This is a genomic window from Polynucleobacter sp. es-GGE-1 (assembly GCF_018882005.1).
In the GTDB taxonomy this organism is placed as follows: domain Bacteria; phylum Pseudomonadota; class Gammaproteobacteria; order Burkholderiales; family Burkholderiaceae; genus Polynucleobacter.
Genome location: NZ_JACVPE010000005.1, coordinates 57672 through 115342 on the forward strand (window position 1 = coordinate 57672; position 57671 = coordinate 115342).

Annotated in this window: 53 protein-coding genes (2 of these 53 cut by a window edge); 33 read left to right on the top strand and 20 right to left on the bottom strand. The window is 46.5% G+C overall.

The genetic code is table 11. The features are described 5' to 3' along the window. Both clpA and clpS read right to left on the bottom strand, forming a co-directional pair. A protein-coding gene (gene clpA / locus ICN35_RS04500; protein ID WP_215295734.1) for an ATP-dependent Clp protease ATP-binding subunit ClpA crosses the window boundary here: on the bottom strand, positions 1–232 show its beginning. The gene continues 2075 nt to the left of window position 1, outside the view; only the first 232 of its 2307 coding nucleotides appear in the window; it begins with the start codon at positions 230–232; its stop codon lies off the left edge, out of view. Then, positions 229–585, bottom strand: a complete 357-nt coding sequence (gene clpS, locus ICN35_RS04505) for an ATP-dependent Clp protease adapter ClpS (RefSeq protein ID WP_216124657.1) — start codon at positions 583–585, stop codon at positions 229–231. The genes clpA and clpS overlap by 4 nt, the downstream gene beginning before the upstream one ends. Before the next feature lie 274 nt (positions 586–859). On the opposite strand from clpS, the gene ICN35_RS04510 reads away from it, so the two are divergent. Further along, positions 860–1063, top strand: coding sequence for a cold-shock protein (locus tag ICN35_RS04510; protein WP_011903586.1), 204 nt, complete (start codon positions 860–862; stop codon positions 1061–1063). An 84-nt stretch (positions 1064–1147) separates the two neighbouring features. Continuing rightward, on the top strand, positions 1148–1600 hold the full coding sequence (locus tag ICN35_RS04515; RefSeq protein ID WP_215295736.1) for a DUF192 domain-containing protein: 453 nt from the start codon (positions 1148–1150) through the stop codon (positions 1598–1600). A 73-nt stretch (positions 1601–1673) separates the two neighbouring features. On the opposite strand, the gene ICN35_RS04520 is transcribed toward ICN35_RS04515, so the two are convergent. From ICN35_RS04520 to argF, 3 genes are all read right to left on the bottom strand, one after another. Next, positions 1674–1979, bottom strand: coding sequence for a pyrimidine/purine nucleoside phosphorylase (locus ICN35_RS04520; protein ID WP_215295737.1), 306 nt, complete (start codon positions 1977–1979; stop codon positions 1674–1676). Between the two features lie 43 nt (positions 1980–2022). Continuing rightward, positions 2023–3255 carry an argininosuccinate synthase gene (locus ICN35_RS04525; RefSeq protein ID WP_216124659.1) on the bottom strand — a complete coding sequence of 411 codons (1233 nt, stop codon included), beginning with the start codon at positions 3253–3255 and terminating at the stop codon, positions 2023–2025. A 68-nt stretch (positions 3256–3323) separates the two neighbouring features. Continuing rightward, entirely contained in the window at positions 3324–4271 is a 948-nt protein-coding gene (argF, locus tag ICN35_RS04530; RefSeq protein WP_216124758.1) for an ornithine carbamoyltransferase, read from the bottom strand. Between the two features lie 151 nt (positions 4272–4422). Here argF and ICN35_RS04535 point away from each other — a divergent pair, with 151 nt between their 5' ends. Continuing rightward, on the top strand, positions 4423–4737 hold the full coding sequence (locus ICN35_RS04535) for a DUF3579 domain-containing protein (RefSeq protein ID WP_215295739.1): 315 nt from the start codon (positions 4423–4425) through the stop codon (positions 4735–4737). Positions 4738–4812: 75 nt separating this feature from the next. Here the strand turns inward: ICN35_RS04535 and rpsT are convergent, their stop codons facing one another. After that, entirely contained in the window at positions 4813–5079 is a 267-nt protein-coding gene (gene rpsT / locus ICN35_RS04540; RefSeq protein ID WP_068949332.1) for a 30S ribosomal protein S20, read from the bottom strand. Between the two features lie 151 nt (positions 5080–5230). On the opposite strand from rpsT, the gene murJ reads away from it, so the two are divergent. Together murJ and ICN35_RS04550 are read left to right on the top strand one after the other, a co-directional pair. Continuing rightward, positions 5231–6784, top strand: a complete 1554-nt coding sequence (gene murJ / locus ICN35_RS04545) for a murein biosynthesis integral membrane protein MurJ (protein WP_216124661.1) — start codon at positions 5231–5233, stop codon at positions 6782–6784. 5 nt (positions 6785–6789) lie between these two features. Beyond that, the gene (locus ICN35_RS04550; protein WP_216124662.1) at positions 6790–7632 is read left to right on the top strand and encodes a SirB1 family protein; all 843 of its coding nucleotides are present in this window, start codon (positions 6790–6792) and stop codon (positions 7630–7632) included. Positions 7633–7661: 29 nt separating this feature from the next. Here ICN35_RS04550 and ICN35_RS04555 read toward each other — a convergent pair whose 3' ends face one another. Further along, on the bottom strand, positions 7662–8306 hold the full coding sequence (locus tag ICN35_RS04555) for a VTT domain-containing protein (RefSeq protein WP_216124760.1): 645 nt from the start codon (positions 8304–8306) through the stop codon (positions 7662–7664). Positions 8307–8364: 58 nt separating this feature from the next. On the opposite strand from ICN35_RS04555, the gene miaA reads away from it, so the two are divergent. Next, positions 8365–9369, top strand: coding sequence for a tRNA (adenosine(37)-N6)-dimethylallyltransferase MiaA (gene miaA / locus ICN35_RS04560; protein ID WP_215295742.1), 1005 nt, complete (start codon positions 8365–8367; stop codon positions 9367–9369). 15 nt (positions 9370–9384) lie between these two features. On the opposite strand, the gene purM is transcribed toward miaA, so the two are convergent. Continuing rightward, complete coding sequence (gene purM / locus ICN35_RS04565) at positions 9385–10437, bottom strand: phosphoribosylformylglycinamidine cyclo-ligase (protein WP_216124663.1); 1053 nt, start codon at positions 10435–10437, stop codon at positions 9385–9387. A 72-nt stretch (positions 10438–10509) separates the two neighbouring features. Here purM and ICN35_RS04570 point away from each other — a divergent pair, with 72 nt between their 5' ends. The 6 genes from ICN35_RS04570 to panB are packed head-to-tail and all read left to right on the top strand — an operon-like array spanning position 10510 to position 15787. Next, the gene (locus ICN35_RS04570; RefSeq protein WP_216124664.1) at positions 10510–11499 is read left to right on the top strand and encodes an AI-2E family transporter; all 990 of its coding nucleotides are present in this window, start codon (positions 10510–10512) and stop codon (positions 11497–11499) included. Positions 11500–11509: 10 nt separating this feature from the next. Beyond that, positions 11510–12274, top strand: a complete 765-nt coding sequence (gene hda, locus ICN35_RS04575) for a DnaA regulatory inactivator Hda (RefSeq protein WP_216124665.1) — start codon at positions 11510–11512, stop codon at positions 12272–12274. A gap of 19 nt (positions 12275–12293) precedes the next feature. Beyond that, on the top strand, positions 12294–12974 hold the full coding sequence (locus ICN35_RS04580; RefSeq protein WP_215318843.1) for an HAD family phosphatase: 681 nt from the start codon (positions 12294–12296) through the stop codon (positions 12972–12974). Continuing rightward, the gene (gene pcnB / locus ICN35_RS04585; RefSeq protein ID WP_216124666.1) at positions 12971–14374 is read left to right on the top strand and encodes a polynucleotide adenylyltransferase PcnB; all 1404 of its coding nucleotides are present in this window, start codon (positions 12971–12973) and stop codon (positions 14372–14374) included. Before ICN35_RS04580 ends, pcnB begins: the two co-directional genes overlap by 4 nt. A 52-nt stretch (positions 14375–14426) precedes the next feature. After that, positions 14427–14954 carry a 2-amino-4-hydroxy-6-hydroxymethyldihydropteridine diphosphokinase gene (folK, locus tag ICN35_RS04590; RefSeq protein WP_216124667.1) on the top strand — a complete coding sequence of 176 codons (528 nt, stop codon included), beginning with the start codon at positions 14427–14429 and terminating at the stop codon, positions 14952–14954. A 17-nt stretch (positions 14955–14971) separates the two neighbouring features. Continuing rightward, positions 14972–15787, top strand: a complete 816-nt coding sequence (gene panB, locus ICN35_RS04595) for a 3-methyl-2-oxobutanoate hydroxymethyltransferase (protein ID WP_216124669.1) — start codon at positions 14972–14974, stop codon at positions 15785–15787. Here panB and dnaJ read toward each other — a convergent pair whose 3' ends face one another. From dnaJ to hrcA, 5 genes are all read right to left on the bottom strand, one after another. Beyond that, a complete protein-coding gene (dnaJ, locus tag ICN35_RS04600; RefSeq protein ID WP_216124670.1) occupies positions 15788–16927 on the bottom strand; it encodes a molecular chaperone DnaJ in 1140 nt (379 codons plus the stop codon). It lies immediately after the preceding gene. A 111-nt stretch (positions 16928–17038) separates the two neighbouring features. Continuing rightward, a complete protein-coding gene (gene dnaK / locus ICN35_RS04605; RefSeq protein WP_215295751.1) occupies positions 17039–18970 on the bottom strand; it encodes a molecular chaperone DnaK in 1932 nt (643 codons plus the stop codon). 192 nt (positions 18971–19162) lie between these two features. Next, entirely contained in the window at positions 19163–19711 is a 549-nt protein-coding gene (gene grpE, locus ICN35_RS04610) for a nucleotide exchange factor GrpE (protein WP_216124671.1), read from the bottom strand. A gap of 66 nt (positions 19712–19777) precedes the next feature. Continuing rightward, on the bottom strand, positions 19778–20878 hold the full coding sequence (gene hemH / locus ICN35_RS04615; protein ID WP_370625660.1) for a ferrochelatase: 1101 nt from the start codon (positions 20876–20878) through the stop codon (positions 19778–19780). Between the two features lie 35 nt (positions 20879–20913). Next, positions 20914–21924: a heat-inducible transcriptional repressor HrcA gene (hrcA, locus tag ICN35_RS04620; RefSeq protein WP_216124673.1), complete on the bottom strand. Its 1011-nt coding sequence runs from the start codon at positions 21922–21924 to the stop codon at positions 20914–20916. Positions 21925–21961: 37 nt separating this feature from the next. Here hrcA and ICN35_RS04625 point away from each other — a divergent pair, with 37 nt between their 5' ends. Both ICN35_RS04625 and recN read left to right on the top strand, forming a co-directional pair. Beyond that, complete coding sequence (locus ICN35_RS04625; protein ID WP_216124675.1) at positions 21962–22867, top strand: NAD kinase; 906 nt, start codon at positions 21962–21964, stop codon at positions 22865–22867. Positions 22868–22893: 26 nt separating this feature from the next. Further along, positions 22894–24564: a DNA repair protein RecN gene (gene recN, locus ICN35_RS04630; protein WP_216124676.1), complete on the top strand. Its 1671-nt coding sequence runs from the start codon at positions 22894–22896 to the stop codon at positions 24562–24564. A 6-nt stretch (positions 24565–24570) separates the two neighbouring features. Here the strand turns inward: recN and glnE are convergent, their stop codons facing one another. Next, entirely contained in the window at positions 24571–27375 is a 2805-nt protein-coding gene (gene glnE / locus ICN35_RS04635; RefSeq protein WP_216124678.1) for a bifunctional [glutamate--ammonia ligase]-adenylyl-L-tyrosine phosphorylase/[glutamate--ammonia-ligase] adenylyltransferase, read from the bottom strand. A 78-nt stretch (positions 27376–27453) separates the two neighbouring features. Here glnE and ICN35_RS04640 point away from each other — a divergent pair, with 78 nt between their 5' ends. From ICN35_RS04640 to ICN35_RS04655, 4 genes are read left to right on the top strand one after another with little or no spacing between them, the layout of a single operon-like run. Further along, on the top strand, positions 27454–31584 hold the full coding sequence (locus ICN35_RS04640) for a YhdP family protein (RefSeq protein ID WP_216124680.1): 4131 nt from the start codon (positions 27454–27456) through the stop codon (positions 31582–31584). Between the two features lie 6 nt (positions 31585–31590). Then, on the top strand, positions 31591–32415 hold the full coding sequence (locus tag ICN35_RS04645) for a carbon-nitrogen hydrolase family protein (RefSeq protein ID WP_216124682.1): 825 nt from the start codon (positions 31591–31593) through the stop codon (positions 32413–32415). A gap of 20 nt (positions 32416–32435) precedes the next feature. Continuing rightward, positions 32436–33926 (top strand): metalloprotease TldD, encoded by a 1491-nt coding sequence (gene tldD, locus ICN35_RS04650; protein ID WP_251372043.1) that lies wholly within the window; start codon positions 32436–32438, stop codon positions 33924–33926. A 30-nt stretch (positions 33927–33956) separates the two neighbouring features. Then, complete coding sequence (locus ICN35_RS04655; RefSeq protein ID WP_215295760.1) at positions 33957–35081, top strand: 3-deoxy-7-phosphoheptulonate synthase; 1125 nt, start codon at positions 33957–33959, stop codon at positions 35079–35081. A gap of 39 nt (positions 35082–35120) precedes the next feature. Here the strand turns inward: ICN35_RS04655 and ICN35_RS04660 are convergent, their stop codons facing one another. Next, positions 35121–35690 (bottom strand): cob(I)yrinic acid a,c-diamide adenosyltransferase, encoded by a 570-nt coding sequence (locus ICN35_RS04660; RefSeq protein ID WP_216124684.1) that lies wholly within the window; start codon positions 35688–35690, stop codon positions 35121–35123. A 27-nt stretch (positions 35691–35717) separates the two neighbouring features. Here ICN35_RS04660 and ICN35_RS04665 point away from each other — a divergent pair, with 27 nt between their 5' ends. The 5 genes from ICN35_RS04665 to proC are packed head-to-tail and all read left to right on the top strand — an operon-like array spanning position 35718 to position 41242. Then, complete coding sequence (locus tag ICN35_RS04665) at positions 35718–37223, top strand: FAD-linked oxidase C-terminal domain-containing protein (RefSeq protein WP_255535709.1); 1506 nt, start codon at positions 35718–35720, stop codon at positions 37221–37223. Beyond that, positions 37223–38368, top strand: coding sequence for a glycolate oxidase subunit GlcE (gene glcE / locus ICN35_RS04670; RefSeq protein ID WP_216124686.1), 1146 nt, complete (start codon positions 37223–37225; stop codon positions 38366–38368). Before ICN35_RS04665 ends, glcE begins: the two co-directional genes overlap by 1 nt. Positions 38369–38376: 8 nt before the next feature. Then, positions 38377–39654 carry a glycolate oxidase subunit GlcF gene (gene glcF, locus ICN35_RS04675; RefSeq protein WP_216124688.1) on the top strand — a complete coding sequence of 426 codons (1278 nt, stop codon included), beginning with the start codon at positions 38377–38379 and terminating at the stop codon, positions 39652–39654. Beyond that, entirely contained in the window at positions 39651–40376 is a 726-nt protein-coding gene (locus ICN35_RS04680; RefSeq protein ID WP_216124691.1) for a YggS family pyridoxal phosphate-dependent enzyme, read from the top strand. Before glcF ends, ICN35_RS04680 begins: the two co-directional genes overlap by 4 nt. Further along, the gene (proC, locus tag ICN35_RS04685) at positions 40373–41242 is read left to right on the top strand and encodes a pyrroline-5-carboxylate reductase (RefSeq protein WP_216124693.1); all 870 of its coding nucleotides are present in this window, start codon (positions 40373–40375) and stop codon (positions 41240–41242) included. Before ICN35_RS04680 ends, proC begins: the two co-directional genes overlap by 4 nt. Before the next feature lies 1 nt (position 41243). On the opposite strand, the gene ubiA is transcribed toward proC, so the two are convergent. Both ubiA and recG read right to left on the bottom strand, forming a co-directional pair. Beyond that, complete coding sequence (gene ubiA, locus ICN35_RS04690) at positions 41244–42107, bottom strand: 4-hydroxybenzoate octaprenyltransferase (RefSeq protein WP_216124695.1); 864 nt, start codon at positions 42105–42107, stop codon at positions 41244–41246. 8 nt (positions 42108–42115) lie between these two features. After that, the gene (recG, locus tag ICN35_RS04695; protein WP_216124697.1) at positions 42116–44182 is read right to left on the bottom strand and encodes an ATP-dependent DNA helicase RecG; all 2067 of its coding nucleotides are present in this window, start codon (positions 44180–44182) and stop codon (positions 42116–42118) included. Positions 44183–44212: 30 nt separating this feature from the next. Between recG and queA the strand changes: the two genes are divergently transcribed. The 5 genes from queA (at position 44213) to secF (ending at position 49736) form a co-directional block, all read left to right on the top strand. After that, positions 44213–45259: a tRNA preQ1(34) S-adenosylmethionine ribosyltransferase-isomerase QueA gene (gene queA / locus ICN35_RS04700; RefSeq protein WP_216124700.1), complete on the top strand. Its 1047-nt coding sequence runs from the start codon at positions 44213–44215 to the stop codon at positions 45257–45259. After that, complete coding sequence (gene tgt / locus ICN35_RS04705) at positions 45256–46413, top strand: tRNA guanosine(34) transglycosylase Tgt (RefSeq protein ID WP_216124702.1); 1158 nt, start codon at positions 45256–45258, stop codon at positions 46411–46413. Before queA ends, tgt begins: the two co-directional genes overlap by 4 nt. A 133-nt stretch (positions 46414–46546) precedes the next feature. Next, positions 46547–46873 (top strand): preprotein translocase subunit YajC, encoded by a 327-nt coding sequence (gene yajC / locus ICN35_RS04710; protein ID WP_216124704.1) that lies wholly within the window; start codon positions 46547–46549, stop codon positions 46871–46873. A gap of 25 nt (positions 46874–46898) precedes the next feature. Then, complete coding sequence (gene secD / locus ICN35_RS04715) at positions 46899–48758, top strand: protein translocase subunit SecD (RefSeq protein ID WP_216124706.1); 1860 nt, start codon at positions 46899–46901, stop codon at positions 48756–48758. A gap of 3 nt (positions 48759–48761) precedes the next feature. Further along, a complete protein-coding gene (gene secF, locus ICN35_RS04720; protein ID WP_215295772.1) occupies positions 48762–49736 on the top strand; it encodes a protein translocase subunit SecF in 975 nt (324 codons plus the stop codon). 24 nt (positions 49737–49760) lie between these two features. Here secF and ICN35_RS04725 read toward each other — a convergent pair whose 3' ends face one another. Both ICN35_RS04725 and purB read right to left on the bottom strand, forming a co-directional pair. Further along, positions 49761–51098, bottom strand: a complete 1338-nt coding sequence (locus tag ICN35_RS04725; RefSeq protein ID WP_370625658.1) for a 3-deoxy-D-manno-octulosonic acid transferase — start codon at positions 51096–51098, stop codon at positions 49761–49763. A 2-nt stretch (positions 51099–51100) separates the two neighbouring features. Beyond that, a complete protein-coding gene (purB, locus tag ICN35_RS04730) occupies positions 51101–52480 on the bottom strand; it encodes an adenylosuccinate lyase (protein WP_216124708.1) in 1380 nt (459 codons plus the stop codon). A gap of 95 nt (positions 52481–52575) precedes the next feature. Here purB and ICN35_RS04735 point away from each other — a divergent pair, with 95 nt between their 5' ends. Next, entirely contained in the window at positions 52576–53190 is a 615-nt protein-coding gene (locus tag ICN35_RS04735) for a glutathione S-transferase (protein ID WP_216124709.1), read from the top strand. Between the two features lie 15 nt (positions 53191–53205). Here the strand turns inward: ICN35_RS04735 and mnmA are convergent, their stop codons facing one another. Next, positions 53206–54318, bottom strand: coding sequence for a tRNA 2-thiouridine(34) synthase MnmA (gene mnmA, locus ICN35_RS04740; RefSeq protein WP_216124710.1), 1113 nt, complete (start codon positions 54316–54318; stop codon positions 53206–53208). 180 nt (positions 54319–54498) lie between these two features. Between mnmA and ICN35_RS04745 the strand changes: the two genes are divergently transcribed. From ICN35_RS04745 to ICN35_RS04760, 4 genes are all read left to right on the top strand, one after another. Beyond that, the gene (locus tag ICN35_RS04745; RefSeq protein WP_216124711.1) at positions 54499–55629 is read left to right on the top strand and encodes a Re/Si-specific NAD(P)(+) transhydrogenase subunit alpha; all 1131 of its coding nucleotides are present in this window, start codon (positions 54499–54501) and stop codon (positions 55627–55629) included. 26 nt (positions 55630–55655) lie between these two features. Beyond that, a complete protein-coding gene (locus ICN35_RS04750; protein ID WP_216124712.1) occupies positions 55656–55997 on the top strand; it encodes a proton-translocating transhydrogenase family protein in 342 nt (113 codons plus the stop codon). Positions 55998–56026: 29 nt separating this feature from the next. Continuing rightward, complete coding sequence (locus tag ICN35_RS04755) at positions 56027–57394, top strand: NAD(P)(+) transhydrogenase (Re/Si-specific) subunit beta (RefSeq protein ID WP_216124714.1); 1368 nt, start codon at positions 56027–56029, stop codon at positions 57392–57394. A gap of 112 nt (positions 57395–57506) precedes the next feature. Next, a protein-coding gene (locus tag ICN35_RS04760; RefSeq protein WP_216124716.1) for a tripartite tricarboxylate transporter substrate binding protein crosses the window boundary here: on the top strand, positions 57507–57671 show its beginning. Its footprint extends 813 nt past the window's final position; only the first 165 of its 978 coding nucleotides appear in the window; it begins with the start codon at positions 57507–57509; its stop codon lies off the right edge, out of view.

A 57671-nucleotide genomic window follows, 5' to 3' on the forward strand; every position in this document is an offset into this window, starting at 1 on the left:
GTGTATCCACTTCATCATTGCCAGGCACCACAGGAGTGTTGTCATTGATAAAGTTTTTGAGTTGAGCACGTAGCTCTGCAATATTAACGGCGCAAGCCTTTAACACCTCAACGGCGGTAGCGTTATCGAGCAAGGCGGCGAGCAAATGTTCTACGGTAATGAACTCATGTCTTGATGCCCGCGCGTCAACAAACGCCATATGCAAGCTTACTTCTAGTTCTTGGGCAATCATACTTCCTCCATAGTGCACTGTAGTGGGTGACCCGCTTCACGGGATAATTCAATAACTTGATGCACCTTCGTGGCAGCAACGTCACGGGTAAATATTCCGCAAACACCTTTGCCAACCAAATGAACCTGCAACATGATGCGCGTTGCTGTTTCGTGGTCCTTATTAAAATACTCCTGAATAACCATCACCACAAATTCCATTGGCGTGTAATCATCATTCAGTAATAAAACTTTATACATCGAAGGTGCCTTAACTTGCTCGACCTGTTTTTCGAGAAGAAGGGTGTCCTCAACATAAGGATTGGCAGGGACGCCAGTAGTGGGATTTTTAGGTGTGCGGCTCATGTGAAACATTCTAAACAGATATCTAAACTTGATTTAACCAGGGTCTTGTTGCGAAAACCCCTCAAAAACCCTTGTTTAACCCATATTGGGGCAATTTTCGATAAAAAAAGGGGTAATTACTGAGAGTGAAGTACATATAACTCCTTGACACCCCTACAAAAAGGGCAAACAATCGGGGGGTAGGCTTCTAAAGAGGTTCTATTTAGGCGTGTTGTGGATTGAGACTGATTAAAAAGTATTTACCCTCATCACGGTTGTTTTAAGTTTATGTAATGGAGTTCGCATGGCGACCGGAATTGTTAAGTGGTTCAATGATGCAAAAGGTTTTGGCTTTATCAAACCTGATGATGGTGAAGAAGAGTTGTTCGCGCATTTCAGCGCAATTACTATGCCTGGGTTTAAAACCCTTAAGGAAAACCAAAAGGTAACGTTTGACATTACCCAAGGCCCTAAAGGCAAGCAAGCTACCAATATCCAAGCGGCTTAATAGTCCTTAGATCATTATGGAAAACCCAGGATTCGTTCCTGGGTTTTTTTTCGCCTACAAATTGACTCGCCTAAAATTCTCAACATGGATACAAATAACAAACTAGTTCACACGCTTTTCTCTATTGCGTTTCTCATTTGCCCCGCCCTCGCATTAGCGCAGGTCAATGTTGGGCTACCGAGTATTGAACTCAAAACGGGAATCTATCGTATCCAAGCAGAGCTAGCTGATACGCCCAAGGCGAGAGAAGTGGGCCTCATGAATCGCACTAGCATGCCCACGAATTCAGGAATGCTGTTTATCTTTGAACAAAAAGCAGGTCATTGCTTTTGGATGAATAACACTAAGATTCCACTCTCGATTGCATTCATTGCTGACGATGGCAAGATTGTGAATATTGAAGAGATGCAAGCAGAGACCACCAACAATCATTGTCCCAAAGTAGCGATTCGTTACGCCCTGGAGATGAATAAGCAATGGTTCTCAGAAAGAGTGATTGCGCCTGGCAGCGTGATTAGTGGCTTACCTAAGAAATAATTAATCAACGCAGTGTGGCAAGGAAATAAAAAACGCAGACCTAGGTCTGCGTTTTCTTTAGGTGTAAATGCGTTTACTCAAAATGGCAAACGTAGTGCACTGGCTGCTCAGCACGAATGATGAAATAACCACCCTTTTCTACTTCCCAGCTTTGGCCAGCCTTAAATTCTTGCTCTGGAGCGCCGTTGATGCTGACAAAAGCATTGCCATCAACTACTTCCATGATCTCTTTGGTGCTCAGGTCAAAACGCAAAGTACTGGGTAGCACCACCCCAACTGACTTACGCACACCATTTGGCAAAGTCACTGTGTGGGAAACGCATTTACCGTCAAAATATACATTGGCTTTTTTGCCGACTGAAACTTGATCAAATTGCATCTGGGTTCTTTCTATTTTGTTTAGTTCTTAATATTTTTTCTAATTACTTCTTGGCGCGCTTACGCTTTGCTATTTCGGCAATACGCATACGCAATGCGTTGAGCTTGATGAAGCCACCAGCATCCGCTTGGTTGTATGCACCACCATCATCATCAAAGGTTGCAATATTTTGATCAAACAAGGTATTGGCTGAATCACGAGAAATCACCGATACAGAACCTTTGTAGAGCTTTAAGCACACAACGCCATTGACCATCTGTTGTGTATGATCAATTAAGGTTTGCAAAGCAAGACGCTCAGGAGACCACCATAAGCCGTTATAGATCAAGCTTGCGTAGCGTGGCATCAAATCATCTTTCAAGTGGGCCACTTCGCGATCAAGGGTAATGCTCTCAATGCCGCGGTGTGCCTTCAGAAGAATGGTGCCACCAGGAGTTTCATAGCAACCACGGCTCTTCATGCCAACAAAACGGTTTTCAACTAAATCGAGGCGACCAATGCCATGCATGCCACCAATACGATTGAGCTCAGCTAATAATTCATGTGGCTTGTAGGATTTGCCATCAATCGCAACTGGGTCGCCCGCTTTAAATTCGATTTCAATAATTTGCGGCGCATCTGGAGCTTTTTCTGGAGAAACTGTCCAACGCCACATAGACTCTTCAGCCTCGGCATTTGGATTTTCTAAATGACGGCCTTCATAGCTAATGTGCAGTAAATTGGCATCCATAGAGTAAGGGGAGCCGCCTTGCTTATGTTTCATTTCAACTGGAATGCCATGCTTTTCTGCGTAAGCCATCAACTTCTCGCGTGACAGCAGATCCCATTCGCGCCAAGGGGCAATTACTTTGATTCCCGGCTCAAGGGCGTAGTAGCCCAATTCGAAGCGAACTTGGTCGTTACCTTTACCAGTGGCGCCATGAGATACAGAATCAGCGCCAGTTAAACGGGCGATTTCAATTTGACGCTTCGCAATTAATGGGCGTGCAATGGATGTACCTAAAAGATATTCACCTTCGTAAATCGTATTGGCGCGGAACATGGGGAACACAAAATCACGCACAAACTCTTCACGCAAGTCATCAATGAAAATATTTTCAGGCTTGATACCAAACTGTAACGCCTTGGCACGCGCCGGCTCTAATTCTTCTCCCTGACCCAAGTCAGCGGTGAAGGTAACGATCTCACAACCATAGGTATCTTGAAGCCACTTCAAGATCACACTAGTATCGAGTCCACCAGAATAGGCTAGTACGGCTTTTTTAATATCAGACATGATTTCTTTTTCAATCAAAATTAATTAAAAACAAGTTACTTAATATTTTATTGCTTACGTTTTATTACTTAATCCAAACGACCGCAGAGCAAATACTCCATTAACGCTTTTTGAACATGCAAACGATTTTCCGCCTCTTCCCACACAATGCTTTGCGGACCGTCGATCACACCCGCAGAAACTTCTTCACCACGGTGCGCTGGCAAGCAATGCATGAATAAAGCGTCTGGCTTTGCGACTGCCATTAGCTCCTCATCCACCATCCAATCTTGGAAAGCATTCATACGTAAATTGTTTTCAGCCTCATAGCCCATGCTAGTCCAAACATCGGTCGTTACCAAGTCAGTACCTTTACAAGCATCTTTTGGATCAGCATAAATACTTAAATGTTTTGCAGCGTTCTTTGTTAAACGCGTTGGGTCTAGTTGATACCCCTCAGGCGCAGAGAAGTGCAACTGAAAATCTAAGCACTCCGCCGCCTGAATCCAGGTGTAGGCCATATTGTTGGCATCACCAACCCAAGCTACGGTTTTTCCTTGAATCGGTCCACGGGCTTCAACAAAGGTGAAGATGTCTGCCAAAACTTGGCATGGATGATATTCATTGGTTAAACCATTAATTACTGGTACACGAGAGTTCGTAGCAAAACGCTCAATGATCTCCTGACCAAAGGTGCGGATCATGATGATGTCGGTCATCCGTGAAATCACCTGTGCAGCGTCCTCTACAGGCTCGCCACGACCTAACTGAGTATCTCGGGTGTTCAGGTATACAGCGTGGCCACCAAGCTGATGGATGCCCGCTTCAAAGGAGAGGCGTGTACGCGTGGAATGCTTTTCAAAAATCATGGCTAAAGTGCGATCATGCAAAGGGTGCCAAGTCTCATAACTTTTGAACTTGGACTTTAACCATGCTGATCTTTTGAGCAGGTAGTCATACTCCTCACGAGTGAGGTCAGAAAACTGCAGATAGTGCCTTACCTGACCAGGCACTTGAGGCTTTGCCAGAGATGTCATAGTTGAGCTTTCTACTAAAGTTTTGGCTTGCATTTTTTTCTTAAAACATTCAACTGCACGAAAATAGAACATAAAGCCATCTTACGGTCACCTCCGGCTGTTAAGCTAGAGGGCTTAGCAATACGATTCTTACGAACTTCTTTACGCCAACTTGAACCACAAAAAGCTTTTCATTCAAGGCATCAACACTTCTGGCAAACCATTTCGGCCCAGTGATTGGGCGGAGCGTCTTTGCGGGGTAATGGCTACGTTTCGCCCTCCAGGAGATTCTGGAGACCCTCGCTTCACTTATTCGCCCTATGTCAGACCAGTGCTAATTGCAAAAGTGAAATGCGTTGTTATCGATACTAGACTAGGTGACCTCGATCCAAGAGCGCTCGACTTTGTCATGAACTTTGCCAAAGACAACAGTCTACCGATTGAAGAGGCCTGTGAGTTTGAACCCAAACCCCAAACCCAGTCCTAAAAACAAAAACCCGCTCTGATAAGGAGCGGGCTTAGGTCGAAATGATGATTCGACCAGCCTAAAACTTTTACTGAATTACGCTGCCATCGCCTTGATAGCTGCAGATAAACGTGACTTTTGACGTGCTGCAGTATTTTTGTGAGCAATCTTTTTGTCAGCAATCTTGTCGATAGTTGCTTGAGTTGCTGCGAACACTTTCGCTGCAGCAGCTTTATCACCAGTATCGATCGCCTTACGCACTGCCTTGATGGAAGTACGAAGCTTTGAACGCAAGCTGGAATTGTGCTCGTTCTGTTTTACTGCCTGGCGTGCGCGCTTACGCGCTTGTGCTGTATTGGCCATCTTTAAACCTTGCCTCTATAAATTGCAAAATGCGATTAGTTAAAAATCTCGCGGACTTGCCAGATTCATAAGCAAGCTCGCCAAAACCCAAGATTTTACCTGAAAGGGGCAAAAAAGCCCAGTCCACCCATAAATAGGTGAAAATCGGCTCATGAACCTGCTTTCTACCGCCGCCAAGGTTAGTTCCCTGACCATGCTTTCCCGTATTACGGGGCTGCTGCGGGAGACCCTGATCGCACGTAGTTTTGGGGCCTCAGAGTGGACAGACGCGTTTAATGTGGCTTTTAGGCTACCGAATTTGCTGCGCCGGCTTTTTGCCGAAGGGGCCTTTTCCCAGGCTTTTGTACCCATTTTGGGGGAAATCTCCACAAATGAGGACCAAAATAAGGCCAAAATCCTCATTAATGCGGTCGCTACGCTCTTATTTTGGGCCTTGTTGCTGACGGTACTCCTGGGAGTCATCGGCGCCCCCTTGCTCATTTTGGTGATTGCTACAGGCTTTTCCGGTGGACCAGCCTATGACGCCAGCGTTGTCATGACCCAAATCATGTTTCCCTACATTGGGCTCATTTCCATGGTCTCTCTGTCCGCTGGGATTTTAAATACCTATCATCGCTTTGCGATTCCCGCTTTTACCCCTGTTTTACTCAACCTGGCTTTAATCGGTAGCGCCCTCTTTTTGGCGCCCCACTTGGAGCAACCCATTTATGCATTAAGCATTGGCGTTCTTTTGGGCGGCGTTTTGCAATTAGCCATTCAAATTCCGGCGCTTGCTCGTCTTGGTCTTTTACCGCGCATTGGTTTATTGCCTAGCGCCATCAAAGCAGCAATCAGCAATCCTGATGCTCGGCGCGTTCTCAAGCTGATGGGGCCAGCAGTCTTTGCTGTATCGGTTGCGCAAATCTCTTTAATCATCAACACCAATATCGCATCGCGCTTACAAGCGGGTAGCGTCTCTTGGCTCTCTTATGCCGATCGTTTAATGGAGTTCCCAACTGCCCTACTTGGAGTTGCATTGGGTACAGTGTTGCTACCCAGTTTGAGTAAAGCCAATGCCAAAAATGACTTAACGCATGCAGGCGAATTACTCATTTGGGGATTACAACTTACCTTCTTGCTTGCGGCACCTGCCGCCATTGCACTCTTTATTTTTGGCGAGCCCTTAGCTGCTGTTTTGTATCACTATGGAAAATTTAATGCGCTGGATGTCTTAATGACGCAACGTGCCTTAGCAGCCTATGGCGTTGGTCTGATAGGCCTAATCCTCGTCAAGATTTTGGCGCCCGGGTTTTATTCCCGCCAAGACATTCGGACTCCAGTGAAGATTGGCTTGTTCGTGCTGGTAGCTACGCAGCTGGCTAACCTGGTATTCGTGCCCTGGCTTGGTCATGCCGGCCTGGCTCTATCGGTTGGCGCTGGCGCCTGTCTGAATGCTGCCCTGCTCTGGGTTGGGCTGCATAAACGGGGCGCACTCCCAAGCGCCTCCTGGGCAAAGTATTTGGGACAACTCTTGCTGGCTTTAATTCCCTTTACGGCAGTGCTTTTTTATGCGGCAAATGCACATAACTGGATCACCCTCCAGGCCGAACCCTGGATCCGTATTGGTCTATTGGCGATGTGGCTGGCTGCCGCAGCCTTGGTTTACTTTGGCGCCCTCGCTTTAGTCGGAATTCGCTGGCAAAAATTCTTGCGTCATGCAAAATAGAATGTATGCCAACACAACAACTCGACTATTTCACTTCATTAGTTGCTGAAGACGAACACTTTCCATTAACGGAAGCTGCCATCGCGGTAGCACAACATGCCTATCCAGATTTAGATGTGCAAGGTGTACTCGATCACCTCGATGAGTTAGGCAATAAATTAAAAACACGCATTACGCCAGATACTGCGCCGATGCAACGCTTACAAATTCTGAAGCACTTCTTTTATACCGAGTTAGGCTTTGGTCCAAACCCGAATGATTTCTACGCACCCGAAAATTCGTATTTGCACTATGTGCTCGAAAATCGCAGAGGCATTCCTATCTCACTAGCGATTTTGATGATCGAGCTAGGCCAGCAAATTGGTTTGAAGATTCGTGGTGTGTCATTCCCCAATCACTTCATGATGCGTATTTCATTACAACAGGGTGAAATCATCATGGATCCGTTGACTGGTGATTCACTTTCGAAGAATCAATTACAAGAGATGTTGGACCCCTACCTAGACGCCAAAGGCTATCGTGATGAGCTCAGTCTTCCTCTTAACGTTTTCCTGCGGGCCTCTAGTCCAAGAGAGATCTTGTCGCGCTTTCTTAGAAACCTCAAAATGATCTACTCTGAGCATGAGCGCTGGGAGCGCTTACTGGGCATTCAAGAGCGCTTGGTCATTTTATTGCCCGATTCGGTTGAGGAAATTAGAGATCGCGGTTTGATCTTTGCACAACTAGAGTATTTGCGCCCTGCTATAGCCGATATGCATCGCTATCTCAGTGAAGCGCCTGAAGCGGAAGATGCTAGCGACATTCGTGAACACATCGCCACTTTAGAAAGTCAAACCAAGCTGCACTAAGTTAATGATTCAGTTTTGTTTGACTTGATTTAATTTTTCTTGCGCTGAAAAATTTTATAGAGTGCAGCTAAAACGACTGGTATCGCTGCTGCACCAATACCCACTAGTACGATCACATTTAAGTTTTGACGTATCACTGGAATATTTCCAAAGAAATATCCTGCAATCACCAAGCCAAAGACCCAGAGCACAGCGCCAGTGATATTGAATAACTGAAAGCGTGAGAAATTCATTTCCGAGACACCAGCAACAAAGGGTGCGAAGGTTCTGATGATGGGTAAAAAGCGTGCAACGATGATGGTTTTGCCGCCATGCTTTTCATAAAAAGCATGGGTCTTGAGTAAAGCGCCTTGGTCAATCCAGCGTGATTGACTGCTAAATACTTTCTTACCAATCCAACGGCCAACGAAGTAGTTCACTGTATTGCCAGCTATTGCTGCAATCAACAAACCAATACACAAAGTCCAAATGTTGAAGTGCTCGGTTGCACAGTAAGCACCCGCAATAAACAAAAGAGAATCCCCTGGGAGGAAGGGGGCGATAACCAGGCCAGTTTCTGCAAACACAATCGCAAATAGCAAGCCATATGCCCAAGGACCATATTGCGAGATCACAACATCCAAATGACGATCAATATGTAGCAATAAATCGCTTAATTGCAAAAGGGTATCAATCAACTTGCACTCCAAAGATAGGTTTGATGCGGATATTAACAGGCTCTTATAATGGATCATGCAATCTGAACCCTACATTCAGCCTATGCAGTCATCAGAAGTCAATCCCATACTCTGTATTGTGGGGCCTACTGGTGCAGGCAAAACCTATCTCGCCATGTCTTTAGCTGAACATGCTAAATCGATTGGCCTGACCATCGAACTCATCAGTATGGACTCTGCATTAGTCTATCGCGGCCTTGATATTGGCAGTGCCAAACCTAGCAAAGCAGAACAAGCTGCAGTGATTCATCACCTGATCGATATCCTGGAGCCGATAGAGGTTTATTCCGCAGCTCGATTTGCCAAAGATGCAAAACGACTTTGTGAAGAAATTCGTAATAGAGGCAATATTCCGGTAGTAGTTGGTGGAACCATGCTGTATTGGAGAGCTTGGGCGCATGGCCTTTCTACTTTACCAACAGCAAATCCTGAGATTCGTTCCCGCATAGACGAGGAAGGCAAGACTCTAGGTTGGCCCGCGATGCACACCAAGTTGGCCAAGGTAGACCCGGAAACTGCTGCTCGCCTAAAGCCCAATGATTCACAACGAGTGCAGCGTGCGCTAGAGGTATTTGAAATTACTGGCAAACCGATGTCGGCATTGCTCGCAGATTCACCTAGCGAAGATGGCAGAGAAGGATCGGCGATTCCTGCCTGGATTCATCTAGTATCCCTAGAACCAAGTGATCGCAAACGCTTGCATCAAAATTTAGAAAAACGGTTTGACGAAATGTTGCTTGCAGGATTTTTAGATGAAGTCAAAGCTCTACGAAATAATTCTGCGTTACATGCGGATCTGCCAGCCATTCGGTCGGTCGGTTATCGACAGGCTTGGGAATATCTCAACGGAGAAATCGACGCTGAGCAAATGCGCTACAAAGCATTAGCAGCAACCAGGCAACTTGGAAAGCGCCAACTGACATGGCTCAGAGCCATCGCCGGCAGAAGCACCTTCGACCCCTTTAAACCAGCAGAGCTTAAGGCCGCATTAGATTACTGCAAAAGTCATTTGAAGAAGTAGGTTTGCAGTAATCGTTTAGATCACGATCGTTTGTGGTGCACCCTGAGGGCGCTCAAGCACTTCACCAACTGTCCAAGCTTTTAAGCCATGTGCAGTTAATGATTTGATTGCAGCATCCGCTTGGGCTGGAGCAACAATCACCACCATACCAATACCGCAGTTAAATACTCGCACCATCTCCGCATCAGCCACCCCGCCCTTCATCTGTAACCAGCGAAAGAGTTCTGGCATTTGCCAACTGTCTCGATGTAAAACTGCTTGCGTATTTTCTGGCAAGACACGTGGCACGTTATCCACTAAGCCGCCACCCGTGATGTGCGCCATCCCTTTGACATCAATCTCAGAAATTAATTTCAGAAGCGGCTTCACATAAATTTCAGTCGGCGCCATCACCACATCGCCTAATGAGCGACCACCTAAATCATCAGTAGGTTTTGCACCAGCACGTTCAATAATTTTGCGTACCAAAGAATAACCATTGGAATGAGCGCCGCTGGAACCAATTGCCAACACCACATCTCCTGGAACAATGGTATTTCCCGTAATAATTTTAGATTTCTCAACTGCACCTACTGCAAAACCAGCCAAGTCATATTCACCTGGAGGGTACATGCCTGGCATTTCTGCAGTCTCACCACCGATCAATGCGCAGCCAGATAATTCACAGCCTGTGGCAATGCCACTAACGACAGTAGCTGCTGTATCTACCGTCAGCTTGCCGCAAGCAAAATAATCCAAGAAGAAGAGTGGCTCGGCGCCTTGCACCAAAATATCATTGACGCTCATCGCCACCAAGTCCTGGCCGATCGTATCGTGACGATTCCATTCAAATGCCAAGCGTAGCTTTGTACCCACACCATCGGTACCGGATACCAAAACAGGCTCTTTATAGCGCTTAGGCACCTCAAATAAAGCACCAAAACCACCAATTCCGGCCAAAACACCTTCCCGCATGGTCTTTTTAGCCAAAGGCTTGATCCGGTCTACCAAGGCGTCGCCAGCATCAATATCAACGCCCGCATCACGGTAAGAAAGGCCTTTTGAGGAAGAGTGAGTAGGTGAAGTCATGTCTGAGCTGGAATATTAGTAAAAAATGCTACTGGGTCAGTAGAATCATTGAATTCTAGAGGATTACTAGTAATGGCTGAAATTTTTACCCCTTTTCTGACTGCATTCATTCTGGCATATGCCTTAAGACCCCTTTGCCTGTGGATGGAAAGGCGTCACCTTCCTAGGGCCTTAGCTGCAGCATTGGCCATGCTCATTGGTTTGAGCCTGGTTTTCTTTATTTTTGGTCTGTTGATTAGTCTTCTGAAATTCGAAATTCCCTTAATTAAGGCGCAGCTCCCAGAATGGATTGCCAATACCCAAGCCTGGCTTGGGCCTAAGTTGACAGAGCTTCATATCAATATTGATTGGGGGAATCTCAAAACCAGTGTTACCCAAAAAATCACTGAGCACATTAACGATAACGCTGACACTCTCATAAGCAACACACTGGATACCGTATTGGTATCTGGCAGCTCGGTTATCGCAGGCTTTGTAAATGGCGTATTAATTATTTTTGTGATGTTTTATTTGCTGATCGATTGGGATCATTTTTTCAGCCTTCTCAAAAATACCGTTCCACTCCGCGCGCAAGAAACCGTCCATCACTTAGCGATGCATACCGATGGCTTACTTTCACAATATCTGCGTGGCATGTTGATTGTGATTTCCATCATGACTATTTTCTATGGAGTGGGCTTGAGCATAGTCGGAATAAAGGGTGCCGTTGCGCTAGGTGTCTTTACTGCCCTCATGATTGTGATTCCTTACATTGGGATCGCCCTTGGTTTAGCTCTGGCAATTCTTTCTGCGCTCTTGCAATTCGGCCTTGGCGCCCAACTTATTGGAGTGCTCCTTGTGTTTGGGCTTGGACAATTTTTAGAAGGGTTCTTCTTAACGCCACGCCTAGTTGGTGAGCGCATTGGGCTACACCCTGTTGGAGTGGTATTTGCCTTGCTACTCTTTGGAAAACTCTTTGGCTTCTTTGGCGTCCTATTGGCTTTACCGATCAGCGCAGTAAGCTTGGTGCTAGTGCAATATCTTTGGTCTGTTTATACGCAAAGCTCCTGGTATCAAAAATAATTTCGCTTGAATGAATACGCCCTCGCTTCCAAGACAATTCGCTTTAGACATCAGTCACACACCCAAAGCAAGTCTCGAAAATTATCTGCCTAGCCAAGACCTCGCTCTTCTGTCGATACTACAAACACTTTGTAGCTCTTGGAAAGAATCATCCGAATCTTCCGAATCAATACCAAACAATCCTCTGAATCACCGCTGGATGTATTGGTGGGGACCTGAAGGATCTGGTCGCACACATTTGCTCACAGCAATGACGAGTGCAGCTTGTGATGCCGGCCTTGAATCTTTCTCTCTCAATCCGAATGAGCCAATCTCTTGGGTGCGCCTTGAGGAAAAATTGCCAAGCCTCACCCAAAGTAATGCCCCTTCAGTTATCACCATAGACGATGTGGATCGTTTAGATGAGCGTTTAGTTGGAGCACTCTTTCGCATACTGAACGAGGTGCAGGCCAGTAAGAATATTCACATCTTCATGGCCGGCAACGAGGCCCCTGCCAACCTGACGCTCCGGGAAGACCTCAGGACACGCCTAGGATGGGGTTTGGTCTACCAAACCCAACTTTTAGATGATGATGAGAAAATACAAGCCTTAGAGCAAGCAGCCAAAGCTCGAGGGCTCGTTTTATCCCCAGACGTATTGCCATGGTTGTTAAACCGTTTTTATCGCGATATGCCCAATTTGATGGCCCTAATGGATGCTTTGGACGCCTATTCATTAGAAACAAAACGTGCTGTAACCTTGCCACTAGTTCGCGAGCTCTTGCAGCCTAAATAATTTATTCAATATTCCATTTGTGACCCAGCTAGCCCTTTTCGATTTAGATCACACCTTACTACCCTGCGATAGCGATTATGAGTGGGGTCAATTTTTAGCGCGTATTGGCGTTGTCGACAGTGCAGACTATGCGCGCCAAAATGATCGCTTCTATCAAAACTACAAAGATGGCACGCTTGATATTCATGAATTTCTACGCTTTGCCTTAAAGCCTCTGTCTCAGCACTCCCGCGCACAATTAAAAGAATGGCACGACCAATTCATGGAAGAAGTGATTCATGGGCAGCTTCGTCAAAAAGCAATTGATTTGGTAAAGCAGCATCAAGATGCTGGAGACTTGTGTTGCGTTGTCACTGCAACCAATAGCTTTGTTACCCGTCCGATTGTTGAAAGCTTTGGGATTGAACACCTCATTGCTACAGAGCCAGCAACCAGCAGTGAGAGCCCTTTAGCGAATTTCACAGGCGAAGTGAAAGGTATTCCAAATTTTCGTGAAGGCAAAATTCAGAATGTGCAGGATTGGCTGGCAAAACAGAAGCTTGCCTTGGGCGCATTGCCGCGGAGTTATTTCTACTCTGACTCCATGAACGACTTACCCTTAATGGAGCAAGTCAGCCATCCAGTTGCCACCAATCCAGATGATCGCCTTCGTAGTGAAGCTCAAAAGCGCAACTGGCCTATTCTTGAGCTGTTTGCATGATTACTAAATTCATTAACCGTATTTTGCGTCGTGACCCCATGGTCAAGCATACGCATGCGAACAATACGGGAGCACCAAAGCGTATCCCCAAAAAATCACATCGCATCGATCCACACTTGCTTTCTAAAAATGCTGTCAAAGTAACCCAAACTTTGCAGCAAGCTGGTTATGAGGCTTTCATTGTGGGCGGCGCCGTGCGCGATCTCGTCTTGGGGATTGGCCCCAAAGATTTTGATGTCGCTACTAATGCCACGCCCGATCAAGTACAAAGATTGTTTCGCAAAGCCCGCCTTATCGGGCGTCGTTTTCAGATTGTGCATGTGACTTTCTTTGGCAAAGGCCATCCCGAAATTATTGAGGTTTCTACCTTTAGAGCCTTACTAGATAACGCTGGTGACCATGTGGCAGAAAGTGGTCGCATTTTGCGCGACAACGTTTGGGGTTCGCAAGGCGAAGATGCTGCACGCCGTGATTTCACTATCAATGCAATGTATTACGACCCGTCCACCGAGACTGTCTTGGACTATCACGGCGGCATGGTAGACATGCAAAAGAAAACCTTGCGCATGATCGGTGACCCCGCAAAGCGGTATCGCGAAGACCCAGTACGTATGCTCAGAGCAATCCGCTTTGCTGCTAAAACGGGATTTGCTTTGGATGCCGATACGCGCGCACCAATTGCTAAGTTAGGCAAGCTATTACAAGACGTACCATCAGCAAGACTCTTTGATGAAATTCTCAAACTCTTAATGTCAGGTTATTCTTGGGCGGCCATTCAGGGCCTCAGAGATGCTGGCCTGCATCATGGCCTGTTGCCGCTCCTAGATCACATTCTCGATAGCAGCGAATCCTCTAAAGGAGCCAATGATTTTGTCAAGCTTGCCCTAGCTAATACCGATCAACGCATTCAATCGGGCAAGAGTGTTTCGGCAGGATTCTTATTTGCCACCTTACTCTGGCCAGATCTCTTACAGAACTGGAAAGCGAATATCGCTAAAGGGATGGCCAACATCCCCGCACTGCATGATGCGATGGACGACACTATTGCCACCCAAAGCAGTGGCATGACGATTCAACGTCGCTTTGAAAGCGATATGCGGGAAATCTGGTCCATGCAGCCTCGCTTTGAAAAGCGGGTTGGACGCTACCCATACCGGCTCATCGAATCGCCCCGTTTTAGGGCAGGCTATGACTTCATGCTGCTACGTTGTGCAACTGGGGAGCAAAACCCAGCCATAGGAGAGTGGTGGACTAACTTCATTGCGACCGACCCTGCAGGGCAAGAAGAGTTGATGGCTAGCGCCAAAAATGAATCCGGCTCAAGCGCAAGCTCTCCAGCCAAAAGACGGCGGCGCAGAAAACCCAAAGCAGCCATCGCACCAGAACCTTTAGCAGACTAAGCAGACTTAGAGAAATTTCAGTAAAGTAGTTTCATCTCTAGTTTGGAATCCTATGGCACGAGCTTTTATCGGATTTGGTGGCAATATCGGCGATACCCGTCAACTGATCACTGACGCAATCGTCTGCCTTGCACAACGCACAGAATTACATGTTCTGGCAAAGAGTTGCTTTTATCAAAGCGCGCCGGTTGAAGCCACTGGCGGTGACTACATCAATGCCGTGGTTGAAATCGAGACGCAGTTAAGCCCCTACGGTCTTTTGCATGTTTGCCAAGCCATTGAATTAGAGTTTGGCAGAGAGCGTCCTTATGCCAATGCGCCGCGTACTCTTGATTTAGATATTTTGTCTTTTGAGGGCGTTATTCAAAATGAGACTGAGCTCATACTCCCTCATCCAAAAATTATTGAGCGCTCATTTGTTCTTCTGCCCTTGCTAGAAATTGCACCCGACTTCTTTTTACCGAATGTTGGTGAACTCAAGGCTTACCTTCCCATGGTGGCGCATCAAAAAATCGAAAAACTCACCTGCCGCAACTGCAATTGCGGGGGAAAAGACGTTTATAGCCAAACGGCCCATTAATTCATTAAACTCTCGCCATGGGTTACTTACAGGGCGACAAGCCAATCTCCATTACTAAGCTCTTGGCAATGCATGCCGAGCAAGAAAAAATCACGATGCTGACTGCATATGATGCAACGATGTCTGCATTGCTGAATCGCTGCGGGGTTGAAGTCATCTTGATTGGCGACTCTTTGGGTAATGTGATTCAAGGTCACTCTAGCACTACACCCGTCACTGTTAAGCAAATGGCTTATCACACTGAGTGTGTGGCGCGTGCCAATACCCATGCATTTTTAATTGCTGATTTACCATTTGCTAGCTATGGCGATCCAGTGCAGGCTTTAGATGCTGCAGCAGATCTCATGCGCGCCGGTGCTGATATGGTCAAGCTGGAAGGCGGAGATTGGCAAGTAGAGATCATTCAATACCTAGTTGAGCGTAGCGTTCCTGTTTGCGCCCACCTCGGATTACTGCCTCAATCGGTTCATGTCTTGGGCGGCTATAAGGTGCAAGGCAAATCAAAAGATGCCGCAACCCTCATGTTGGAACAAGCCATTGCGTGCCAAGAAGCCGGTGCTCAAATGGTCGTACTAGAAGCCATTCCTTCATCACTGGGTGAAAAGATTACAGCCGAACTACATATCCCGACGATTGGCATTGGTGCCGGTCTTAATTGCTCAGGTCAAGTATTGGTATTGCAAGATATGCTGGGCATCAGCCCAGGCAAGCCTCCTAAGTTCGTGAAGAACTTTATGGAAGGCCAGCATTCGATCGAAGCTGCTATTAAAGCCTATGTACGGGAAGTGAAGTCCGGAAAATTTCCCGGACCCGAGCATAGCTTTGCTGGCTAATTAACTAAAGAAACTCTTAACACCATCAAACCAGCCTTTTTGCTGCGGGCTATGTTTATCCCCGGCAGATTTTAGACTGTCGTCAAACTGTTGCAGTAATTTCTTTTGCTCATCAGTCAACTTCACTGGCGTCTCTACCAAGACATGCACGAACAGATCGCCAACCAGTGCTGAACGCAGCCCTTTTATACCTTTGTTCCGTAAACGGAATGTTTTACCGGTCTGCGTACCTTCAGGAATCGGAAATTCGACGCGACCTGATAAGGTTGGCACTTCAATCTCGCCGCCAATAGTTGCTATCGCAAAAGAGATTGGCATCTGCACATGCAAGTCGCTACCGTCACGTTCAAATACTGGATGTGGCTTCACCCGCACTTCTACATAGAGATCTCCAGAGGGGCCGCCATTAATGCCAGGCTCCCCATTACCAACCGAACGAACACGCATACCATCATCAATACCCGCGGGGATTTTTATTTCAAGTGTTTTTTGTTCTTTGTGTTTGCCTGTGCCATGACAAGTCTTGCAGGGCTTCGGAATATATTCGCCAGTGCCGCGACACTTTGGACAGGTTTGCTGCATCGAGAAGAAACCTTGCTGCACACGGACTTGACCATGACCATCACAGGTAGAACACTTCTCCGCTTTGGAGCCAGGCTCAGCACCAGTGCCGTGACATGGTTTGCAGTTACTCCAACTAGGCACCCGAATCTGGGTGGTATGCCCCTCAGCAGCTTGCTCAAGACTAATGTCCATGATGTAGCGTAAGTCAGCACCTTTGTAGACCTGTGGACCAGCCTGACGACCGCCACCTTGACCAAAGATATCTCCAAAAATATCTCCAAAAGCATCTGCGAAGCCACCGCCAGCAAAACCGCCACCCCCAAAACCCCCTCCACCCATAGATGGATCTACACCAGCATGGCCGTACTGATCGTATGCAGCGCGCTTGTTGGGATCGGTCAGCGTTTCGTACGCCTCCTTTACTTCTTTAAATTGGGCTTCAGCCGTTTTGCTATCGGGGTTGCGATCAGGGTGATACTTCATTGCCATTTTGCGATAGGCTTTTTTGAGCTCTTCATCGCTAGCACCTTTTGCTACACCAAGCACTTCATAAAAATCGCGTTTACTTTTAGGCACGGCCTATTCCTCTCTACAACCTGAATGACACAAGTCGGCACGGGGCCGACTTGTTATTTAAGCACTGCAAAACTACGTTAATGAGTATGTAATTGAATGTCTAGCATTCGCTTACTTCTTATCATGAACTTCTTTAAAGTCAGCATCAACAACATCTGCGTCTGGAGCAGCTTTAGCTTCGCCGCCAGGGGCTGCACCAGCTGCAGCGCCAGCCTTCGCTTGCTCAGCAGCCATGACTTTTTCGCCCAGTTTCTGACTTGCTTTACCCAACGCTTCGGTCTTGGCTTCAATCGCTTCTTTATCGCTGCCTTTGATCGCTTCATCCAACTCTTTCAAAGCTGCTTCAATCGCTTCTTTTTCAGCAGCCTCTAAGCTAGCACCATGCTCTTCTAAAGCCTTCTTAGTAGAGTGAGCCAAGGCATCTGCAGTGTTACGAGCAGTGACTAGCTCTAATGCTTTCTTATCTTCAGCAGCATTGGCTTCAGCATCTTTCACCATGCGTTGAATTTCTTCTTCAGTCAAACCAGAGTTTGCCTTGATGGTGATCTTGTTCTCTTTACCAGTGGTTTTGTCTTTTGCAGTGACGTGCAAAATACCGTTAGCATCAATATCAAAAGTCACTTCAATTTGTGGCATACCGCGTTGCGCAGGCGCGATGCCTTCAAGATTAAATTCACCAAGCAACTTATTAGCCGCAGCCATCTCACGCTCACCCTGGAAGCACTTAATCGTTACTGCAGGCTGATTATCTTCGGCAGTCGAGTAGACCTGTGAATGCTTGGTAGGAATCGTCGTGTTCTTTGGAATCATCTTAGTCATGACGCCGCCAAGAGTCTCGATGCCCAAGGACAATGGGGTAACGTCCAAGAGCAATACGTCTTTACGATCGCCAGACAATACGGAACCTTGAATTGCAGCACCTACTGCCACCGCTTCATCTGGATTAACGTCTTTGCGTGGCTCTTTGCCAAAGATTTCTTTTACTTTGTCCTGAACAGCAGGCATACGAGTCTGACCGCCGACCAAAATGACATCGTCAATATCTGCTACGTTTACGCCAGCATCTTTAATGGCAGTTAAGCATGGGCCAGCTGTGCGCTTAATAAGCTCTTCAACCAAAGACTCTAACTTGGCACGAGTCAACTTCAAGTTCAAATGCTTAGGACCACTAGCATCAGCCGTCACATATGGCAAATTGATTTCCGTTTGCTGCGCAGATGACAATTCGATCTTGGCTTTTTCTGCAGCATCTTTCAAACGTTGCAATGCCAAAACATCTTTGCTCAAATCCACGCCCTGTTCTTTCTTGAACTCAGCAATGATCCAGTCAATGATGCGCTGATCGAAGTCTTCACCACCCAAGAAAGTATCGCCATTAGTAGAGAGCACTTCAAACTGCTTCTCACCATCCACGTTAGCAATCTCAATGATGGATACGTCGAATGTACCGCCACCCAAGTCATACACAGCGATCTTACGATCCACTTTGTCTTGTTTGTCTAAACCAAATGCCAATGCAGCAGCAGTTGGTTCATTGATGATGCGCTTTACATCCAAGCCAGCAATACGACCAGCGTCTTTAGTTGCTTGACGTTGGCTGTCGTTAAAGTAAGCAGGGACAGTAATGACCGCCTCGGTCACTTCTTCGCCGAGATAGTCTTCGGCAGTCTTTTTCATCTTGCGTAAGATTTCAGCGGAAACTTGCTGTGGTGCCATTTTCTTGTCGCGCGCCTCAACCCAAGCATCACCGTTATCAGCAGCAATAATTGAATAAGGCATCAAGCCGATATCTTTTTGCACTTCAGGATCTGTAAATTTACGACCCATTAAACGCTTCACTGCGTAGATGGTGTTCTTAGGATTCGTCACTGATTGACGTTTAGCTGGCGCACCAACCAATACTTCGCCATCTTCAACATAGGCAATGATGGATGGAGTTGTGCGAGCGCCTTCTGCGTTCTCGACCACTTTAGGTGCATTGTTTTCAACGACCGAAACGCACGAATTCGTGGTTCCCAAGTCAATACCGATAATCTTTCCCATAATTGCTCCAAAAAATTAAGTTACTTTGTTGTACTTCTAGGCTGTTTTAGGCGACTCATCTGAACCGCCGCGAATATTCCAATACTCAATAAATGGGGTCTAAAAATGCGAATTCAAGGGGTGAAATAGCAAAAAAGGCAGAAATCTGCCTTTTTTATCCCTTTTTTGAGGTTTTAGCCCTTATTGATGCGGCTATTTCGGGGCGCTGACCGTCACTAAAGCAGGTCTGAGGACTCGATCGGCCACGGTATAGCCACGCTGAAGCACCGAAACTACGTTATTAGCTTCCTGCTCAGAAGGCACTGAAGCAATCGCTTGATGGTGGTGTGGATCAAATTTATCGCCCACCGCAGGATTGATTTCAGTCATGCGCCCCTTTTCAAAAGCGGATAAAAGCTGCTTCAAGGTAATTTCTAAACCTTCTTTAAAAGCCTTCGCATCACCCGCATCCGTACTCAAGGCCGCATAGAGACTATCAGTCACTGGAACTAAGTGCTCAGCAAAACTCTCAATCGCAAATTTGTGAGCCTTGGCAACGTCCTCAACAGCACGGCGACGAATATTTTCACCTTCAGCCTTGGCACGCAAAAAGTTGTCTTGCAAATCAGACACCTGCTGATGGAGTTCAGCAATTTCTTGCTCAGGCGTTTTGATAGCCGGCGTTTCTGCTGCTGCATCCGTCGCTGGCTCAGTTGCAGGATTGTCCTGCTCGGGTGAAGGATTTTGATTTTCTTGTGTCATAGACGCTATTTTACTTTTCTATCAAAGTGGCTAGTGCTTTTTCATATTGGGACAATTCGCTTTTTTTCAAGACTTAGATTTTTCGGCTAGCGTTGCTCTTTCGTTCCGCTTAGCTAATTCAGCTTCAGACTCAGTCCCCAAAGACCACCCTAGTAAGTGTTGATAGGCAATATCACGCAGCGCCTCGATCCACTTAGGGTTATTGTTTAAGCAGGGAATATAGCGATAGTCTTTGCCGCCATGCTCTAAGAAAGATTCTCTTGCTTCCATCGCAATCTCTTCTAGGGTCTCAAGACAATCTGCCGGAAAGCCGGGACAAAAAATATCTACTCGCTGGCAACCATCTTTAGCCAAGTTTTCGATCGTTAGCGCCGTGTAAGGCTTTAACCATTCCGCTTTTCCGAAACGGGACTGAAAGGTAACGATGTATTGACCTGGCTCTAAACCCAAAGACTCCCCAAGCAATCGTCCAGTCTTCAAACATTCGCAGTGATAGGGATCGCCCTGCATTAAATTGCGCTTAGGCAGGCCATGGAATGACATCACAAAACGATCGCCCTTTGTAAAATCAGGCCGTCCATCTTGATCCCAATGACTGATAACTTGATCACGCAGTGCTGCAATGTACGCAGGGTTGTCGTGATAGTGCTTTACCAAACGCAGCTCCGGCTGATCACGCCAAGTACTCAGAACACGGAATACTTCATCAAAACTTGAGGCGGTAGTGGTAGCTGAATATTGTGGGTACAGGGGCAATAACAGTAAACGCTCCATCCCTTGAGCCTTCAGGCTCTCTAGGACCTCTTGGGCAGAGGGCTTGCCATAACGCATCGCCAAATCAACCAAAACAGTATGGCCCTCATTCGCAAACTTCTCCCCCAGCTCTTTCGCTTGCAAGCGCGAGTAATGCATGAGTGGCGAACCTAATTGTGGCAACCAAATAGATGCATATTTTTTTGCAGAGGCACTACTGCGAATTGGCAAAATAATGCCATTCAAAATAAACCACCAAATAAAGCGTGGAATTTCTACGACGCGGGGATCCGAAAGAAATTCTTTCAAATACGATCTCACCGCTTTTGCTGTTGGCGCAGCTGGCGTACCCAAATTCAATAAGAGCACGGCTGTTTTAGAAGCGCGTAAGTGGGGATTTTGATTCAAAGTAATTTCTCTAGTAAATAATTTTCAGCATCAATGCATACTCAAGAGCTCAAGGCGCCTGATAATAACTTAGAGGTGATATCCACAATCGGAATCACTCGGTCATAAGCCATACGGGTTGGTCCAATGACGCCTAAGGTGCCCACGATCTGACCATCAACGCTATACGGAGCGCTGATGACCGCTAGGTCCTCATATGGCAAAAGATCACTCTCGCCACCTATGAAAATCTGAATACCGTCGGCATGGCTCGATACGTCTAGCAACTGCATCAAGACCGATTTTTGCTCCAACATATCAAACATCTTGCGCAATTTATCAAGGTTAGAACTTAAGTCTCCTACATTCAGTAAGCGACGCTCACCAGAGAGCACCATCTCACCGCGACTCATATCGTAATCCGCAACGCCACTTTGCAAGGCCAAGGCCATCAAACCAGAAATATCAGCACGCAAAGTATCGAGGTCAGATTTCAAATGTTGGCGCACTTGCTCAAAACTTTTGCCAGTAAATTGTGTATTAATGTAATTTCCCGCCTCAATCAATTGACTTGGTGTGTAGTCTTGATTTGTTGGCAAGATACGATTTTGTACATCACCCTCGGGAGTCACCATGATGAGCAAAATCTTGCCTTCACCCAAACGAAGAAATTCAATATGTTTAAAAACTTGGGCACGCTTAGGCGTCATCACCACACCAGCAAAATGGGTGAGATTAGACAGAATCTGGGCGGCTGAATTCAAAACCCTTTGCGGGGAGTCTGGCAAAAGCCCTTTTTCAACCTCACGGGCGGCGATCTCTTCGAGAGGACGAACCGTCACCATGGTGTCCACAAACAAGCGGTAACCCCGTGGTGTGGGTATTCGGCCGGCAGAGGTGTGAGGGCTAGTCACCAAGCCCATATCCTCTAGATCAGCCATGACATTGCGGATGGTGGCAGCAGAGAGGTCTAAACCCGAAAACCTTGAAAGCGTACGCGAGCCAATAGGCTGACCCTCCTCGATATAGCGCTCGATGAGGGTTTTAAGTAAGGCGCGGGAACGTTCGTCCATGGTGGAAGGGATTTTATGCCTATGGTTTAATCGTTATATGTTAAGCCCATCCCCCAATTCCTCCAAGAAGGCATTTAGCCGGGTGGCACTCGTCGGCAAATTTCAAGCGGACGGCATTGAAGATCACCTGCGAGACCTGGCTAAATTGGTCTCAGGCTTGGGCTGTGAGGTCTTTATTGAGGCCGATACAGCCACTCACCTCGGTTTGAGTGACTATCCGACTAAAACCGCACAAGACTTTGCTGGGGCAATTGACCTAGTCGTGGTTTTGGGTGGTGATGGCACCATGCTGGGCATTGCTCGCCAATTAGCAGGCAGCCATGTTCCCCTCGTGGGTATCAATATGGGTCGCCTTGGCTACATGACTGATATCCCGATTCAGTCTGTACAAACTACTTTGCCCAAAATTATTGCGGGCAACTATGAAGCGGATACCAGAACTCTCCTGCATGCTGTTGTTCTGCGTGACGGCAAGAAAATCAACCAGGGCTTAGCGCTTAACGATGTTGTTGTGAATCGCTCCGGCATTTCTGGGATGGTAGAGCTTGCTGTTCATGTCAATGGCTCCTTCATGTACAACCAACGCTCTGATGGTTTGATTGTCTCTACCCCGACTGGTTCAACTGCCTATGCACTTTCTGCTGGTGGCCCGATTTTGCATCCACATGTAGCAGGCATATTGCTCGTACCAATTGCGCCACACTCACTTTCCAATCGACCCATTGTTTTGCCACAAGATAGCATGACGGTGATTGAGGTAGTCAACGGACTTGAGGTGATCGTCAATTTTGATATGCAATCACAAACAAATTTGCAAAGTGGCGATAAGGTTGAGGTGCGCCAATCCGACAAAACAATCGATCTATTACACCCCAGCAATCACAGCGACTACAAAACTTTGCGTGAGAAATTGCACTGGAATGAATACCCATCGACTTTCTGATGTCGAGTTTATTGCTACGCTAATACATGCTTCAAACTATCTCCCTTCGTGACTTTGTCATTGTTGATCAGCTTGAACTCGACTTCGCTAGTGGCTTCACGGTGCTCACTGGTGAAACTGGGGCTGGTAAATCTATTTTGCTAGATGCCTTAAGCCTTGTCCTGGGTGAACGCGCAGATAGCAGTCAAATTCGTGAAGGTAGCAATCGTGCAGAGATTTCTGCCCTCTTTCGCATTGACGCAGAACTTATTCAATCCTTTGGTCAATGGTTAGATGCTCAAGGCTTCCCACTTGAAGATAATGGTCAGAGTCTATTGCTCAAAAGAACTATTGAGAGTAACGGACGCAGTCGCGCTTTTATTAATGGAAGTGTTGCCACGCTAACTCAGTTGCGTGAAGCAGGCGATCAGTTGGTCGACATTCATGGGCAGCACGCGCATCAACTTCTTTTAAAGGGCGGCGCCCAACGTGAGCTCTTGGACCGTCATGCTGGATTACTGCCACTAGCCACAGAAGTGGCACAAGCCTTTAAAACACAGAACGATTCTCGTCGTCGTTTAGAACAAGCAGAAAATGCTGGTCAGGATGTTGAGCGGGAACGTGAAAGATTGCAATGGCAATTAGAAGAACTCACCGAGCTCGCTCCACAAGAAGGTGAGTGGATCAACATTCAAAGCGAGCATGCTAGATTGGCTAACGGCGCCAAGCTAATTGGCGGCTGCCAAGAAGCTATAGACATATTGAGTGACGCGGATAACTCTCTAGAGTCTTCTCTATCTAAGGTCTGCGGTAATATCAGCGCCTTAGCCGAACACGACCAAGCCTTAAGTGGCATTAGCGAATCCTTGGAGAGTGCGCAAATTCAGCTAGATGAGGCGATTCATGGATTAAATCGCTATCTCCAAAAAATTGATTTAGATCCCGCTCGCCTTGAACAAGTCGAAGAACGTATGCAGGCCCTGCACAGTACTTCTAAAAAATATCGCACTGAAGTAGAGGCATTACCAACACTGCTTTTGGAAACCACCGAACGCTTGGAGGCACTGACTGCCTCACAAAATATGGATGCCCTCCGAGAAAAAGTAAAGCAAGAAGAGGCGGCCTATCTCAAGCTAGCAAAGCAACTCTCCCAAAAACGCAGTAAGGCAGCTACAGACCTAGGTCAGTTAGTGACAGATGCTATGCAAAATTTATCGATGGCCGGCGGACGTTTGGAGATTGCCCTATCGCCACTTCAAGAAGGTGGCTCGCATGGTCTCGAGCAAATCGAGTTTTTGGTGGCAGGCCATGTTGGCAGCACTCCTCGCTCATTAGCCAAAGTAGCATCGGGTGGAGAACTGGCTCGCATTAGTCTGGCCATTAGCGTGATCACCAGCAAAGCTTCATTCACCCCTACCTTGATATTTGATGAGGTCGATGCTGGTATTGGGGGGGCTGTTGCAGAAACTGTTGGCAAACTTCTTCATCAGTTGGGTCAGTCCCACCAAATTCTGTGCGTTACCCATCTCCCGCAGGTAGCCGCCCAAGGCAATCATCACCTTAAAGTCAGTAAATCTCAAAGTGGCGACAAGACTGTGTCACAAGTTCAATCGCTTGGAAGAACAGAACGAGTAGAGGAAGTTGCCAGAATGCTAGGTGGCGCTACCATTACCGATACCACCCGTCGCCACGCACGCGAACTACTTGAGCAAGATTAAATTGATTTAAACGCTGGAAGGCGCTTTAAAAATTTCTTGCCACAGTTGTAAGACACAATCCCTAGCATTCAAGAGCTCAGGCTCACTCTCCAACAGAATACGAGTTTTTTCTGCACCGTCTAAACGTAAACGGTGTTGACGCGCTCTTAATAAACGATAAGCGTCACCAACCTGTTCAGCACTAACGCCCTCGATTAGGCCCACTTCACCAGCAATTCGCAGTAAAGCAATATTGCCAAGATTGCCTATCAGCTGGGGATATAGATTTGCATAGGCTAAGACTAAGAACTGCACCATAAACTCAATATCTACCATGCCACCAGCATCGTGCTTTAAATCAAAATTCCCAGTTCCATTGGGATGCCCCTCATGCACCTTGCGACGCATAGCCAAAATCTCAGCACGCAAATGATCTACATTGCGCTTCTGACTCAAGACTTCTGAACGAACTGCATCAAACTCAATACCAACTGAAGCATTACCAGCAGCAAAGCGAGCACGAGTTAAAGCCTGATGCTCCCATACCCAGGCGGCGTTGTCACCTTCACGCATCTGATATTTTTTAAACGCTTCCGTATTGGTCACCAAAAAACCAGCTGACCCATTGGGACGAAGGCGAGTATCAATTTCAAATAAGCTTCCGGTCGCAGTAAAGGTCGTCAACCAATTAATCATACGTTTAGCTAAAAGCGCATAAATTTCTTGGGCGGCATAATCGTTTTCACTCGACTGATATAAGAAGACCAAATCTAGATCAGAGGCATAGCCCAATTCTTTACCGCCCAACTTACCATATGCAATCACAGCAAAAGCGGGGGCTTTATCAGCGGGTAAGCCATACTTTTTCGCTACGGTAGGCCAAACGCGTTCAAGGGTAGCTTGCAAAATCAAATCCGCTAAAGCAGATAAATGATCGCTAACCTTTTCTACAGGAAGAGCGTGGTCCACCCCTACTCCCAAATCTGCTAGTAAGGTAATGAAGGTTTCGGTGTGATGGGTCACGCGCAAAATATCCATTGCCTGCTCTGAACCATCGCCATCAGCCATGACATCGTCTAGACGAATATTTAAATTCATCTTTACTTCATGCCAATAGTCTTCTGGATGCTCAATCAGCGACCTTTCAGTACGAGAGTTCAGCAAATAATCTAATAAGTGTGGATGCTGGGTGAGGTACTGCGCGCCCCACTGAGATGCTTGGAGCAAAGCTAAGATATTCAACAGCGCCTTTGGATATTCGGCCAGGATAGATAAATAAGCGCTACGCCTCACAATGGCTTCGAGTAAATCGAAGAAGCGCAATAAAGTTTGATCTGCAGTCGCTAACTTACTATCTTCAGCCATCAAAATTTCTGCAGCACTACGAATTAAGTTATCAAAAATCAAGCGACTTTTATCTGGTAGCTGCTTTACCTTGGGGCTTGCAATCCATGATTGCCAATGGAGCAAGGACTTAGGAAAACAGGCTGCATCTAACTCCCAGTCATGACTTAAGGGTGCGAGATCCAGACGATTTTCATCATCTAATACAAAGGCTTTTTCAAATAGACGCGCTACATTATTTTGATGACGCTCTAACTCCGTCAAAAAACTTGACTCGTCTGAGAAGCCCATAGTATCAGCCAAACGAGCATGCACAAGCGCATCATCTGATAAATAATGGGTTTGCTGATCATCCCAAACCTGAATGCGATGCTCAAGGCGTCTCAGAAAAATATAGGCATCTTGTAGCTCATCAATCTCTTGTGCTGGCAATATGCCGCGCTGCTTGATAAGAGTCAGCACTTGTAATGTGGGACGCACTCTAAAACGAGGATCAGTACCACCCCGCATCAGTTGAAACATTTGCGCCAAAAACTCAATTTCCCGAATACCGCCGCGACCTAACTTAATGTCGTGTGATCGACCTTGATGTCCAGTAGATCGCTTCTCTGCCTCTTGCTGTATTTGTGCATGTAGATCTCGAATGGAGGCAATCACGCCATAGTCCAAATGCCGGCGATACACGAAGGGTCGAATCAGTTGCTCGAGGGCTTTTTCACAATGGGCAAAATCATGTGAGTCGGGCAAGGGCGCAATAAGCCTACCTTTAATCCAGGCGTAACGCTCCCACTCCCTGCCCTGTACTAGTAAATATTCTTCCAACATATCGAGACTGCATACCAAAGAACCAGAGTCCCCATTAGGTCGTAAGCGCATATCGACACGAAATACAAAACCATTCGCGTCCACCTCAGATAAGACCCTCATGAGGCTTCTCCCCAAACGGGTGAACCACTCTTGATGGGATAAGCTTTTGGGACCACCTTGCGTCTCGCCCTCATGCTCATACAAAAAGATCAGATCAATATCCGATGACAGGTTGAGCTCATACCCACCCAATTTACCCATACCCACCACCATCAAGGGCATTTCACTATTGGTTGAAAGACTCCAGGGCAGTCCAAAGCGATCTTGCAAATCTCTGCGCAGAAATGCAATGGAATCAGCAATCGCTAGTTGGGCAAAATGGCTGAGGCTATGCGTGACCTCCTCTAAATCAGCCATGCCATTCAGATCACGAAAGGCCACCCATAGCATGAGGCGTTGACGAGCCAAGCGCAAATTAGCCATCCATCGCGCCTCATCATGCTCGCTACTCAGACTATCGACCTTACAGGTCTCAAGTAGACCTTGAATCCCAGGCAAATCAATTTTTTGGTATCCATGGGCTTTTAGCCACTCAAGCCACTCAGGCTTGGCATGGAGCCAACGTCGCGCGTAATTGGAGTGCTGCTCTAAAAACGCAGTTTGCCTAGAAATATCATCCATACCCCCATCTTAATACCGACCAAAATTCAAGCTCCCGGTGCTTGGCGGTCTAGCAGAGCCTGACGGATAATAGAGGCCATGCTGCAAAACATCATTCCGCCTCGACTCAAGAGCGTATTAACAAAACGTCCTCCAGGTTTAGGTGGCGAGTGGCGTAAGCGCGCCCTGATTCTGCTAGGTTTTGTGATGGCGCTTTTTCTACTCGGCCATCTTGGTGTACGCTATGTGCTTTGGCCTCAAATTGAAAAATCCAAGGCTTCAGTTGAAAAGCTCATTAGTAGTCGCGTCGGTGTCAATGTCTCGATCGATGATCTCCGAGTTTCTTGGACGGGGATCAGACCTTCCTTTGAGATGGATGGCCTGCGCTTCAGCAGCCCCGATCATTCAAAATCATTATTGATGATCGAAAAGATTTATGGTGAACTGAGCTGGAAATCTTTTTATCACTTAGCGCCCTATTTTCATGAAATTCATTTTGAAAGCGCAGAAATTTATGCGCAAAGAAACTCCAAGGGTGTAATCACGATTGCTGGAATTTCGATTGATGGTGGCACCAGCGATTACTCTGCAGAGAATTGGTTATTTTCACAAGACACTATTGAAGTTAGCAAAGTCAAACTCTTTTGGGATGATCAGCTCAACAAAAAATCACAAACCTCTATTGAAGTCTTAAACCTATCGCTTCAGAACGGTATTCGTAGACACGAGGGCTCCATCACCACAACTACCCAGTGGACCAAGGGGCCAACAGAAGTCAAAGTCGACTTCGTTCACCATCTAGGTGGGCAAGCAGGAAATTGGCACGACTGGATTGGCACAATCACTTGGAATCTTACTGACCTAAATCTGAAGCAGATATCACAAGAGTTCAAACTCGGCCTCCATACCTTAGAAGGGGTGCTGAGCTCAAAAGGAAGTCTCAAGATTGATAACGCCCAACCTGATGGTGGTGAATTTTTTGTCGCGGTTGATGACCTAGTGGTGCAATCTTCAAAAAGCGAAGATGCTATTGCACTAGGAAGACTCGAAGCCAATCTTCTACAAGAAACCAATGATGGCTTAATCGCCATCTCGACCAAAACATTCACTTGGCGCGATATGGATAGCCCAAAATCTGCACCCTTGGAAAATCTGAGTCCGATGACGTTTCGCTGGCGGCCTCCAGGTGCGGATGGGGAAATTAAAGAATTTGAATTTTCATCGCCAAAGATTTCAGTCGAAGATGTCGCATTATTTGCACTCAATTTACCGCTCTCTAAAAAAGTTCATCAATGGATTAAGACTTCTCAGGCTGAAGGAGATTTGGAAGACCTAAATATTCGTTGGTCAGAAAGTAAGTCCCCTTTATCTGCCCTCAATATTCCTGGTGGCTGGTTTAAATCTAATAAATTAGACTTCACCGTGAGCGCCAAACTCATCAAACTCAGTTTTACTGGTATCAATAAATCGATACCATCTGTTTCCAATTTATCCGGCTTTGTTACTGGCAACCAAAAAGAGGGGAGTTTTTCCTTAGATTCAAGTGATCTTGGTCTAGAGATTTATGACTTTCTGGAAGACCCCAAAATCCATTTGGAGCGTGCCAGCGGACAAATCAATTGGTCAAAGCAAAAAGGGCATTGGGTTGTTAATACTAAAAAGCTTACTTTGAGCAATTCAGAACTCACAACTAATCTGAGCCTGAACTATATCCTCGGCAATCCGAAAGAGGCTGACTTCATGACCATGGACATGGAGCTTGTCAAAGCTAATGCAAAAACTGCCTATCGCTATTTACCGCTTGGCATGGGTAAGGACGCTAGGGCATATCTCAGCAAAGCATTTGATGCAGGTGTCATTCAAAATGGGCAAGTGCATATCAAGGGGGATCCTAATCAAGTGCCCTTTCCCGATAAGCAACAGGGTGAGTTCAGCTTGACGCTTCCGATTGCAGGCGCAGCATTTAGCCCAGTTCCGCTTTTACCAAACAATCAAGGAACTTGGTCTACCTTCACGAATGTGAATGGTAGTGTCGCGATGACAAACTCAAACCTAACTGTAGACATTGCAAAAGCCAATTACAAACAAATTGCCTTGAATGCATTTCATGCAGAAATTCCCAATGTCAGCGCAAAACAACTAACACTCTCAGTCACTGGTAAAGCAACCGGTGAAGCGCAACAGATGCTAGAGTATTTTTATGCTTCTCCTGTAGGCAAAAGACAAGCCAAAATGGAACAAAATCTCCGCGTCAGTGGTCCAGTAGATATAGGTCTTGGTCTCAAGGTTCCACTCTCTAACTCTGCCGATACTAATGTTGATCTCAAATTAACACTACCAGGCAATAAAGCGGAATGGGCTGGTATTCCACCTTTTGAAAACCTCAAGGGCAGTATTCGTATCACCGAAATCAATCCTGAATTTGAAGATGTGTCAGCTAATTTCTTGGGTGGATCCATCAAAATTAGCAGCGCTGATCAAAGTAGCAATAAGCAAAACTTCAAAATTGCTGGCGACATTCAAGCAAATTTTATAAAAGAATATTTTGCAAAATCTGCTCGTTCAGAGCTTAGCTCAATACTGAATGCCATGAATGGCTCAATTAAATATGACGGCGCTCTCAGCTTTAATAAACAAGGTAGTGACTCTAATATTCACTTTGATCTTCGGAACTGGTCCATGAATTTACCAGCGCCTACTCGGAAATTAGCGGGTACTTCCATGGCTGGCGATATCAACGTTAAAACTTTCGCCAATGACAAAACAAATCCTAATCGACTAAGCTGGTCTGGAAAGATTGGCGATCTCTATTCCATTCAAGGAGCACTGGGTCGTGATGACGAATTGCGTTACAGCCTGGGAATTGGCGCAGCGCCGAATCTACCTCAACAAGGGTTTAACTTAAATCTCGTTAGCAATGAACTCAATCTTGATGCCTGGCAAGATTTCTTGGGGAGTAAGAAGGGGTCACGTAGTCAAGAAGCAGAAATGAGTTCAAGCTTTCAAGTCACAGCGCAAGTTAAAAAACTGACCTTATTTGAACATCTCTGGCAGGATGTGAATATCCTTGCAAACAATAAGAAGAATGTTTGGGATATACGTCTTGGATCACAACAGGCTACTGGACAAATTCAGTACTATGAGTCCGACAAGACTCATACTAGCGGCCTTGTTAGTGGGCGTTTTGCAAAGCTCAAAATCGCCGAGTCAATTCCACAGCCCCCTGCAAAAGCAAATGCTCCTGTCAAAAAGGCACTGAGTCCTGAATCCATTCCCAGTTTAGATATCAGTATCGATGACTTATCTTGGATGAAAGCCCAGCTTGGTCAAGTCAAAATCAAAACCAAAACAAGTGACAACACTCTAAAAATTGATTCTATCCAATCCAACAATCCCCAGGGCTCGAGCACTATCAACGGTCAATGGAATGGCGGCACGAAAAATACCATGAACCACAGCGCCCTCAGTATCGACATGAACGTAAAAGATGCTGGCCAAATTATTGCGCACTGGACCCCTCAAAAATCGATTGAAGGTGGGCAAGGAAAAGTTACTGCAAATATGGAATGGGATGGTTCACCCTTCAGCCCGAAATTCGAAACACTTTCTGGCAAGGTAGGCATTAGTCTTGAAAAGGGTCGACTGTTAGAAGTAAATACTAGCGGCGCCAAAATATTAGACGTACTTAGTCTGCAAAGTTTATTCCGCTTTGCTACGCTCGACCTGCAAGGCAGTCTTGGCAACATTGTGACCAAGGGGACACCCTTTAACTCGATTAACAGTAACTTCGACATCAGCAATGGTGTTGCACAAACTCAGCAATTCAATATGAATTTAGACCAAGCTCGTGTGGCGATGAGCGGTCAAATTAATATTCCAAAACAAACGCAAGATCTGCGGATCACAATTTTTCCAACGATTGATGCCACAGCTGGCTCACTGGCTGCTTTTGCAATCAACCCCATTGTTGGCTTAGGCGCTCTCGTTGGGCAATATCTCCTCACGAGCCAGATCAACCGTAGCCTGCAATCAGATTACTTGGTCCAAGGATCTTGGGATGACCCTGAAGTCATCCCCTTAGATCAAAAGGGTCAACCCATTGACACCAAAACACTCAATTCCATTCGCAGCAAAGAATTGCTGAAAGAGCAGAGCAAACCGAACTCCAATGCCACCCCAAACTCCCCACCCCAAAATAATTTGGGCAATCCTACTAAATCCTCCAATTAGATTCTTATGAGCACCTCAACGACACTGAAGATCGCATCTATTCAGATGGTCTCCTCTCCAGATCTTCAAGAAAATCTCAATACTGCGGGCAGACTCATTAGCGCAGCTACCCAAGATGGCGCACAACTCATCGTACTTCCGGAATACTTTTGCATGATGGGCCTGAAAGACACTGACAAAGTACGTGTTCGAGAGCCTTTTGGCAGCGGTCCAATTCAAGAGCAGCTTGCCAGCTTTGCCAAAGACAATCAAATTTATCTTGTTGCAGGCACAATCCCACTGGAGTCCAAAGACCCAGGCAAGGTACTCAATACGATGCTCGCATTTGATACGACAGGCCAACATATCGGACGCTACGACAAAATTCATTTATTTGGTTTTCAAACTAAAACCGAGCGCTATCAAGAATCCGAAACGATTGAAGCTGGTATTGCGCCAGGGATTCTCAAAATCACTCACAATCAGCAAGATTGGTCTTTTGGGCTGAGCATTTGTTATGACTTGCGATTTCCCGAACTATATCGAGCAATGGGTGCTGTCGATTGCCATATCATTCCTGCAGCCTTTACTTACACTACCGGTAAAGATCACTGGGAGATTCTCTTGCGCGCTCGCGCCATTGAAAATCAATGCTATGTTTTAGCTTCGGCACAAGGCGGTATTCATCTCAATCAACGACGCACATGGGGTCACAGCATGCTGATTGACCCCTGGGGCACCGTATTAGCCGACCTGCCCGAGGGAGAAGGCTTTATCTCAGGGGTTTTAAGCAAAGAAAAATTAAACGAGGTACGCTCTCAGTTACCAGCTCTTGCGCACCGCAAGCTTTAAAGAAAGACCTGCCGAATCACATGAATGCACCAGAAGCACTATTTCCAGCCAATTGGACAAAAACCAAAAAGCAGGCAGACCTCATCAAAGTAGCGAAATCTATCTTGCTTGAGCCAACCGGTTTATCAGAGCAAGATCTACATCGCACCTTTGGCAACATGTTTTCTCATCGGCTAGACGATGCTGACCTCTATTTTCAACATACTCGCAGTGAAAGCTGGAGCCTTGAAGAAGGAATTGTGAAGTCTGGCAGCTTCAACATTGACCAAGGTGTTGGGGTACGCGCTATCTATGGTGATAAAACTGCTTTTGCCTATTCTGATGAAATCAATTTAGAGGCTTTAAGCAAAGCTGCAAAAGCGACCCGTGTGATTGGCCCAGAGGGTGGCAAACAAGCGGTGGCAAGTAAGTTATTCAACCCCCTATCAAATAAGCTGTATTCCGATCTAAATCCCCTTGATTCATTACAACCTAAAGAAAAAATTGCTTTGCTCGAAAGCATTGAGCGTCGCGCCAAAGCTCGCGACCCTCGCATCATTCAAGTCATGGCTAGCCTTGCTGGTGAATTTGATGTCGTCTTAGTTGCAAGAGCGGATGGATTACTTGCAGCCGATATTCGCCCGCTAGTGCGTGTCTCTGTTCATGTCATTGCGGAACAAAATGGCCGACGTGAATCTGGCTCTTCGGGTGGTGGCGCTCGCCATGACTACCTCTACTTTAATACTGAGTTGATCAATCGTTATGTTGATGAGGCGGTCGATGGGGCGCTAGTCAATTTAGAATCGCGCCCTGCACCAGCTGGCCCAATGACAGTCGTTATGGGTCCAGGCTGGCCGGGCGTACTCTTACATGAAGCAGTAGGTCACGGTCTTGAGGGTGACTTTAATCGTAAGGGCTCCTCTGCATTTGCAGGACGCATTGGTCAACGCGTCGCAGCCAAGGGCGTCACTGTAGTGGATGATGGAACATTATCTGGGCGTAGAGGTTCTCTCAATATTGATGATGAAGGCACTCCGACGCAGTGCACTACATTGATTGAAGACGGTATTTTGAAGGCTTACATTCAGGATAGCCTCAATGCACGACTCATGAATATGCCTTTAACAGGTAATGGGCGCCGCGAAAGTTTTGCTTCCTTGCCCATGCCGCGGATGACGAATACCTACATGTTGGCCGGCAAAGATGATCCCCAAGAAATTGTGGCCAGCATTAAGCGAGGCCTATATGCAGTCAATTTTGGCGGTGGCCAAGTAGATATCACCAGCGGTAAATTTGTATTTTCAGCTTCAGAAGCCTACTGGGTAGAGAATGGAAAAATTCAATATCCCGTGAAAGGCGCCACTATCATCGGTAGCGGACCAGAGTCCTTAAAACAGGTCTCCATGATCGGTAATGACCTCAAATTAGATGGCGGCGTTGGGGTTTGTGGCAAAGAAGGTCAAAGTGTGCCAGTTGGGGTTGGACAGCCCACTTTAAGAATCGACAGCCTGACTGTTGGTGGCACTGCCTGATATTGGCAAATTACGGCTTAAAATAGCCAGATGAGCCAACAAAATACTAATCCCGCTAATTGGTACTCCGCCGTTGATAAAACGTCGGATACTGACGATCAACGCATTGATAACATCTCCGTTCTGCCACCTCCAGAACATCTGATTCGTTTTTTTCCGATCTCCGGAACGCCGACTGAAGCATTAATCAGTAAAACTCGGAAAAAGATTCGCGACATTATTCACGGTAAAGATGATCGCTTACTCGTCATCATAGGGCCTTGCTCGATTCATGATCCAAGAGCAGCATTGGAATATTGCCAACGACTCTTAGCCGAGCGTGAACGCTTTGCTGGTGAATTAGAAATCGTGATGCGAGTCTATTTTGAAAAACCTCGCACTACTGTTGGCTGGAAGGGTTTAATTAATGATCCTTACCTCGATGAGTCCTATCGCATTGAAGAAGGTCTGCGCCTTGCTCGCCAAGTACTCATGGAAATCAATCGTCTTGGCATGCCTGCTGGCAGCGAATTCTTGGATGTGATTTCTCCGCAATATATTGCTGACCTGATTTCTTGGGGCGCTATAGGTGCACGTACAACCGAGAGCCAAGTACATCGTGAACTCGCTTCCGGTTTATCTGCACCCATTGGGTTTAAAAATGGCACCGATGGCAACATCAAAATTGCAACAGATGCGATTCAAGCGGCAGGTCGTCCACACCACTTCTTGTCAGTTCATAAGAACGGTCAAGTCTCTGTTGTGGAAACTAAGGGCAATAAAGATTGCCACGTTATTTTGCGCGGTGGTAAAGAGCCTAATTATGAAGAAAAATATGTTCAGGCAGCCTGCTCTGAGCTAGCAGCTGGCAAGCTTCGCGGTAGTTTGATGGTTGATCTGTCTCATGCCAATTCTAGTAAACAGCATGAGCGTCAAATCCTGGTGGCAGATGACGTTGCCAAGCAAATTGAAGCTGGTTCTCAACAAGTTTTTGGTGTGATGATTGAAAGTCATCTCAACGATGGTGCTCAGAAATTTACCCCAGGAAAAGATGATCCTAGCAAGCTGGAATACGGCAAGAGTATTACGGATGCCTGTATTAATTGGGATGATTCAGTTCAAGTACTGGAGCGTCTTGCTGCGGCCGTAAAAAAACGCAGAAGTAAGAAAAAGTAATGCTTTAAAAAATAATTAGGGCAAGTAGAAGAGACTAATTTACTTAGTCTCTTTTTTTTCGTGCTTCCACAATACATCGGTACCGCCCGCAGCTCTATTGAGAATGCGTGCGATGACAAACAAAAGATCTGATAAACGATTGACGTACTGTCGTGGCGCGTCATACAAAGACTCTTCCCAACCTAAACGTACAATCGAGCGCTCCGCTCTTCTGCATACCGTGCGGCATACATGAGCTTGTGCAGCAGCACGAGTACCACCCGGCAGAATAAATTCTGTTAGCGGAGGTAATTGCTGGTTGTATTTCTCTAGCCAGATATCCAATTGAGCTACGTGCTCTGGATTGAGTAACTTGTAGTTCGGAATACAGAGTTCGCCGCCTAAATCAAACAAATCATGCTGAATTTGTAAAAAGAGGGGTTTTAACTCATTAGCAATGCTTTCTGGGATCTCTTCGGTCATCAAAACACCGATTTCGGAGTTGAGCTCATCGACATCACCCATAGCGCAAATGCGTAAATGATCCTTTTCAACGCGACTGCCGTCTCCAAGGCCAGTCATGCCAGCATCGCCCGTTCTAGTGGCGATTTTTGATAGTCGATTTCCCATGAGCTTAATTATAGGTAAATGGCTAAAATGGTTGTCATGAATATGGTGACCCCGCCCCCCGATCTTGCTGCGATTAGCGCCCTTCAGTCCAAACTGGTTTCGGCTCTACGCCCAATCCTCCCAGAACATGCCCTCCTTTGGGAGCCTGAAGACACCATTCCCTATGAATGTGATGGTTTAGCAGCCTATCGGCGTATGCCCTTAGCTGTTGCCCTTCCAGAAACGGAAGCGCAAGTAGCCCAAATTCTGAAGATTTGCTCTGAGATGCAAATCCCAGTAGTGCCTCGGGGATCTGGTACCGGTCTGTCTGGGGGAGCCATGCCGCTTTCTCAAGGTCTTGTACTTTCGCTAGCGAAGCTCAAAAAGATCATCAGCATCGATCCATTTACTCGAACTGCAGTGGTTCAGCCGGGCGTTCGTAATTTGGCAATCTCAGAAGCAGTAAGTCATTTAGGTTTGTATTACGCTCCAGATCCATCATCTCAAATTGCTTGTTCAATTGGAGGCAATGTCAATGAGAACTCTGGGGGAGTGCATTGCCTTAAATATGGCTTGACTCTTCATAACGTCTTGCGTGTTCGTGGCGTTCTCATGAATGGCGAGATCGTAGAGTTCGGTAGCTTGGCTCCAGATTCTCCTGGCCTAGATTTACTCGCGATTATTCTAGGTAGTGAAGGGATGCTAGCGGTTGTCACGGAAGTCACTGTGAAGTTAGTTGCTAAACCAAAACTAGCCCGCGTGATCATGGCTAGCTTTGACGATATTGAGAAAGGTGGCAATGCTGTTGCGGCAATCATCGCTGCCGGCATTATTCCTGCAGGTCTTGAGATGATGGATAAAGCCACCACTCGTGCAGTAGAAGAATTTGTGCATGCAGGCTATGACCTAGAGGCTGCAGCCATTTTGCTTTGCGAATCTGATGGCACGCCTGAAGAAGTCGCCGAAGAAATTGAACGCATGACTAAAGTGCTTGAGCAATCTGGTGCTAGTGGTATTAGGATCTCCAAAGATGAGACTGAACGCTTGAAGTTTTGGAGTGGTCGCAAGAACGCCTTTCCCGCTGCTGGTCGCATTGCTGCTGACTACTACTGTATGGATGGCACGATTCCGCGTCGTCACATTGCAACTCTGCTAAAGCGTATTCAAGGCATGGAAGCCAAATACGGTCTTGGCTGCTTAAACGTATTTCATGCGGGTGACGGCAATATGCACCCTCTCATTTTGTTTAATGGTGCAGATGAAGAAGAGTGGCATCGCGCAGAAGAATTCGGCACCGAAATATTAGAAGCTTGTGTTGAGCTCGGTGGCACAATTACAGGCGAACATGGTGTGGGCATTGAAAAAATTAATTCGATGTGCGTGCAGTTTGGCGAAGGTGAGCGCGAATCTTTCTGGGGTGTCAAAGCAGCATTTGATCCTGAAAAACTTCTGAATCCTGATAAGGGCATCCCAACACTGAGTCGCTGCGCTGAATATGGCCGCATGCGCATTAGTGGAGGCAAACTACCGCATCCGGAACTGGAGCGCTTCTAATGTCCAGCTCCAACAGCCAGATTGAAGCATTCCGCGAACAAGTCCTGAACGCAGCAAAAAATAAAGTGCAACTATCCATTGAGGGCGGCGGTTCGAAAGCTTGGTATGGCAACCCAAATCAATTTACAAAATTAAATACGCGCAGCTATTCCGGTATTTTGGAATATCAGCCTGAAGAGTTGGTGATTACCGCTTGCGCTGGTACCCCTCTGCAAGAAATTGAAGCAGCTCTCGAGGAAAAAAATCAGGTACTCGCCTTTGAGCCACCTCACTTTGGTGAGCATGCTACTTTTGGCGGTGCGATTGCTGCAGGGCTCGCTGGTCCTGGTCGCATCAGCGCCGGTAATTTCCGCGACTTTGTTTTAGGCGCCCGCATTCTAGATGGCAAAGGGCAAGATCTTTCCTTCGGCGGCAAAGTCATGAAGAATGTTGCAGGGTATGACATTTCTCGCTTACTACCTGGATCTATGGGTACATTTTCTTTATTACTAGAAGCGTCAGTTAAGGTATTACCAAAACCTGCTGCAACAGCAACACTACGTTGCCAACTCTCTCAAGAGAAAGCGTTGAAAGTTCTGAATGAGTTGGCAGGACAACCTTTTCCTCTCTCAGCTAGCTGCTGGATTGGGAATAGCAAAGATGGAGATGGCGAACTGACGATTCGCCTAGCAGGCGCTGCAGCTGCGGTGAAAGCTGCCATTCCTTTAATGAGCTCTCTAGTGCTTGCCAAGGAAATGGATCCTGAAACAGCTGAGCTTTTTTGGAAAGATTTACGTGAGCAAAAACTTGCAGCATTTACCAATCTTGGCGTAGACCAAACTCTCTATCGCTTAGCGCTTCCAGCAGCCTGTGGCCCACTTGCAGTGCCCAACTCCAGCGATGATCTCGTGCTGGAGTGGCATGGGCAACAACGCTGGATGAAAGCTGCTGGTGATGAAGCTACATTTACCGCCATTAAGCAATTGGCTAATAGTCATGGTGGTAATGCAACGCGCTTCAGGCAGGGTAGCAAGGTTAATCCCTCTTTTGAGCGCTTCACCTTGCTGAGTGAGCAAGCGTACTCTAAAGCTCTTGAAGCAGTACAAGCACGCCTGAGATCTGCATTTGATCCAGCTGGTGTATTTGCCACTAACCGTCTTCCATAAGTATTGCTATGTATACTCAACTTGCCCCTCAATTTGCCAATACACCAGAAGGTATAGAGGTAGCGCGCATTCTTGGTAATTGTGTTCACTGTGGTTTTTGTACTGCCACTTGCCCAACCTATCAAATACTGGGTGACGAACTCGATGGTCCTCGCGGTCGCATCTACCTCATCAAGCAAATGGCTGAAGGGCAAGCGCCGACCGAGAAGACCCGCTTACATTTGGATCGCTGCTTAACATGCCGTAACTGCGAAAGCACTTGTCCTAGTGGTGTGCAATATGGCAACTTGGTAGATATTGGTCGTAAATGGGCAGAAGAAAATACTCCCGAGCGCCCCCTAGGCGAGCGCCTTACTCGTTGGGCTCTCAAGGAAGGCTTAACCAAGCCAGCCTTGTTTAATTCCGCGATGGCATTAGGTCGTTTAGTGCGCCCCCTCATGCCAAGTAGCGTTAAACGCAAGATTCCGCTCGCTAAAAATAAAGCCTTAGATCAAACAACTGATCCTTATGCAAGACCCGGCACACAACATACGCGCAAGATGCTGATTCTGGAGGGATGCGTTCAACCTGGCATGCTACCCAACATCAATTCAGCAACAGCAAGAGTATTAGATGCACTCAAGATTCAACTCATCAGCGCTCCCAATGCAACTTGTTGTGGTGCGCTGCGCTATCACCTAAATGATCAATCAGGTGGACTAGAGAATGCCAAGCAAAATATTGATGCTTGGTGGCCCCTCGTTGAGCAAGGCGTTGAAGCAATCGTAATGACTGCATCTGGATGTGGTGTGATGGTCAAAGATTATGGCCATCTCTTGGTGAACGATTCTTTATATGCTACCAAGGCAAAAAAGATTTCTGAGTTAGCTAAAGATATTGCGGAGATTTTGCCTTCATTACAAAATGAGCTAGTTCAACTCATTGGCGCGGATCAAAAACCAGGCGTGGTCTATCACCCGCCTTGTACTTTACAGCATGGCCAACAAATACGCGGCAAAGTTGAAGGCTTGCTTTCTGGCTTGGGAATTGGTGTGCGCTTGTGTAGTGACAGCCACCTTTGCTGTGGCTCGGCTGGAACCTACTCAGTCACTCAGCCAGAGCTCTCGGAACAATTACGCAAGAACAAACTGACCCACCTAAATGTAGCATGTGAAGAATCTGGTGCACAAATCATTGTTTCTGGAAATATTGGGTGCATTGCCCACCTCCAACAAGACGACACACCAGTGCTTCACTGGATTGAGATCGTCGATCAACTGATTAGCAAATCATCTAAGGCCCGATGAATTCAATTGTTGTTAATCTCATGCAGGTTCGGCAGCGCATTGAACTTGCAGCCCTAGCTGCAAAACGTGAGCCTGAAGAGATTGAACTCTTGGCGGTTAGCAAAACCTTTCCAGCATCTGCCATTGAAGAAGCGATGCATGCAGGTCAATCGGCTTTTGGTGAAAACTATGTCCAAGAAGGCGTTGAAAAAATTATCCAGCTTGAAAAGCTACGTCCTTGGCTGGTGTGGCATTTTATTGGACCACTCCAAAGCAATAAAACCAGGGAGGTCGCTGAGCACTTTGATTGGGTGCATAGCATAGATCGGCTCAAAATTGCAGAGCGCCTATCAGCGCAGCGAGGAGAGTTTCCGCACTTGGCAGAATTACAAGTTTGCGTACAGGTCAATGTCAGCGAAGAAGATAGTAAAAGTGGTATTCCGCTCGCAGATGCACAGGCTCTTTGCGACGCCATCAGCAAATTACCAAACGTGATCCTGAGAGGCTTAATGGCCATCCCAGCACCCAACCCAGATCCCAAGATTCAGCGGGAGGCATTTGCTGCCGTCCGCGCTTGTTTTCAAAGTATTCAAGCGAGTCATTTGGTTGATCCAGGCTATCAATTCTTCGACACCTTATCCATGGGGATGTCCGATGATTTAGAGGCAGCCATAGCCGAAGGCAGCACCATGGTTCGTATTGGAACTGCTATTTTTGGGAAGCGCGATAAGATTAGCAAATGAGCCAACAAAAGAACCTGCAAAAGAATAGTAATGCACACATCACCTTTATTGGTGGTGGCAATATGGGTCGCGCCTTAATTAGCGGTCTATTGGCAAATGGGTTTGAATCTAAGCAAATTTCAGTGGTTGAAACAAATGCAAGCACTGCCTTAAAGCTATATGAAGATTTTGGTGTTCAAGGTATCGGTGCCCTGGAACAAATTGCATTCGATTTTTCAAAAAATAATGTAGTGGTTATGGCCATCAAGCCACAAGACTTTAATGTCGTTGCCAAAAACTTAGCCTCCAAACTCAAACATGCCAGCGCACCTGGCCCACTGATTCTGAGTATTGCTGCAGGCATTCGACTCAAAGATATGAGTCGCTGGCTCGACCATACGCGTTGCGTGCGCGCTATGCCCAACACGCCTGCTCTGATTGGTAAAGGCATCACAGGTTTATTTGCAGATGCTGCAGTCAATGCATCTGATCGCGACCTAGCAGAAACGATTTGTAATGCTGTTGGTCAAGCGGTTTGGGTTTCTGAAGAAAAATTGATGGATGCTGTAACAGCAGTCTCTGGTAGCGGCCCTGCTTATGTGTTTGCATTTTTGGAAGCCATGCAATCCGCTGGCGAAAAGCTGGGGCTTGACGCACAAACTGCTCGTCAATTAGCTTATGCGACCCTCGAAGGCGCTACCCAGCTAGCGCACAACTCCGATGAGCATGCTGGCATCTTACGTGAACGCGTCACTTCCAAAGGCGGCACAACTGCAGCTGCACTTGAGGTCATGCAGCAGCATGGCTGGCATGAGATCTTGGAAAAAGCGATTGATGCAGCAAGTCAGCGTGGCAAAACGATGGGCGATGAATTAGGTAAAAACTAGCTTAGTGAATACTGAGTCCCAACACAATTCCCAAAAATAAAAATCCGCCCAACCAATTGTTGTGACGGAAAGCTAAAAAACATTCTTCTCGTCCTCTAGTAGAGATGAGTTTAAGGTGATACATTGAGCAGCCTAAAGCTATGAACCAGCCGACTAAAAAATAATTGCTTAAGTCCGCTAGTTGCGCCACCCAAAGTTGACTTACAAACAAGATGCCATAACTTACAGCGATTGCTAGCACGTCATACTTTCCGAAAGTAATCGCCGAAGTTCTCAGACCTAAACGCAGGTCATCATCTCGATCGACCATTGCGTATGCCGTGTCATAGGCAATGGCCCAAAAAATATTCCCCACAAACAAGACCCACGCTTCCAAAGGAATGAAATCCAAAATCGCTGCATAAGCCATGGGAATCCCAAAACCAAATGCAATCCCTAGCACAGCCTGCGGCATGGCAAAGAAGCGTTTGGTGAATGGATAAACAAAGGCTACCAATAAGGCGAGTACTGAGAGTTGCTTAGTAAAAGTATTGAGGGGTTGAATCAGTAAAAAAGCAATTAGGGCCAAGCTAGCCGCTACAGCAACCGCTTCTTTCCCAGAAATTTTTCCACTAGTGACAGGACGCCCTTTCGTTCTCTCAACATGACGGTCAAAGTCACGATCTGCATAATCGTTGATGGCGCACCCCGCACTACGCATCAGAAACGTACCGACTATAAAAATAAACAAAATGGTCAAATCCGGAATGCCCGAGCTTGCCAACCACAGCGCCCATAAAGTGGGCCATAAGAGCAAGAGCGTACCAATCGGCTTATCTAGGCGGATTAAGTAGGCGTAAGCTTTAAGACGTTCAGTGCGTGGCATAGCCAGAATTATGCCTTCAGAAACTCTGCTCGAGAGCCTAGCCAACGCTCTAAATGACGCTCAACGATATCAGCATGGTCTGCCAGCAAACGTTCTGCTGCCTGCTGAGCCAAATCAATCAGCCAAGCGTCGCGTTGCAAGTCTACAAAGCGCAACATGGCATCACCAGATTGCTTTGCACCCAACAGCTCACCAGGACCCCGAAGAGATAAATCGCGCTCGGCAATCACAAAACCATCAGAGGTCTCGCGTAGAGTTTGTAGGCGCTCTTTAGCTGCTAAAGACAAAGGTTCTGCATACATCAAAATACATACTGAATCCGCAGAACCTCGGCCTACGCGCCCGCGCAACTGATGAATCTGGGCATAACCAAATCGTTCAGCGTGCTCAATCACCATTAAGGCCGCATTAGAAACATCAACACCCACTTCAATCACGGTGGTTGCTACTAGCAATTGGATTGCATTGGCTTTAAATGCTGCCATCACTGCTGCTTTTTCTTCTGCCTTTAAACGTCCATGTACTAGACCGACTTTAAATTCTGGCAAGGCCTGAGTGAGCTGCTCAAAACTTTCCACAGCTGTTTGTAATTGCAAAGCTTCTGATTCTTCAATTAAGGGGCAAACCCAATAAGCTTGCAAACCTCTAGAGAGCCAGCTTTGTAGACCACCAATCACTTCATCACGACGGGTAGCCTTCACAACTTTGGTAGTAATTGGCTTACGCCCTGGCGGCAACTCATCAATTACGGATACATCTAAATCAGCGTAATAGGTCATTGCTAAAGTACGAGGAATGGGTGTGGCAGACATCATCAACTGATGGCAGTAAAATAATTCAGAGCCTACCCGTTGCTGAATTTCTAAACGCTGACGCACTCCAAAACGATGTTGCTCATCTATCACCGCTAAACCTAATTTAGCAAAACTTACATTCTCCTGAATCAGTGCATGCGTACCAATAATGAGTTGAGCGCCACCACTCTCAATCATTTCTTGCGCTAATCTTTTTTCTTTTGCTTTTAAGCTACCTGATAACCAGGCAACTTGAACTCCCAAAGGCTCAAACCACTCTTTCATCTTCAGATAATGTTGCTCAGCTAATATCTCAGTAGGCGCCATCACTGCTGCTTGATAGCCATGATCTATGACACGCGCTACTGCTAAGGCGGCCACGACTGTCTTACCACTACCAACGTCGCCCTGAAGAAGGCGATTCATCGGAAATGATTTGGATAAGTCATGACCAATTTCATCCCACACACGTGTTTGGGCAGTGGTTAATTCAAATGGCAAAGCCTTCAGCAATCCTACTTCAAGACTCTGAGCCTTTTCAGCTTGTTTAAAGCTCGGTGCATGACGCTCTTGACGAATGGCATGTGCACGCTTTAAAGAAATTTGTTGGGCAAGGAGTTCTTCAAACTGTACGCGGCGCCATGCAGAATGGGTCCGCTCTAGTAAAGCCTGTGTATCAGCATCTGCTGGTGGTTGATGCAAATAGGTGATTGCAGACTGTAAGTTAGGCCAATCGTTACTGGGCAGTAATTCAGCCATCAGTTTTTGAGGTAAAAACTCGGCCAAACTCTCATGCAAACTTGGATCACGTAATGCCTGAGTGACCGCCTTACGAATTGCAGCTTGTGATACTCCAGCGCTTGCTGGATAGACTGGCGTCAAACTGGTCGGCAGTGGTGTATCTGGAGTGACCGCTCGCACAGTTGGATGAACTATCTCGGGACCTTGAAAGCCCTCGCGCACCTCTCCTCGCACACGAATATGAGCGCCTACTGCCATTTGCTTTTGCTGACTTGGATAAAAATTCAAAAACCGTAGCTGCAAAGTTGCAGAGTCGTCTTCAATAGTGACAAGCATCTGCCGTCTAGGTCGAAAAAGGACTTGATTTCTAATCACTACGCCCTGAGTTTGTACCGAGTGAAAGCGCCCTTGAATCAAGCCTTCTTCGATAGTACATAACTCTGTCTCATCCTCATAACGGGATGGAAGATGCAAAGCAAGGGCCATTGGGCTGTCTAAACCCATTTTTTGGAGTGTGTTTGGCGCTGGCTTAGTGGTCATCGTTAAAATCTAATACCTGATGGTAATGCTATGCAACTCTCCGACTTCAATTACGAACTCCCAGCCGAACTAATCGCCCAACATCCCTTGGCGAATAGAACCGACAGCCGCCTGCTTGAGCTCAAGCTTGATGGGGGAAATCATATCCATTTAATAGATCGTCAGTTTAAGGACATTCTGAGCCTATTTAAGCCAGGGGACTTATTAGTATTTAACGATACCAAGGTCATTCCAGCTCGACTACACGGCAAAAAAGAGACGGGAGGCAATGTCGAGCTCCTGATCGAGCGTATTAGCGGCGATAAACAAGCCTGGGTCCAGATCAGGGCATCCAAAGTTCCTAAGACTGGATCTATTGTTCATATCCATAACCAGGCTGGCGAGAGCTTTCCTGTTGAAATGATTGGCTACGACGGACGCTTTTATGAAGTTCGCTTTCCAGAGAATGTATTTGGATTGCTTGAGCGTTTTGGTGAACTCCCCTTACCGCCTTATATTGAGCATGAGCCCGACGGGGAGGATGTTCAGCGCTATCAAACTGTCCTTGCTAAAAATCCGGGTGCAGTTGCAGCGCCCACAGCAGGCCTGCACTTTGACGAAGATATTCTGCAGCAATTAAATAATCTGGGAGTTGAGCAGGCTACAGTTACCTTGCATGTTGGTGCTGGTACCTTTACCCCAGTTCGTGAAGAAGACCTCTCTAAACATAAGATGCACTATGAGTGGTTTTCCATTCCAGAGAAGACTTCACAAGTCATTGCAAAAACTAAGCGTCATGGTGGACGAGTCATTGCAGTTGGCACTACCAGCCTGCGCGCCCTAGAGAGCCAAGCTTTGAATGGTCAAAGTAGTGGTGAAACCAATTTATTTATTACCCCGGGCTTTCAATTTAGGGCCGTAGATTGTTTGCTAACTAACTTTCATCTGCCAAAATCTACCTTATTAATGTTGGTTAGCGCCTTTGCAGGCATGAATCATATTCGTGCTGCATACCAACACGCTATTCATCAGAAATATCGCTTCTTCAGTTATGGAGATGCCATGTTTCTGTGTCGACTTGAGAATACAAAGCCATGACCAAACCTGTTCACTTTAATATTTTGGCGCGCGACTCCCAAAGTCCTGCGCGTCTTGGTCAGCTTGACCTGCCCCATGGCAGTGTGCAAACCCCCATCTTTATGCCGGTCGGAACCTATGGCACTGTAAAGGCGATGACTCCGCGTGACCTCAATGAAGCCAAAGCACAAATCATTTTAGGAAATACTTTTCATCTTTGGTTGAGACCAGGTTTAGATGTCATCAAAAAACATGGCGGCTTACATCGCTTCATGGCCTGGGATAGGCCCATCCTGACTGACTCAGGTGGCTTTCAAGTATTTAGCTTAGGCGCATTGCGCAAGATCTCTGAAGAAGGCGTGACCTTTGCCTCCCCAATTAATGGTGACAAGCTGTTTATGTCTCCAGAAGTTTCAATGGAGATTCAGGCGGTTTTAAATAGTGATATTGCGATGCAATTTGATGAATGCACACCTTATGAGATCAAGGGTCAGCCTACCTCTGAGAAAACAGCGCGTGCCTCACTCGAAATGTCACTGCGTTGGGGAGATCGCTCACTCAAACGTTTTAGAGAACTTAATACAGGTAATGGGCTCTTTGGGATCGTGCAAGGTGGCATGTTTGAAAATTTGCGGGAATTTTCTTTAGACGCTGTGAGTCAGCAAGGTTTTGATGGCATTGCCATTGGTGGTTTATCTGTTGGAGAGCCAAAGCCTGAGTTTGAAAGAATTCTCAATTTCACAGCACCCAAATTGCCGGAACATATGCCTCACTACCTCATGGGGGTAGGAACTCCTGAAGATCTCATCTTGGGCGTAAGCCTAGGAATTGATATGTTCGATTGCGTCATGCCTACTCGCAATGCTCGTAATGGCTGGCTATTCACGCGTTTTGGCGACCTTAAATTACGCAATTCTGGCTATAAGGACGATGATCGCCCGCTTGACCCCACATGCGCTTGCTATACCTGCCAAAACTTCACTCGCTCCTACTTAAATCATCTACAAAAAGCGAATGAAATTTTAGGCTCACAGCTCAATACCATCCATAACCTCACTTATTACCTTCAACTGATGACCGAGGTCAGGGAAGCCCTCAGCAAGGATCGATTTAGCGCCTATCGCGAGGAATTCCACGCCAATCGCCAGCGGGGCGTCGAGCCTGGGCAGGATTAATCACCCTAAGAGGGGCATTGACCCCTTCAAATCACCTCTAAAGCCCCATACCGTTTAGAATTGCGGGTTTACGGCTTCTTTTTAAGGCCTAAAAATAAAGCAGTTTCCAATTGGTAATTAACGGAGGTTTTGTATGTGGATTAGTAATGCTTTTGCTCAGGCTCCAGCCGCGGGCGCAGATGCAGGTGGCTTAATGAGCTTCCTTCCTTTGGTGTTGATGTTTGCAGTGTTGTACTTCATCATGATTCGCCCACAAATGAAGCGTCAAAAAGAAACCAAGGCAATGCTTGAGGCTCTAGCAGTTGGCGATGAAGTGCTCACTGTTGGCGGCATTTTTGGCAAAGTAACAGCGCTAAAGGATGATGCAGTCACTGTTGAGATTGCTGCTGGCACACAAGTGCAAATGCAAAAAGGCGCTATCACCACAGTCTTGCCTAAGGGCACCCTGAAGTCTGCTTAATACGTTTGTTTAAAAGTATCTCGATATGAATCGCTACCCTCTCTGGAAATATATAGTTATCGCTGTTGCATTACTGATTGGCGGACTGTACTCATTACCTAATTTCTATGGTGAGGCGCCAGCGGTTCAAGTCTCGTCCGCCAAACCAACCATCAAGGTTGATTTGGCGACACAGTCTCGAGTTGAAAAGATCCTGACTGATGCTGATATCAAGAGCACTGGGATATTTTTTGAGAGCACTGGTAATGTAGGCTCCATCAAAATTCGCTTTAACAATACTGATATTCAATTACGTGCACGAGATCTCTTGCAGCAAAAATTGAATCTTGATCAAAATGATCCTAATTACACAGTTGCATTAAACCTTTTATCCAATACACCTGGCTGGTTAAATGCAATTAACGCCCTTCCAATGCCCCTAGGTCTGGACTTGCGCGGTGGCGTCTATTTCCTTCTTCAAGTCGATATGAAGGGTGCAGTACAGAAGAAAGTGACTTCTTTAGCGACCGATATCCGCAGTCAATTGCGAGATAAAAATATCCGTCACCAAGGCATTGATCGCGGCTCAGATTCTATCTCCATTAATTTTGGCAGCACTGCAGATGCCGATGCTGCGCGTTCGATATTGATGACTTCTCAACCAGAGCTCATTTGGCAAGTGAAACCAACTGGGCTTTCACCAAAATTAGTTGGTGAATTTAAACCAACAGCCTTAAAAGAAATTCAAGACAGCGCTGTTAAGCAAAATATTATTACCTTGAATAAGCGTGTCAATGAGTTGGCAGTAAAAGAGCCGGTCATTCAACAGCAAGGTGCTGAGCGTATCGTGGTACAGCTACCGGGCGTTCAAGATACCGCACGTGCCAAAGATATTATTGGTCGTACAGCAACCTTAGAATCTCGCCTTGCCGATCCAATCGTTTCTTCGATTGGTCTTGGCGAAACGCCTCCTCCAGGCATGGATACCTTCCGCTTTGGTGAGAACCGCTTAGGTGTATTTAAAAAATCCGTGATTTTTAGCGGTGATCGCATTACTGACGCTAGCGCTGGCTTTGATCAAAACCAACGCCCTGCGGTCAATATCTCCTTGGATGCTGCTGGTGGTCGAGTGATGCAAGAAGTCACTCGTGAAAACATCGGCAAACCCATGGGCATGATTTTGTTTGAAAAGGGTAAGGGTGAAGTTCTCACGATTGCAACCATTCAAGGCGAATTTGGTTCTAAATTCCAAATTACCGGTCAACCGACTACTGAGAGCGCTAATGATTTGGCCCTTCTTCTGCGCGCTGGCTCTTTAGCGGCTCCAATGGAAATTATTGAAGAGCGCACTATTGGACCAAGCTTAGGCGCTGAGAATATTGAGAAGGGCTTCAAGTCTCTCTTAATTGGATTTGCTGCAATCGCGATTTTCATGATGGCTTACTACTTATTATTTGGCACTTTCTCAGTCCTTGCTTTGGCTGTGAACTTGCTATTGTTGATTTCTGTACTGTCGATGCTGCAAGCCACTCTCACCTTACCGGGTATTGCGGCGATGGCATTGGCACTCGGTATGGCTATTGACTCCAACGTGTTAATTAACGAACGTATTCGCGAGGAGTTGCGTAACGGCGCACCTCCACAAACTGCGATTGCCGTTGGCTTTGATAAGGCTTGGGCAACCATCTTGGACTCTAACGTGACGACCTTGATCGCTGGCTTAGCGCTCCTTGCCTTTGGTTCTGGCCCCATCAAAGGCTTTGCAGTAGTTCACTGCTTGGGCATTCTGACTTCAATGTTCTCGGCTGTCTTCTTCTCACGCGGTCTTGTCAATCTTTGGTACGGCAGAAGCAAGAAGACTCAAAAACTCGCGATCGGCCAAGTTTGGCGTCCACAGGGGAAATAAGCCATGGAATTTTTTCGAATCAAAAAAGATATTCCATTCATGCGCCATGCATTGGTGCTCAATGCAATATCTTTGATTACCTTCTTAGCAGCAGTTTTTTTCCTTTGGCAAAACGGCCTTCATCTTTCGATTGAATTTACCGGCGGTACGGTAATGGAAGTTGCCTATCCTCAAACTGCTCCGCTAGAGTCCATTCGCTCTAAAGTCGAAAAACTGGGATATGCAGATAGCCAAATTCAGAACTTTGGTAGTTCACGTGATGTGATGATTCGCTTGCCTTTGCAAAAAGATGCTGAGGGCAAACTGATTTCCTCTGCAGACCAAAGCAATGCTGTGATGCAAGCGCTTGACCCAGCGACTTCTGGAGTGAAGCTGCAACGTGTTGAATTCGTTGGTCCGCAAGTCGGTCAAGAATTAGCGATTGATGGCTTAAAAGCCTTGATATTTGTGATTATTGGCATCGTGCTGTATCTCTCCTTCCGCTTTGAGTGGAAGTTTGCTCTTGCCGGCATCATTGCAAACTTACATGATGTGGTGATCATTTTGGGCTTCTTTGCTTTCTTCCACTGGGAGTTCTCGCTCTCCGTATTGGCGGCCGTCCTCGCAGTTCTAGGCTACTCCGTAAATGAGTCTGTGGTGATCTTTGACCGAATTCGTGAGAACTTCCGCAAATATCGCAAGATGAATACCCGTGAAATTATTGATAACGCTATTACCAGCACCATCAGTCGGACCGTCATTACTCACGGCAGCACCGAAATGATGGTACTTGCTATGCTCATCTTTGGCGGACCAACACTGTTCTACTTTGCCTTGGCGCTGACTATCGGTATTTTGTTTGGTATTTACTCTTCAGTCTTCGTTGCTGCTGCATTAGCAATGTGGCTTGGTGTCACTCGGGAAGATTTGGTGAAGGGCGATAAAAAGCCAGATGACAATGCTCGCAATGATGACCCGAACTTCGGAGCACGGGTTTAAGCGAAACTAGCTTTAAGCCATTTTTTATTGATCAAGAGCAGCTAAGATTCTTTTGCTTGCCCCTTGATGCTCAATTGAGTACGTCTTCGCAGCCTCACTCATCTTGGTAAGTTCTGAGGAGTTTAAGAGCAAGCTCTTTAAAGACTCCACTAAAGCAGTCGTGTCTCCCAAGAGCAAATCACCCTTGATTCGCTTTGCGGCGCCAACCGCAATTGCATCTAAAGCAGCTTGCTGAAAGTTATAGGTATACTCACCAAGCAATACTGGGCAACCAGCTGCACAAGCTTCAATGAGGTTCTGGCCACCGAAGGACAATAGGCTTCCACCCATCACCACTAAATCAGATGCGCTGTAGTACAGGGGCATCTCACCCATAGAATCGCCTAGGATCACATCTAATCCTGCACTATCTTTTGGTAAGCCAGACCACTCAGAACGGCGGCGAAACTTGAGGTCAGCAGCATGAATTTGATTAGCCACTTCGGCAAAGCGTTCTGGGTGACGGGGCACTAACAGAAGTAAAGGCTGTACTTCAAAAGCATTGCTCAGGAGCAAATCTTTCCAGGCTTTGAGAATAAGTCCTTCCTCACCATCACGCGTACTAGCAGCACATACCATGAGGCGCTTAGTAGCATGCAAATCATGTTGCCACTCTTTTCCTTGAGAAACTAGCTGAGGATCAAGGGGCACATCAAATTTCAGATTACCGGTGATGAGAACATTTTTTACACCAAGGCTGCGATAACGCTGTGCATCAAATTCGGTTTGTGCCAGAACGCCTGCAAATGCCTGGAATAAAGCACGTCCGGCCTTACCAAAGCGCTTGATTCGACGAGCACTTCTTTCTGATAAACGGGCATTAACTAAAAATAAAGGCAAGTCAATTTCGGCACAACGAAATACTACGGTTGGCCAAGCCTCGGTTTCCATAAAGAGACCAAACTTGGGCTTGAATATTTTTAAGAAATGTTCTACGCACCAACAGAGGTCATAAGGCAAATACACCTGACGAATTTGTCCTGCGGCAATCGCTTTAGCAAAGAGTTGCTTACCAGTACGACGACCATTTAAAGTCATGTGCGTGAGCAAAATAGATTCGCCCCTCGCAAGGTAGGCATCAATCAATGGTTGAGCCGCGCGAGTCTCACCAACCGAAACTGCATGAATCCAAATCGAGTCTTTGGTAATTGGTTTGTCATAACCAAAACCAAGACGCTCTGGGATGTGATGCAGATAGGCAAATGAATGGCGTGCGCGCCAAGCTAAACGGACAAAAGCCAATGGCAGCAAGAGATGCCAGAGCAGTTGATAAACAGCAAACCAGAATAGAGGACGCGCCCCGTATTCTGAATGGGAAGTCACACTCACTTTTTGAGACGTTCGGTCAATTCAACCGCCTTGCCAAGATAAGAAGATGGTGTCATCTCTAGTAAACGTGCTTTGGCATCTTCTGGAATCTTTAAACCACGAATAAAGTTTTGCAGATCCGCTTGATTGATCCCTTTGCCACGAGTCAATTCTTTTAATTGTTCATAGGGATTCTCAATGCCATAGCGACGCATCACGGTTTGTACTGGCTCAGCCAATACCTCCCAACATCCATCTAAATCAGCTGCAATCGCAGCATGATTAACTTCCAATTTGCCAAGACCGCGCAGTGCGCTGTCATAAGCCAATACGCTATGACCAAATGCAGGACCTAGATTACGCAAAACCGTTGAGTCGGTGAGGTCGCGCTGCCAACGAGAAATCGGTAACTTCTCCGCCAAGTGACGCAACAACGCATTAGCAACACCCAAGTTACCTTCAGAATTTTCAAAGTCGATAGGGTTAACTTTATGTGGCATGGTGGATGAACCAATCTCACCCGCTTTAGTGCGCTGCTTAAAGTAACCGACAGAAATATATGCCCAGAAATCACGATCCATATCCAACAGAATCGTATTCGCACGCGCAATCGCATCAAACAATTGCGCCATACCATCATGCGGCTCAATTTGAATCGTGTAGGGATTGAAAGTTAAACCGAGGCGCTTCTCAACAACGCTCTTGGAGAAATTCTCCCAATCAAAATCAGGGTAAGCAGACAAATGTGCGTTGTAGTTACCAACGGCGCCATTCATTTTGCCAAGTAATGGGGCTGCGACAATGGATTCAATTGCGCGCTCTAGACGCTTGGCAATATTGGCAATCTCTTTGCCCAGAGTACTTGGTGAAGCTGGTTGCCCATGTGTGCGCGAGAGTAATGGCACCTTGGCATGCTCAATAGCCAAATCAGTCAATACTGAAAGTACTTTGCGAAGCTGTGGCAAAAGTACTTCGTCACGCGCACCACGCAACATCAAACCATGCGAGGTATTGTTGATATCTTCAGATGTGCAGGCGAAATGAATGAACTCGCTCGCTTTTAATAAATCAGGGCGACCAGCTACTTTTTCTTTTAAGAAATATTCAACTGCCTTAACGTCATGATTGGTTACTGCTTCAATATCTTTAATACGCTGTGCATCAGCATCAGAAAAGTTTTCCGGCAAGGAAAGCAAAAAGGCTTCATCAGCGGCATTGATTTTAGGTACATCTGGGAGGCCCGCCCCCGCCAAAGCCAGCAACCAATGAATCTCCACAAAAACGCGCTGGCGCATGAAAGCAGCTTCAGATAGCCATGGACGTAAAGCGTCTAGTTTTCCAGCATAGCGGCCATCTAGAGGGGAAAGGGCATTGAGGGTAGAAAGCGGCTGACTCACGAATATTGCCTTTGCATTGGATATTTCAATAAAACCTAATTTTAATGCGTTCTGCGCCTGGGTAAACCTGAGTTTGGTTGGCTATACTGTGCCCTATGAAACTGATCGGATCCCTTACCAGCCCCTACGTACGTAAAGTACGCATCGTTTTCTTGGAAAAAAAGCTTGATATAGACCTTGAATTAGAGAATGTTTGGGCTGCAGACACCAAAATTACCAATTCCAACCCTTTGGGGAAGGTTCCGTGCCTGATTCCAGATGATGGCGAGCCAATCTATGACTCCCGCGTGATTGCAGAATATGCCGACGCCTTAAGCCCCGTCAGCAAGCTCATTCCTGCGAATAATCGTGAATGTGCGGCGGTTAAAACTTGGGAAGCCCTTGCTGACGGCGTGATGGATGCCGCTATTTTGGCTCGCCTAGAGCGCACTTGGCGCCCAGCGGACCAACAAAGCTCTGCTTGGGTTGATCGTCAAATGGGCAAAATTCAACACTCGCTACGCCAAATGTCCGAGAAACTCGGTGGGAATGCATGGTGCCATGGCAATCAAATGACCTTGGCTGATGTTGCTGTTGGATGCGCCGTTGGCTATTTGTTGCTGCGTTTTCCAGATATCAAATGGCAAGCACAATACCCAAACTTAGACCGCTTATATCAAAAATTATTACAACGCCCTTCGTTTATTGAAACTGAACCACCCGCTGCATAAATTCTTTTTTTACAATTAGGCGGAAATAATACCGCCGCCTAAACAGATATCGCCGTCGTATAAGACAGCAGATTGTCCAGGCGTTACTGCCCATTGAGCCTCTGAAAAATTTAAGCTGAAATTCAAGGGCTCAGCGCCTGGATTCAAAGTGCAAGCTGAATCTGCTTGACGATAGCGTGTCTTTGCAGAGTAATTTCCAGGAGAGGGTGCAGTGCCCGCAATCCAACTAGCATCGATGGCCTCAAGCCGATTAGCCAATAGCCACGGGTGCTCATGACCCTGAACGACATACAAGGTGTTATTGACTATATCTTTGCGCGCGACATACCAAGCATCTCCGTTGCCATCTTGGCTCCCGCCTAGTCCAATACCCTTACGCTGGCCGAGCGTAAAAAACGCTAAACCCATATGTTCACCCACTATTTTTCCTTCGGGGGTTTTAATGGGACCCGGCACGCGCGGTAAGTAGCGATTTAAGAATTCTCTGAATGGTCTCTCACCAATAAAACATATTCCAGTCGAATCTTTTTTGCGCGCGTTGTGTAAACCAATTTTTTCTGCAATCGTGCGCACTTCAGTTTTTGGAATTTCCCCCAAAGGGAATAAAACATTAGCTAACTGCTGCTGAGTTAAGCGATGCAAAAAATAGCTCTGATCTTTGGTGGCATCCAAGGCCTTCAATAATTGCACCCTGCCGCCCTCATGGCGTACTCTTGCATAGTGACCTGTAGCAATCTCATCTGCGCCCAAACTCATGGCGTGATCTAAGAAGGCCTTGAACTTAATTTCAGCATTACAAAGTACATCGGGATTAGGGGTTCGCCCTGCAGCATATTCGCGCAAAAACTCGGCAAATACCCGCTCACGATACTCGGCAGCAAAATTGACTGCCTCAACATCAATGCCGATCAAATCCGCTACAGAAACGACATCCAACCAATCCTGGCGGGCGGAACAATATTCATCGTTATCGTCATCCTCCCAATTCTTCATAAAAAGGCCAATAACCTCATAGCCCTGCTCCTTCAGCATCCAAGCAGCAACTGACGAATCTACCCCTCCAGACATGCCTATGACGACTTTCTTGGGCTTTTTAAGGGGGGTTTCAGAAGAATTAGGCTGGCTCATCAAAAAAATGCGAAAATGCTTTATAGACAGATAAACCCCATTGTAGAAGTCTCAACCAGACTTCGCATGATTTTAGGCAAAACCATAGCCGGCAGACCTGGGGTTCCAATAGATAGGTAAAACCTTCCCTGTTTATCTATAAAATAGATTCTTTATAAATTTTGCTTTTGGAGACATGCCATGCGCATAGGAGTGCCGCTGGAAACTAAATCTGGGGAAACGCGGGTTGCTGCCACACCAGAAACTGTTAAAAAATTAATTGCTCAAGGCCATACTGTTGTCATCCAAAAAGATGCTGGTGTCCAAGCAAGCCAACCTGACTCTGCTTATGTAGCCGTTGGTGCATCTATCGGTAGCGCAGCAGATGCCTTTGGCGCGGAAATTGTTCTCAAGGTGCGCGCTCCCGAAGCTGCAGAGCTGAAGCAAATGAAGTCTGGTAGCGTGCTCATTGGCATGCTCGATCCATTTGATAACGACAACATTGCTGCAATGGCTGCGCAAGGCATTACTAGCTTCTCATTAGAAGCTGCGCCACGTACAACTCGCGCACAAAGCATGGACGTCTTGTCATCTCAAGCAAATATTGCTGGCTACAAAGCCGTGATGGTTGCTGCCAATGAATATCAACGTTTCATGCCAATGCTAATGACAGCTGCTGGTACTGTTAAGGCGGCACGTGTATTGATCTTGGGTGCTGGCGTTGCTGGTTTACAAGCAATTGCAACAGCAAAACGTCTGGGTGCTGTGATTGAAGCATCTGATGTTCGTCCTGCAGCTAAAGAACAAATTGAATCTTTAGGCGCCAAGTTTGTTGATGTTCCGTATGAGACCGATGAAGAACGTGAAATTGCTAAAGGCGTTGGTGGCTATGCTCGCCCAATGCCAGAAGCTTGGATGAAGCGTCAAGCAGCATTGGTTGCAGAGCGTGCACAACAAGCTGATATTGTTATTGCCACTGCCTTGATCCCAGGTCGTAAACCGCCTGTTCTCTTGCATAGCGATACGGTTGCCAATATGAAACCAGGCTCAATTGTGATCGACTTGGCTGCTGGTAAAGGAGATAACGGTTCAGGTAACTGCCCCCTCACTCAAGCAGACAAAGTAGTTGACGTTAATGGCGTGAAGATTGTCGGCTATACCAATCTAGCAAGCATGGTAGCTGCCGATGCCTCTGCGCTCTATGCACGCAACTTGCTTGACTTCATGAAACTCATCGTCGACAAAGAAGCGAAGTTAGTGATCCCAAGTGATGATGACATCGTGACTGCCTGCTTAATGTGTCGTGATGGCCAAGCCATCCGCAAAAACTAATAGAACATTCATACTAAGGAAACATCATGGATCTCGCTGCTTTTCAAAGCATCCTCACTGTTCAAAACATCACTGTGTTTGTATTGGCTATTTTTGTTGGCTACCACGTGGTTTGGAACGTCACTCCTGCGCTACACACACCTTTGATGGCTGTTACTAATGCTATTTCTGGAATTATCATTGTTGGCGCACTCTTGCAGACGGAAGTCATCGGCGGCGATGAAATTACCCTCACTAGCGTGATTGGTGCCGTTGCGGTTTTCTTAGCCTCCATTAATATTTTCGGTGGCTTTATGGTTACCCGTCGCATGCTAGAGATGTTTAAGAAAAAAGTACCTAAAGCAAATGCGGCTGATGCAGCCAAATAAATAGAACAAGATCTATAGAGACCAAAATAATGTCAAACATAACCGCTATTTCTTATCTCATTTCGTCGGTGTTATTCATCCTCGCATTGCGTGGCTTGTCATCACCAACTACCTCACGCCAAGGCAATACCTTCGGCATGGTTGGTATGTTGCTCGCCGTCACTACTACTTTCTTCATTCCGGACTTTAAACCAGTCTTTTCGCTCATCATTGGCGCCGTTGTCGGTGGTGCCATTATTGGTACGATCGCAGCTAAACGTGTGCAAATGACCAAGATGCCTGAGCTCGTAGCATTGATGCACTCCTTTGTTGGTTTATCAGCAGTATTGATCGCGATTGCAGCAGTCTTTAATCCAGCACAAGACCATACTGGCGCGCAAAAGATTGAACTCTTTATTGGCGCATTTATTGGTGCCATCACCTTTACTGCATCAGTGATTGCTTTCGGTAAATTATCAGGCAAGGTCAGCGGTAAGCCGGTGACCTTCTCTGGTCAGCACTTACTTAATTTAGTCTTAGCTATTGCGATGGTTGGCGCTGGCATCGCTTATTACATGGGCGATAGCCATGCCGCTTTCTTGGTAATGTGCGCGATTGCCTTGGTATTAGGGGTGACCTTAATTATTCCTATCGGTGGCGCTGATATGCCAGTAGTGGTCTCCATGCTCAACAGCTACTCTGGTTGGGCAGCGGCAGGCATCGGCTTTACCTTGAACAACCCAGTATTGATCATTGCAGGTGCTTGCGTAGGTTCTTCAGGCGCAATTCTGTCTTACATTATGTGTAAAGCAATGAACCGCTCTATTGTTGCGGTATTGCTTGGTGGCTTTGGCGCTGAAGCAGCCGCTGGTGGCGGCGATGATGGTGGTCCTAAGAACTACAAAACTGGCTCCCCAGAAGATGCGGCTTTCCTAATGGAGAATGCGGATACTGTCATCATCGTTCCTGGTTATGGTCTCGCAGTTGCGCGCGCTCAACACGCCTTAAAAGAATTAACTGAGAAATTAACTCACCATGGTGTGACAGTGAAATACGCGATTCACCCAGTTGCAGGTCGTATGCCTGGTCATATGAACGTTCTTTTAGCAGAAGCTGAAGTACCATACGATCAAGTATTTGAAATGGAAGATATCAACAGCGACTTTGGACAGGCTGACGTTGTCTTAGTACTAGGTGCAAACGACGTGGTGAACCCTGCTGCTCGCACACCCGGTAGCCCCATTTTTGGCATGCCGATTTTGGAAGCCTTTAAAGCTAAAACAATTATTGTGAACAAACGCTCTATGGCTGCTGGCTACGCCGGACTAGATAATGAGCTCTTCTACATGGATAAAACCATGATGGTCTTCGGTGATGCGAAGAAGGTGGTTGAGGACATGGTCAAAGCTGTTGAGTAAGAGTAAACAATGAGTTACTTCAGAAAACCGCCTACGGGCGGTTTTTTAATGCGCTAAGATACACCAAAGAAGTGTCAACAGAATGCTTCATCACTTTATAAGTCGAGACAATATGCAAATCAAGTCAGCATTACGAGCTTTACTCTTTTCCATATGTAATCTATTGTGGATTGGGTTCGCACACGCACAAACCAACTATCCCACTCGTACTATCCAAACCATCATGCCACTTCAAGCTGGTAGCGGTGTTGATATCTTGATGCGCCCGATTGCGCAG

Excerpts from the sequence above, each read along its gene's own strand:
- clpS (WP_216124657.1), bottom strand. The coding sequence starts at position 585 with ATGTTTCACATGAGCCGCACACCTAAAAATCCCACTACTGGCGTCCCT.
- ICN35_RS04510 (WP_011903586.1), top strand. The coding sequence starts at position 860 with ATGGCGACCGGAATTGTTAAGTGGTTCAATGATGCAAAAGGTTTTGGC.
- ICN35_RS04515 (WP_215295736.1), top strand. The coding sequence starts at position 1,148 with ATGGATACAAATAACAAACTAGTTCACACGCTTTTCTCTATTGCGTTT.
- ICN35_RS04520 (WP_215295737.1), bottom strand. The coding sequence starts at position 1,979 with ATGCAATTTGATCAAGTTTCAGTCGGCAAAAAAGCCAATGTATATTTT.
- ICN35_RS04525 (WP_216124659.1), bottom strand. The coding sequence starts at position 3,255 with ATGTCTGATATTAAAAAAGCCGTACTAGCCTATTCTGGTGGACTCGAT.
- argF (WP_216124758.1), bottom strand. The coding sequence starts at position 4,271 with ATGACATCTCTGGCAAAGCCTCAAGTGCCTGGTCAGGTAAGGCACTAT.
- rpsT (WP_068949332.1), bottom strand. The coding sequence starts at position 5,079 with ATGGCCAATACAGCACAAGCGCGTAAGCGCGCACGCCAGGCAGTAAAA.
- murJ (WP_216124661.1), top strand. The coding sequence starts at position 5,231 with ATGAACCTGCTTTCTACCGCCGCCAAGGTTAGTTCCCTGACCATGCTT.
- ICN35_RS04550 (WP_216124662.1), top strand. The coding sequence starts at position 6,790 with ATGCCAACACAACAACTCGACTATTTCACTTCATTAGTTGCTGAAGAC.
- miaA (WP_215295742.1), top strand. The coding sequence starts at position 8,365 with ATGCAATCTGAACCCTACATTCAGCCTATGCAGTCATCAGAAGTCAAT.
- purM (WP_216124663.1), bottom strand. The coding sequence starts at position 10,437 with ATGACTTCACCTACTCACTCTTCCTCAAAAGGCCTTTCTTACCGTGAT.
- ICN35_RS04570 (WP_216124664.1), top strand. The coding sequence starts at position 10,510 with ATGGCTGAAATTTTTACCCCTTTTCTGACTGCATTCATTCTGGCATAT.
- hda (WP_216124665.1), top strand. The coding sequence starts at position 11,510 with ATGAATACGCCCTCGCTTCCAAGACAATTCGCTTTAGACATCAGTCAC.
- pcnB (WP_216124666.1), top strand. The coding sequence starts at position 12,971 with ATGATTACTAAATTCATTAACCGTATTTTGCGTCGTGACCCCATGGTC.
- folK (WP_216124667.1), top strand. The coding sequence starts at position 14,427 with ATGGCACGAGCTTTTATCGGATTTGGTGGCAATATCGGCGATACCCGT.
- panB (WP_216124669.1), top strand. The coding sequence starts at position 14,972 with ATGGGTTACTTACAGGGCGACAAGCCAATCTCCATTACTAAGCTCTTG.
- dnaK (WP_215295751.1), bottom strand. The coding sequence starts at position 18,970 with ATGGGAAAGATTATCGGTATTGACTTGGGAACCACGAATTCGTGCGTT.
- grpE (WP_216124671.1), bottom strand. The coding sequence starts at position 19,711 with ATGACACAAGAAAATCAAAATCCTTCACCCGAGCAGGACAATCCTGCA.
- hrcA (WP_216124673.1), bottom strand. The coding sequence starts at position 21,924 with ATGGACGAACGTTCCCGCGCCTTACTTAAAACCCTCATCGAGCGCTAT.
- ICN35_RS04625 (WP_216124675.1), top strand. The coding sequence starts at position 21,962 with ATGTTAAGCCCATCCCCCAATTCCTCCAAGAAGGCATTTAGCCGGGTG.
- recN (WP_216124676.1), top strand. The coding sequence starts at position 22,894 with ATGCTTCAAACTATCTCCCTTCGTGACTTTGTCATTGTTGATCAGCTT.
- glnE (WP_216124678.1), bottom strand. The coding sequence starts at position 27,375 with ATGGATGATATTTCTAGGCAAACTGCGTTTTTAGAGCAGCACTCCAAT.
- ICN35_RS04640 (WP_216124680.1), top strand. The coding sequence starts at position 27,454 with ATGCTGCAAAACATCATTCCGCCTCGACTCAAGAGCGTATTAACAAAA.
- ICN35_RS04645 (WP_216124682.1), top strand. The coding sequence starts at position 31,591 with ATGAGCACCTCAACGACACTGAAGATCGCATCTATTCAGATGGTCTCC.
- tldD (WP_251372043.1), top strand. The coding sequence starts at position 32,436 with ATGAATGCACCAGAAGCACTATTTCCAGCCAATTGGACAAAAACCAAA.
- ICN35_RS04655 (WP_215295760.1), top strand. The coding sequence starts at position 33,957 with ATGAGCCAACAAAATACTAATCCCGCTAATTGGTACTCCGCCGTTGAT.
- ICN35_RS04660 (WP_216124684.1), bottom strand. The coding sequence starts at position 35,690 with ATGGGAAATCGACTATCAAAAATCGCCACTAGAACGGGCGATGCTGGC.
- ICN35_RS04665 (WP_255535709.1), top strand. The coding sequence starts at position 35,718 with ATGGTTGTCATGAATATGGTGACCCCGCCCCCCGATCTTGCTGCGATT.
- glcE (WP_216124686.1), top strand. The coding sequence starts at position 37,223 with ATGTCCAGCTCCAACAGCCAGATTGAAGCATTCCGCGAACAAGTCCTG.
- glcF (WP_216124688.1), top strand. The coding sequence starts at position 38,377 with ATGTATACTCAACTTGCCCCTCAATTTGCCAATACACCAGAAGGTATA.
- ICN35_RS04680 (WP_216124691.1), top strand. The coding sequence starts at position 39,651 with ATGAATTCAATTGTTGTTAATCTCATGCAGGTTCGGCAGCGCATTGAA.
- proC (WP_216124693.1), top strand. The coding sequence starts at position 40,373 with ATGAGCCAACAAAAGAACCTGCAAAAGAATAGTAATGCACACATCACC.
- ubiA (WP_216124695.1), bottom strand. The coding sequence starts at position 42,107 with ATGCCACGCACTGAACGTCTTAAAGCTTACGCCTACTTAATCCGCCTA.
- recG (WP_216124697.1), bottom strand. The coding sequence starts at position 44,182 with ATGACCACTAAGCCAGCGCCAAACACACTCCAAAAAATGGGTTTAGAC.
- queA (WP_216124700.1), top strand. The coding sequence starts at position 44,213 with ATGCAACTCTCCGACTTCAATTACGAACTCCCAGCCGAACTAATCGCC.
- tgt (WP_216124702.1), top strand. The coding sequence starts at position 45,256 with ATGACCAAACCTGTTCACTTTAATATTTTGGCGCGCGACTCCCAAAGT.
- yajC (WP_216124704.1), top strand. The coding sequence starts at position 46,547 with ATGTGGATTAGTAATGCTTTTGCTCAGGCTCCAGCCGCGGGCGCAGAT.
- secD (WP_216124706.1), top strand. The coding sequence starts at position 46,899 with ATGAATCGCTACCCTCTCTGGAAATATATAGTTATCGCTGTTGCATTA.
- secF (WP_215295772.1), top strand. The coding sequence starts at position 48,762 with ATGGAATTTTTTCGAATCAAAAAAGATATTCCATTCATGCGCCATGCA.
- ICN35_RS04735 (WP_216124709.1), top strand. The coding sequence starts at position 52,576 with ATGAAACTGATCGGATCCCTTACCAGCCCCTACGTACGTAAAGTACGC.
- mnmA (WP_216124710.1), bottom strand. The coding sequence starts at position 54,318 with ATGAGCCAGCCTAATTCTTCTGAAACCCCCCTTAAAAAGCCCAAGAAA.
- ICN35_RS04745 (WP_216124711.1), top strand. The coding sequence starts at position 54,499 with ATGCGCATAGGAGTGCCGCTGGAAACTAAATCTGGGGAAACGCGGGTT.
- ICN35_RS04750 (WP_216124712.1), top strand. The coding sequence starts at position 55,656 with ATGGATCTCGCTGCTTTTCAAAGCATCCTCACTGTTCAAAACATCACT.
- ICN35_RS04755 (WP_216124714.1), top strand. The coding sequence starts at position 56,027 with ATGTCAAACATAACCGCTATTTCTTATCTCATTTCGTCGGTGTTATTC.